We start from the raw sequence: 57,671 nt of genomic DNA on the forward strand, positions 1-57,671 counted from the left end.
GGCGACGAGGACGCCGTGGTCGTGGGCGCGCTCGATCACGTCGGCCGGCGGGGAACCGAGGGCGTTCGCGAGGAGTTTGATCGGGTAGTCGAAGGCGACGTCGAGCTGGTTGCGGGCGACCTGTTCCATCCAGCCGGTGATGCGCCAGCCGGAGGCCTCGCCGTCGGCCAGTTCGGGTACGTGGTGTTTGGCGAGGGTGTCGCGCACGAAGGCCCGGTGCCCGGCCGGGATCATCGCCTCGATGTCGGCCTCGCTGATGCCGTCGACGGCCTTCCTGGCGGGCATGACCACGTCGAGGCCGTAGGGCTTTCCGTCGGTGTGGTCCTGCATCCAGTCGAGGTCGCGTTTGAGGTCGTCGGGGGCGGTGTAGCGGACCGCGCCGAGGACCCCGAAGCCGCCCGCGCGGGTGATGGCCGCGGCCACCTCCGGGAAGGGCGTGAAGCCGAAGATGGCGTGCTCGACTCCCAGTTTCCTGCTCAGCTCCGTCTCCATGGGCGTGAGGATGCCGCAGCGTGGCGGCCGAGGGAAGAGCTTTTCTGATGCTGTGTCAGATTCTTTGCGGGCCGGTGCGTGCGGGGGGCGCGCGGCGGACGGGCAGATACTTCGTGAGGGTGCGACGGCGGACAGGAGGACCGGTCATGAACGAGCTCACGGGGGCGGTCGGCGGTGGTGGCGCGGGCGTCGCGAAGGGCGGCGCCGACAGCGGGGGCGGGGGGTTGAGTCGGCGGCGCCTGGGCGCCCGCCTGCTCGCCCTCGGCGGGGTGCTCGTCCTCCAGGCGGCGCTGCCCGGGGCCGCGGGGGCCCACGGGAACCCGGTCGAACGGCGCGCGCTCCAGGGACTTCGCCTGCGCTACGGGTCCGCCCGCCAGGCCGGGCTGCTGGAGAGGCACCTCGAAGGGGTGGCGGACGAGGCGCGCAGGTTCCTGGGCCCCTCCCCCGAACGTCCGTACTACGCGGGGGCGGTGGTCCTCGCCGGTCGCGGGCGGACCGTCGCGCTGCACCGGGCCATGGGCGACGCGGTCCGGTACGCGGACTACGACGGGCGCCTCGACCGGGTCAGGGAGTTTCCGGCGGCCGAGCGGATCCCGATGGCGGAGGACACCGTCTTCGACCTGGCCTCGCTGACCAAGCTGTTCACCTCCCTCTTGGCCGTGCAGCAGATGGAGCGCGGCCGGCTGGAGCTGGAGGCCCCGGTGGACCGGTACCTGCCGGAGTTCACCGGTGGCGGCAAGGAACTGGTCACGGTCCGTCAGTTGTTGACCCACACCTCGGGGCTGCGGTCCTGGGCGCCCTTCTACCAGGAGTCCACACGTGAGGGCCGGCTGCAGCTGCTGTGGTCGGTGCGGCCGCAGGACACGCCCGGGACGGTGTACCGCTACTCCGACCTGAACCTCATCGCGTTGCAACTGCTCTTGGAACGGATCACCGGTCGCACTCTGGATGTCCTGCTCCACGACGAGATCACCGCTCCGCTCGGGATGCACCGCACTCGTTACAACCCACCGCTCTCGTGGCGCCGGGTCACCGCCGCCACCGAGATCCAGCGACCGCCCTGGTCCGGACTTGACCGAGGACTGGTGTGGGGCGAGGTCCACGACGAGAACGCGTACGCCCTCGGCGGGGTCGCCGGCCACGCGGGCGTCTTCGGGACCGCCTGGGACCTGGCCGTCCTGGCCCGCACCCTGCTCGACGGAGGGGTCTACGCGGGCCGGCGCATCCTGCGCCCCGCCTCCGTGGAGCTGCTGTTCACCGACTACAACACCGCGTTCCCCGGGCACGACCACGGCTTGGGCTTCGAGCTCTACCAGCACTGGTACATGGGAGCCATGGCCACCCCGCACTCCGCCGGCCACACCGGGTTCACCGGCACCTCCCTGGTGCTGGACCCGTCCACCGACTCGTTCCTGATCCTGCTCGGGAACTCCGTCCACCCGGTGCGGACCTGGCGGGCCGGCAGCGCGCCACGGGTCGCGGTCGGCAACCGGTTCGCCCGTGCCGTCCCCGTCCGTACCCGGCACGGCGGCGCGGCCTGGTTCTCGGGGAACACCCCGGGCGGCTCCGGCACCCTCACCCTGCCCCCGCTCACCCCGACCACGGCCTCCGCCCGGCTGCGCTGCGCGGTGTGGTGGGACACCGTGCCCGGCGAGGGCGCCTTCCACCTGGAGGCCTCGACCGACGGGCAGACCTGGGAGCCGGTGGCGTTCAGCACCGTGCGGTCCACCGGCGGGGCGGCCGAGCAGTGGCCGCAGGGCACCGCCGGCGGCTGGTCGGGCCGCGTCTGGCACCGCCTCGAAGCCCCGTTGGCCGCCTGGGCCGGTCGCGAGGTCCGGCTGCGGGTACGCCACGACGCGACCGGCCGCTACGTCGGCCGGGGGGTGTACGTGGATGTCGTCCGGGTCGCGGAACCGGCCCGGCTGCTCTTCGCCGAGGACCGCCCCGACGACGCCGCCCGCATCGAGGTCGCGGGCTGGACCCGCTCGTCCGACTGACCGGCTCGGGCCGCCGCCGCGCCGGGGCGGCGCCGGGCCGGGCCGCTGGGCTCCGGGGCGGGCCGCTCCGCGCGGGAACGGGCCGCCCCTCATGCCGGGGCGGCCCCGCTCAGGCCAGTACCGCGTCGATCATCCGGCGTGCCACCACGGTCAGTTCGGCCGTCTCCGGGGCCGGCCGGGAGCGGGCCGTCGCCCCGATCAGCCGGTCGTACAGCAGCCCGTCGCTCCAGGCGACCAGCAGCTCCGCGGCCTCCTCGGGCCGGGGCGCGCCGAGCGCCGCGAGGATTCCCGCCGCGCGGGCCCGTGCGCCGAGTCCGGCGCTGTGGAACTCGCTCTCCAGCTCGGGGTTGCGGGCCGCCTCCAGGCTGAGTTCGAAGCGCGCGAGCTGCCGGGCGCGGCCCGTGGTGAGCCAGCGGTGGAGCAGCGCGGCGAGCGCCGCCGCGGCGGCTGCCCGGTCGGGAAGGGCGGGGCGGCCGGGAAGGGCGGGGGCGGCCCCGCCGTCGAAGTCGGCCAGGTCCAGCTCGGCGAGACGCGCGTAGCAGGCGCCGATCAGCGCGGTCCGCGTGCGGAAGTAGTACGAGGTGCTGCCCGCCGGAAGCCCGGCCACGCCGTCGACGGCGCGGTGGGTCAGGCCGCGCAGGCCGCCGTCGGCCACGAGGGCGATCGCGGTGTCGGCGATGAGGGTCCGGCGGTCGACCGCGCGTTCGGGGGTGGGCATGACCTCACTCTACAGATGTAGAGTGAGGTCATGCCCTCTACACCTGTAGAGGGGCGAGGGACGGGAAGAGGTGTGCCATGGCGGACAGCGGGCGTCACGCGGTCGTGGTGGGTGCGGGAATCGGCGGGCTGACCGCGGCGGTGGCCCTGCACCGCCGGGGCTGGCGGGTCACCGTCTGCGAGCGCGCCCCCGGGCCGTCGGCCGTCGGCGCCGGCATCGTCCTGGCGCCCAACGCCCTGCGCGCCCTCGACGTCATCGGCTTCGACGCGGGTCGAGCCGCGGGCCGGAGCATCGCCGCGGCGATGGGCGTACGCCGACCCGACGGAAGGTGGCTGAGTCGCGCCGACACCGCCGCGATGGCGGCGCGGTACGGGCGACCCCCGCTCGCCGTGCACCGCGGGTCCCTGACCGCGGCCTTGGCGGCCGCCCTCCCCGCCGGCACGATCCGGTACGGGACCGGCGTCTCCTCCGTCGGGCAAACCGCCCCGAACGGGCCGCGGCGCGGGTGTGAACGGCCGGTCGTCCGCACCGCCGGCGGGGCGGAGCTGACCGCCGATCTCGTGGTCGCGGCCGACGGCATCCACAGCCCGACTCGCCGCCGGTACGTCCCGGACCATCCCGGACTGAGGTATAGCGGCGAAACCGCGTGGCGCACCGTGTTGGCCGCGGCGTCCGACGGCGGGCGACCCGTGGCGGAACCCGTCGCCGCCGAGACCTGGGGGCGCGGCGAGCGCTTCGGCACGGTCCCGCTCGCCGACGGTCGGGTCTACGTCTACGCCACCGCCGTGGCCCCCGAAGGGCACCGGCCGGCGGACGTCCGCGCGGAACTCCTGCGGCGCTTTCGTACCTGGCACGACCCGATCCCCGCGCTGCTGGAGCGGATGGACCCGGCGGCCGTGCTCCAGCACGACCTGTACGACCTGGCCGCCCCGCTCCCCCGCCACCACCTGGGCCGGCTGGTCTGGATCGGTGACGCCGCGCACGCGATGACGCCCAACCTCGGCCAGGGCGGCTGCCAGGCGATCGAGGACGCGGTGGTGCTCGCCCACCTGGTGGACGGGCCGGACGTCCCGACCGCCCTGGCCGCCTACGACGCGGCCCGCGGCGCCCGTACCGACGCCCTCCGGGTACGGGCCCGTCGCGCCGGACGGATCGCCGCCGTCACCAACCCGCTCGCGGTGGCGGCGCGCGACCTCGCCGTGCGCGCCACCCCGGCCCGCGTGGCCCGGCGGGCGCTGGACGACCTGTTCGACGGGTTCACCCTGCCGCAGCCGCCCGCGCCGGCGACCCCGTCGCATGCCCCGTTCGCGGCATGAAACCGTGCCCCGGGCTGTTGGGAGTCGTTGTTGAGGTTCGATCAGCGTTCGACGACCACCGTTCGACACCGAAGGCAGGAGCAGCCACATGAGCGACATCGACTGGGACCACCCCAAGGACCCCAAGCCCGGGTGGCAACGGGACCACGTCAAGCAGTACGTCGCGTCCCGCGGCGCCGAGGGCCGGTTCTGGAACGGCACCCAGACCCTCCTGCTCACCACGGTCGGCCGGGTCTCCGGCAATCCGGTGCGCACCCCTCTCATCTACGGCGAGGACCAGGGGCGTTACCTCGTCGTCGCGTCCAACGGCGGTGACACCGCGCACCCGCTCTGGTACCGGAACCTGAGCGCCCACCCCGAGGTGCGGATCCAGGTCGGCCCGAAGATCGTCCAGGGCGTCGCACGCACCGCGACGCCCGAGGAACGCGCCGGGTTGTGGCCGGTGATGGTCGGGCACTGGCCCGCGTACGACGAGTACCAGGCCAAGACGGACCGCGAGATCCCGATCGTGGTCATCGAGCCCGTCGCCCCGTAGCGGGGTCAGCGTCCCAGCACCGCCATCGCCGCGTTGTGGCCGGGCACCCCGCTGACCCCGCCGCCGCGCACGGCGCCGGCCCCGCACAGCAGCACGTTGGCGTGCGGGGTCTCCACGCCCCACCGCCCCGCCTCCCGGCCGTCCCCGTACGGCCAGGACAGGTCGCGGTGGAAGATGTGACCGCCGGGCAGGCGCAGTTCGCGTTCCAGGTCGAGCGGGGTCTTGGCCTCGATGCAGGGACGGCCGTCCTCGTCGAGGGCCAGGCACTCGGTGAGCGGCTCGGCCAGGTGCGCGTCGAGCTGCGCGAGGGTACCGGCCAACAGCACCTCGCGCGTGACCCGGTTGTCCTTCTCGAACAGCCGGGCCGGGGTGTGCAGACCGAACAGGGTGAGGGTCTGGTAGCCCTGCTCGACGAGGTCCCGCCCCAGGATCGTGGGATCGGTCAGCGAATGGCAGTAGATCTCCGAGGGCGGCACGGAGGGCAGTTCACCGCCGGCCGCCTCGGCGTGGGCCCGGGCGAGCTGCTCGTACCCCTCGGCGACGTGGAAGGTCCCCCCGAAGGCCTCGCGCGGGTCCACCGACGCGTCGCGCAGCCGGGGCAACCGGCGCAGCAGCATGTTGACCTTGAGTTGGGCCCCTTCCGCCGGCGGGTCGGCCGGGGGCTGCCCGAGGAGTTCCGCCAGCGCCCGCGGCGAGGCGTTGACGAGCACGGTCGTCGCGGCGACGGCTCCCTCCGCCGTCGCGGTCCGGTAGGTCACCTCGGCCGGCCCGACTCCGTCGGTGTCGATCCGCAGGGCCTCGTGGCCGGTGGCGATCTCGGCGCCGGCCGTCAGCGCGGCCTCGGCCAGGGCGTCGGTGAGCGCGCCCATGCCGCCGACGGGCACGTCCCAGTCCCCGGTCCCGCCGCCGATGACGTGGTAGAGGAAACAGCGGTTCTGCGCGAGCGAGGGGTCGTGGGCGTCCGCGAAGGTACCGATCAGTCCGTCGGTGAGCACCACGCCCCGGACGAGGTCGTCGGCGAAGTTCCGCTCGATCGCCAGGCCCAGCGGCTCCTCGAACAGCATCCGCCAGGCGGCGTCGTCGCCGACCCGGGTCCGCAGTTCCTCCCGGGTGGGGAGCGGCTCGGTCAGGGTCGGGAACACCGTGCGGGCGACCTCGGCCGTGGTCCCGTGGAAGGCGCGCCAGTTGTCGTACTCCCGGTCGGAGCCGGTCAGTCGTGCGAAGGACTCCCGGGTGCGGGCCTCGTCGCCGCCGACGAGCAGTCCGCCCGGCCGGCCGGCGCGCTCGACCGGGGTGTACGAGGAGATCGTGCGGCGCCGGACCTCGAAGCGCAGTCCCAGCTCGCGCACGATCTTCGCCGGAAGCAGGGAGACGAGGTAGGAGTAGCGCGAGAGCTTGGCGTCCACGCCCGCGAAGGGGCGCGTGGAGACGGCGGCGCCGCCGATGTGCCCCAGGCGTTCCAGGACCAGTACGGACTTGCCCGCGCGGGCCAGGTAGGCGGCGGCCACCAGGCCGTTGTGACCGCCGCCCACGATCACCGCGTCGTACACGGCCCGTCGTGGGCCCTGCCCGATGCCCTGCCCGTCGCCCTGCCGGAAGCCCGCGGAGGTGGTCATGGTTCTTGGTAGCACACCTGGCCGAGCCGCTCCAGGCAGTGTGCCTCGTCGGCGTGGGCGAGCGCGGTGTCGGGGTGGTCGTCGCCGAGGGAGCGTTCGCGGATGCCGGAGAGTTCCCGGTAGATGGGCAGTGCCTCGTCCCACCGGCCCAGCCGACCCAGCCCGACGGCGAGTTCGCGGCGGCTCACCAGGGTGTCCGGATGCTCGGCGCCGAGGGCCTCGGCGCGGGCCCCGCCCACCTCGCGGGCCTCGGCCACCGCCTCGTCCCAGCGCTCCAGCCTGCCCAGGTTGACGCCGAGGACGTGCCGGGCGCGCAGGGTCTCGGGGTCGGCCGCCCCGTAGGCGCGGGTACGGTCGCGGACCAGAACCCGCAGCACTTCGACGGCGTCCGCGGGACGTCCGGTGCGGCCCAGTGCGATGGCGACCTCGTAGCGGGCGGCGAGGGCGTCGGGGTGGTCGCGGCCGAGGACGCGCTCCCGTACGGCGGCGACTTGACGGAACGCGGCCAGCGCGTCATCCCAGCGGTCGAGGCGGCCCAGGGCGTAGGCGACCTCGTAGCGGGTGAGGAGCGTGTCGGCGTGCTCGGCGCCCAGCACCTCCGCCCGGTCGGCGGCGACCTCGGCGGCGATCCGGTGGGCGTCGACGTACCGGCCGAGGGCTCCCATGGCGCAGGCCAGGTTGTGGCGGCAGCGCAGGGTGTCGGGGTGGCGCGGGCCCATGGTGCGGGCGCGGGCGGCGAGCACCGCGCCGTAGACCTCGTACGCCTCGCGGTGGCGTCCGAGCCGGCCGAGTTCGTACGCCTCCTCCTGGCGGGCGGCGAGGGTGTCGGGGTGGTCGGGGCCGAGCGTGCGTGCCCGGCCGCGGGCCACGGCCGCGTACACGGCCAACGCCTCCTCGGGCCGGCCGGCGCGGCTGAGGGTGAAGGCGCGGGTGTGTCCGGCGGCCAGCGCGTCGGGATGGTCGGGGTCGCCCGGCTCGGGTGACGGGGCGCGCGGGAGTCCGTAGGCGGCGGTGAGCCGCGGGTCCGCGGCTGCGTCGGGCCGCACGATCGGCCGGGCCCCGTCGGCGCGGATCGCCGTCCAGGAACCGGTGAGCACGGCCCACTCCCCGCTCGCGGGGCGGGTGTCGAGGCCGGCCTTGCGTCCGGCGGTCATCCCGGCGGCCCACGCGGGCAGCGGGGCCGGGGCGCCCACCGGCCCGCCCGGGCCCAGCCGGGCCTCGACGAGCCGGCGGTGCAGGTGGCGGGCGTCGCCGGGGCGGTCCTCGGGTCGCTTGGCGAGCAGGTCGAGGACCAGTCGCTCGAAGTGTTCGGGCAGCTCGGGGCGGTGCTCGCGCAGCGGGACGGGGATCGTGTCACGGTGCCCGACCAGTACGGACCAGGAGTCGCCGAGGTCGAAGGGCGGGGCGCCGGTGGCGATCTCGTACAGGACGCAGCCGAGGGAGTAGAGGTCGCTGCGGTGGTCGACCTCACCGCCCGCGATCTGCTCGGGGGACATGTAGTGGGGGGTGCCCATCGCCATGCCGCCGCCGGTGAGCTTGGCGGTGAAGCCGATGTCGTGGGCGAGGCGGGCGATGCCGAAGTCACAGATCTTCACCGTGCCGTCGGTGAGGCGCATGATGTTGGCGGGCTTCAGGTCGCGGTGGACCACGCCCTGGTCGTGCGTGTAGCCGAGGGCCGCCGCCATCTGCTCCGCGACGTCGACGACCACGTCGACGGGGAGCGGACGGGACTCGTTGTCCTCCAGCAGCTGGCTGAGGTTGCGCCCTTCCAGGAGTTCCATGACGAGGTAGAGGGGCCCGCCGGCGGCGCTGTCGTCGCCGAAGTCGTGGACGACCGTCACCCCGCGGTGCTGGAGGGAGGCCGCCACGCGCGCCTCGCGGCGGAAGCGCTCGCGCAGCACCTGGGTGAAGTGGCCGTCCTGCTCGGGCCCCATGGGCTTGAGGCATTTGACCGCGACCTGCCGCCCCAGCGACTCGTCCCGGGCCCGCCAGACCTCGCCCATGCCACCGCGACCGATGAGGTCGAGCGACCGGTACCGGCCTTGGATCAGTCTGGACTCCGCCATGTCTTGAAGCCGCCCCCGTGTGTCGTGCTACGCCCTCCCCGGCCGGTCCAGTATGGCCGCTGATGTACGCAGTGTGTACGCCGAGGGCCGGCTGTCGGAGCCCATGCGGCGCATCGCTTTCAAGATGTGACCTGGTGGCAGTTGCCAACGCAGACCTGCGGGAATGCCGCGCAGGACGCGTCCGGTGAGACGCAGGTGACGGGTGACGACTCGTGGGGCGGGGGCGGGCCTGCCGTAGAGCCGGTGCGCGTACCCGGGGAGCGATCCGTAGGCGAGCCCGGCCACGGGGCGCCACAGCAGGTTTCGGCCAGGCACGAGGAGGGGATGGACGGGCGGGCCCCGCAGGAAGTCGTCCACGGCGTGCGCGTCGGGACCGGCCGCGAGTTCCGGCCGGATCCGCTCGAAGTAGCCGGCGAGGGCGGCGGTGTCGGCGGGGACCCCGGCCGGGTCCAATCCGACGAGGCGGGCGTTGACGCGGTTCTCGTCCACGTAACGGTCGGCCTGCTCGGGTGTGAGGGGAAAGCCCGAACGGCGCAGGACGTGCAGGAAACTGTCGATCTGCGCGCAGTGCACCCAGAGCAGCAGTGCCGGGTCGTCCACGGGGACCCGCTCGCCGGTGGCGGGGTCCGTGGCGGACAGCTTCCGGTGGATCCCGCGCACGTGGGCGCCGGCGTGTTCCGCGGCCTCGGTGGTGCCGTAGGTGAGGGTGCCGACGAAATCGGCGGTGCGCAGCAGCCGGCCCCACGCGTCCCGCCGGAAGTCTCTGTTCTCCATGACCCCGCGGACCGCGAGGGGGTGCAGGGCCTGCAGGTAGAGGGCGCGGATCCCGGCGATCCACATCATCGGGTCGCCGTGACACTGCCAGGTGACGGACCCGGGGCCGTACAGCCCGGGGTCGGGTGCGCCGCTCGTCGCCATCTCGACACCTCCGCCGCTCGTCGTGCGCGAGAGTCTCCTCGTGGAACGTCCGTCCGCACCATGGGACGCGGGCCCCGGCGGGGGCTCAGCCCGCGAGCGGGTACAGGACCCCCCGCCGGCCCTCCGGAGACGTCAGCCAGTCCAGTTTCTCCGCCGTGGCCGCCTCCGGCAACGGGGTGTGCAGCACGATCCCCAGGTCGGGGCGGGCCGGCACGCGCAGTTGGGTCGACTCGAAGAAGAGCGCGCCCACGATCGGGTGCTCGATCTCCTTGCGGAGCAGGCCGCCGGGCCGGACGTCCCGCCGTTCCCACAGCGCGGTGAACTCGGGGCTGGCCTCCTTGGCCTCCTCGACGACCGAGCGGAATCCCTCGTCGTCGGGGCACTCCGAGCACGCCGCCCGGAACTGGGCGACGACGTGGCAGGCGACCTCCTCCCAGTGCTTGGAGCGGGCCCGGTAGAGGGGGTCGGTGAAGAAGGCGATCAGACAGTTCTGCACGATCTCCGGGCGCATGCCGAGCACCAGGGCGGCCGCGTCGTTGTACATCACCGTGTTCCAGTAGACGTCCATGATGTGCGCGGGGAACGGCATCCACGCGTCGATCAGCCGCTTCAGCCCGTGGCACATGTCCCGGTCGGCCGCGGCCACTTCGAGGACGGGCGGATTGAGCCCGGCCAGCACGTAGAGGTGCCGGCGTTCGGCGCTGGTCAGCTTGAGGACGCGGGCCACCGCGTCGAGGACCTGGGGCGACACCGTGATGTCACGGCCCTGCTCCAGCCACTGGTACCAGGAGACCCCGACCCCGGCGAGGACGGCGACCTCCTCCCTGCGCAGCCCGGGGGTGCGGCGGCGGGCCCCGCCGTCCGGCAGTCCGGCCACCGCCGGGGTGATCCGGGCCCGCCGGCTCATCAGGAACTCGCGCAGCTCGGAACGGCGGTGCTTGTCGAACGGTGTGGCCACGGACTCCCCCTGTCGGCACCCTGGTGGTGCCACCAACAGGATAAGTTCCCACTCTCCACGGGCATTCCCGGGCGGCGAGGGTGTGGTCATGGCTATCGACACACACACCACACTCACCGGGCCGCCGTCGGCGACCGAGGGGGGTGACCGGCTCACCGGCCGGGCCAAGCTCGTCCTCTTCGTGCTGTGCGCCGCCCAGTTCATGGTGGCGCTCGACTTCTCCGTACTGAACGTCGCCCTGCCGGTGCTCGGCAAGGACCTGGGTCTGAGCCAGTCGGCCCTGCAATGGGCGGTCACCGCCTTCGCGTTGCCCTCCGGGGGCTTCCTGCTGCTCTTCGGCCGGGTCGCCGACCTCCACGGACGCAAGCGGCTCTTCCTCACCGGGCTCGCGCTGTTCGGCGCCGCCTCCCTGCTCACCGCCCTCGCCTGGGACCCGGCGTCCTTCCTGACCGGCCGCTTGCTCCAGGGCCTCGGCGCGGCGGTCATCGTGCCGACGGGCATGTCCTTGCTGACGACGACCTTCCCGGAGGGCCCGCTGCGCGACAAGGCGCTCGGCATCTCCGGAACCCTGCTGTCGCTCGGGTTCACGGTCGGCATGGTCCTCGGTGGCGTCATGACCGACACGTTGGGCTGGCGCTCCACGATGGGGCTGCTCGCCGCCGCGTCGGTGGTCGTGCTCGCCGTCGCCCCGCGCCTGCTGCCCGAGTCCCGCACCTCCGAGCGGCCGCGGCTGGACGTGCCGGGCGCGGTCACGGTCACCGGCGGGCTGCTCGCGCTGATCTACGCCCTCTCCACGGCCGCCCAGCGCGGTTTCCACGGCGCGGACGTCTGGGTGACGCTGGTCGCCGGTCCGGTCCTGCTGCTCGCGTTCGTCGTGGTGGAGTCCAGGTCGTCGGCCCCGCTCGTCTCCCTGCCGATGCTCAGGCGGCGCACGGTGGCCTGGGGCAACTTCGGTGGCCTGGTGACCTTCTCGATGATGTCCACGGTCGTCTTCGTGCTGACCCTGTACCTCCAGGAGACCCTGCACCTGTCGGCGTTCCTGACGGGTCTGGTGTTCGGGGTCCAGGGCGTCGCGTCGGCGGTCGCCGGCTCGTACGCGTCCCGGGTCATCGGCCGGTTCGGCGCCCGCCGCACCCTGATCGGCTCCCTGTTGGGGCAGGGCCTGTTCACCGCGGCGCTGCTCGCCCTGGGCACGGGGTCGGGCGCGCTGCTGGCGACGGTCGCCGTGTCGCTGGCCAGCATGTGCCACCTCGGCGCGATCATCTCGTACGGGGTGACCGTGACGAGCGGCGTACGCGACGAGGAACAGGGCCTGGCCACCGGCCTGGTCACCACCACCCAGCAGGTCGGCATCACCATCGGGATCCCGCTGCTCGGTGTCCTCGCCACCACGGGCCCCTCGCTCTTCGACGGGACCCGGTTGGTGCTCGCGATCGACGCGGCGATCGTCGTCGCGGCGGCGGCCTTGGTGGCGTTGGGCATGGGGCGGGGCGCGAAGGCCGCCGGGGGCGCCGCGGCCCGGCCGGGTCCGGCCGGACCCGCCGCGTGAACCACGCACGGAGCCGGAGGGGACGGACCGGCTCGGCCGACCGTCCCCTCCGGCCGTCGGCCCGGGTCGGCTTGGCTCAATCGCCCGGGTAAGGCTAACCTTACTTAGACCGTTCCGCCGGGGGTCCGCGACGATCCGGCGTCCTGGACGCCGTCCGGAGACCCCCGAACCGCGCACGGCGGAACCGAGGAAGGAACACCTTGACCACGGCCACGCTGCCCACCGCCGCGCTCGCCACGCTGTCGCCCCGCACCACCGCCAACCGGTGGTACGACGCCCCCGAGTTCTCGGTACGGCCGGCGCGCCAGGACGAGGGCCCCGAACTCGCCGCCCTCTCGCGGCCGTTCGTCCGCGCGGGGGCGCTCCGCGAGCGTCCCCTCTCCCTCTACCTCTCGCGGGCCTGCGACTTCCTCGTCGCCCAGGCCCCCGACGGAACCCTCGAAGGCTGCCTCGGGCTGCGTGAACACCCCGCCGCCGGCGTGCTGTACAACTTCTGCGTCGCGGGCCACCGGCAGGGCACGGGCATGGGTGCCCGCCTGCTGCTCGCGGCGTTCGCCAAGGCGCGCGGTCGCTCGCTGACGACGCTGTTCACGGCGACGACCGGCAGCGGCGGCCTGTTCCTGCGGCACGGCTTCGCCCCGACCCACCCGAGCCTGGCGCCGACCGCCTGGGCACGGTCACTGGACCCCGGGCGCAACGCTCGCGTCCTGTCCCGCGCCCTGTAGACGGCGAGGGGGCGGGCCCGCGAGGGACCCGCCCCGAGCCGTACCACCCGCGCCCGGACTCCGGGGCGGCGACGGTGCGCGGCGGACGTCAGGACCCGGCGCGCGCCGCGTCGCCGCTGTCGTGGGCGGCGGCGAGGATCGCGGGCAACGCCGCCACCAGGGCGTCGGCCTGACCCTCGGGCAGCGTCAGGGCGGGCGCCAGCCGTACGACGCCCGGGCCCGCCGCGTTCACGAGGAACCCGGCGTCCTGCGCCGCCCGTTGGACCCGTGCGGCGACCGGCTCGGCGAGGACGATGCCCAAGAGCAGCCCCGTTCCCCGCACTTCCCGGACCACGGGGTGACCCAGTGCCGTGATGCCGCGCCCGAGCCGCTCGCCCACCCGTACGGCGTGGTCGAGCAGCCCCTCCTTCTCGATGGTGTCCAGGACGGCGAGCCCGGCCGCGCACGCGATCGGGTTGCCGCCGAAGGTGGAACCGTGCTGACCGGGGGTCAGCAGCTCGGCGGCGGGGCCGAAGGCGACCGTGGCACCGATCGGCAGACCGCCGCCCAGGCCCTTCGCCAGGGTGATCACGTCCGGCTCCGCTCCCGGCTCGGCCTGGTGCGCGAACCAGTGGCCGGTGCGGCCGATCCCGGTCTGTACCTCGTCCAGGACGAGCAGGCTGCCCGCGGCCCGGGTGATCTCGCGGGCGGCCCGCAGGTAGCCCTCGGGCGGCAGGACGACCCCGGCCTCGCCCTGTACCGGTTCGAGGAAGACCGCCGCGGTGCGTTCCGTGACGGCCGCGCGGAGCGCCGCCGTGTCGCCGTGGCGGACGTGCGTGACCTCGGCGGCCAACGGCAGGAAGGGGTCCCGTTTGGACGGCTGGCCGGTGAGTGCCAACGCCCCCATGGTGCGCCCGTGGAACCCTCCCTCCGTCGCGACCAGGTGCGGGCGCCCGGTCCGGCGGGCGATCTTGAAGGCGGCTTCGACGGCCTCGGTGCCCGAGTTCGCGAAGAACACCCGGCCCGGCCTGCCCAGCAGGGCCAGCAGCCGTTCCGCCAGCGCGACGGGCGGTTGCGAGACGAACAGGTTCGACACGTGGCCGAGCCGGGCGACCTGGTCCTGGACGGCCGAGACCAGGGCCGGGTGGGCGTGCCCGAGGGCGTTGACGGCGATCCCGCCGGTGAAGTCCGTGTACGCGCGGCCGTCCTCGTCCCACACCGTGCTGCCCTCACCCCTGACGAGCGCCAGCGGGGGCGTGCCGTAGGTGTCCATCATCACCGCGCGCCAGCGTTCGGCCAGCGGGGTCGTGCCGTCGGCGGTCACGCGCCGTCCTCCTTGCCACCGGGCCCCTCGGGGCCGGGTCCGTCGTCCGGCACCACCGTGGTGCCGGGTCCCTCGTTGGTGAAGACGCCCCGCAGCAGCGCGTGGGGCACCCGGCCGTCGATCACGCGCGCCTTGGCGACGCCGTCGCGTACGGCGCGCAGGCAGCCCTCCATCTTCGGGAGCATGCCGCTCGCGAGCTGGGGCAGCAGTGCGTCGAGTTCGGTGGCCGTCAGGCGGTCGATCACCTCGGTGCTGTGCGGCCAGTCCGCGTACAGTCCCTCGACGTCGGTCATCACCACGAGCCGGTCGGCCCCGAGGGCCACGGCCAGTGCCGACGCCGCGAGGTCGGCGTTGACGTTGTAGACCTGACCGTCCTCGCCGCGCGCGACGGGTGAGACGACGGGGATGCGGCCCTGCTCCAGCAGTGCGGCTATCGTCGCGGCCTCCACGGCCACCACGTCGCCGACCAGGCCGATGTCCACCGGCCTGCCGTCCACCCAGGCCGGTCGTCGCACGGCGGTCATGGTGTGCGCGTCCTCGCCCGACAGGCCCACGGCGAAGGGCCCGTGGGCGTTGATGGCTCCGACCAGCTCGCGCTGGACCTGGCCCGTGAGCACCATGCGCACCACGTCCATCGTCTCCGGAGTGGTCACCCGCAGCCCGGCCTCGAAGCGCACCTCCAGGCCGAGGCGGTCGAGCAGCGCGCTGATCTGGGGGCCGCCGCCGTGTACGACGACGGGCCGCAGGCCCGCGTGCCAGAGCTCCACCACGTCCTGGGCGAAGGTCCGGTGCAGGGACGGGTCCACCATGGCGTTGCCGCCGAACTTGACGACCACCGTCCGGCCCTGGAGTTCCTCCGGCCACGGCTGGTCCGGGCCGCTCGACACGGCGGTCGGGGTCTTCGTCTGCGTCATCTCCGCCCCGGTCACGAGCTGTAGGCGCTGTTCTCGTGGACGAGGACGTTGTTCCGGGCCACCGAGCGGCCCACCTCCACGGCGTCCGCCTCCGAGGCCGCGCCGACGACCGCCACCTCGATCTCCTTCGACGCGCCCTCGGCGTCCGCCACCAACTGGCGTGCCGGGTCGTGGCACACGGCGTGCGCCGCCGCGGTGAGGTCGGCGGGTTCCGGCGTGAGCCCCGGGGCGCCCGAGGCGAGCAGCAGCACGGTGTCGTTGGTGGACATGCAGCCGTCCGAGTCCACGCGGTCGTAGGTGGTGCGCACCGCCTCGCGCAGCGCCGTGTCGAGCACGTCGGCGTTCACGTCGGCGTCCGTGGTGACGACCGGCATGGTGGCGAGACCGGGGGCGAGCATGCCGGCGCCCTTCGCCATGCCTGCGACCGTCCAGCCGGCGCCGGCGGCGACCGCCGTCTTGTGGACCGAGTCCGTCGTCTTGATCGCGACGGCCGCCTCCGCGCCCCCCTCGGGCGACAGCCCGTCCGCGGCGGCGGCGATGCCGTCCGTCACCCGGTCCATCGGCAGCCGGATGCCGATCAGACCGGTGGAACACACCGCCACCTCGTCCGCGGTCACGTCCACGGCCCGCGCCGTGCGCTCGGCCATCGACCGTGCGTCTTCGCCGCCGCCGGGGCCCGTACAGGCGTTGGCGCCACCGGAGTTGAGGCCGACGGCCGAGATCCGCCCGTCGGCGAGGGCGCGGCGGGACCAGCGCACGGGCGCGGCCTGCACACGGTTGGAGGTGAAGACACCGGCGGCGGCGCGCGACGGTCCCCGGTTCACCACCAGGGCCAGGTCCGGGTCACCGGAGTCCTTGATGCCTGCGGTCACTCCGCTGGCGAGGAATCCCAGTGCGGCGGTCACGCTCACGGAGCCACTCCAATTGTGGGCAGGCCCGGCCGGATCGGCGGGCCGAGGGCAGTGTTCATGCGGTGCACCGCGCCATGCGCGGTGCCCGCGTCGGGTGGTCGATGGCGCACGGTCGAATCAGCCCGCTTAGCTTAGCCTAACCTAATGCGCTCGACCCCGAGCCGCGCGAACCTGTCAACCGCGCACGCTCGACCGCTCCTTGGGCATGCCGCAGCCGCCTCCCCCGAGACCTTCGAGCGGCCCCGCGAACCACGGCCGGGGGCGAGGAGACGGAAAGGCGGGAGGGCGGGAGGGCGGGGAGGCGGGGAAGGCGGGAGGGCGGGGAGGCGGGGAGGCGGGGAAGGCGGGAAGATCCGGCCCCTCGGGCCGAGAGGGTCGCGCCGGCGTCGACCGATGGCGGGGCGCGCCGCGAGGCCTGGTGGTCAGCGCCCGGCCGGGCACGACGCGTTGGCGATCGAGGGGCACACGTCGGGCGTCCCACCCGGGGGATCGGGGGCCGGCCCACATGGCGCGACCCCGCCGCCACCGCGATGTCCGCGGGCGGGCAGGGTCGGTGGGGGCGGCCCGGCGGAGCGGGGTCCGCCGGGCCGGGCCACGTCGCACCGTGCCGCGGAGTCGGCCCGACCGGCGAGGAGGCCGCCTCGACCCGGCAGTGCGGGCCGACTCCGGGCGGTCCCGGTCAGGCGTCGACGGCCGCCGCGAGGGACCGGGGGCGAAGGTCGGTCCAGCTGGACTCGATGAACTCCAGGCACGCGTCGCGGGTGGTCTCCTCAAGGGCGATCACCCACCCTCCGGGCGCCTCGGCGAAGGAGGGCCAGAGGGAGTGCTGACCCTCGTCGTTCACCAGGACCAGGAAACGGCCTTCGGCGTCATCGAACGGGTTGGTGCTCATGATGGGGGTTCCTCCTGGGGCCCGACGGGACCGGCCGGTGCCGTCGGGGCGCGTGCGGCGCGCAGCCCGGCAGCGGGCGCCGTGCCCGTGGGGAGATTCGGTCGAGAGTGAGGAGAGCTTGGCTTAGGTTAGGCTCGCCTAATTCCAAGCTTAACGTTTCCCCTTCCCCCTCACAAGGAGGCACCGATGCGTGCACACGAACAGGTCCGCGCCGAGGACGGCACGGAGGAACCCTTCGCCTCGTTCGGTCTGCACGGCACGCCCGGCACCGATGAGTTCTGGGCGGCCGCGACGCCCGCCTCCGTGCCGTTCGGCAAAGGCGGTTGGGTCACCCTGTTCCTGTGGCGCGGCAGCCCCGCGGTCATCGGGTTCGAAAGCTGGTCGGAGCCGGTGCCGTTGCTCCGGTGGCGCGACACGGACTGCTGGTACGCCGAGGTGCCCATGCCCGAACGGCTCCGGGTCACCTACCGGTTCCTCGCCGGTGACGCCTCGTACGCCGATCCGTTCAACCCCGTCGGCGCCGGCGGTGACCGGTCCATCGTCGCCACCCCGGACGCTCCCCCGCAGCCGCACTGGCCGGCCGTCGACGCCGCCGACGTGCTGCCCCTGCCCCGCACGCGGATCCGCTGGGCCGGTGGGCTGCTCGGCGGGCGGCGCACCGTTCGGGTCCATCCGGCGGGCGGCGGCGGGCCGGTGGTCCTGCTGCTCGACGGCGACGACTGGCTGTACCTGCACCCGGCCATGACCGCGTTCGACGCGGCCGTCGCCGCAGGCGACATGCCCCCGGTCACGCTGGTCTTCCTGCCGGCCAAGGACCGGCAGGCCGAGTTCGGTTGCCGGCCCGAGCTGTGGGAGGCGGTACGGGACGAACTGCTGCCCCTGGTGGCGGAGTGCGGTGTACCCGCCGACCTGGACCGGTTGGTGGTCGCCGGGCAGAGCCTCGGCGGGCTGAGCGCGATGTACGCGGCGACGGAGTTCCCGGAGTTGGTGTCCCGCGTCGCCTGCCAGTCGGGGTCGTTCTGGTGGACGCCGGAGGCCGCGGACCTGCCGGACCCCCTGGGCGGTCCGGTCGGCGGCGCCATCGCCGCGCGCCTGCGGGAGCGCCCCGCCCCGGCCGGGCTGCGGATCGCCTTCGATCTGGGGGAGCACGAGACGCGCATGCGTCCCCACTGCGAACTGGTCGAGACCCTGACGGCGGAGTCCGGTGCGACCGTGCGGGTGTCGCGCACGGCCGCGGGCCACGACCGGGCGGGCTGGCGCCAGGCCATGCTCCGGGATGTCGCCTGGGCGCTGGCCTGACGAGAACGGGGCCCGGGGGCCCGGCGCGATCGCCGGACCCCCGGGCCCCGTTCTGTCAGCGGTCCACCGGGTCACCGGGTCACCGGGTCACCGCCTGGCGGTACGCCGGGTCGGTGGCGAGCAGTTCGCGGTGGGTGCCCTCCGCGGTGACGACTCCCGCGTCGAGGACGAGGACCCGGTCGGCGGCGTCCAGCAGGGCCGGACTGCTGGTGATGACGACGGTGGTACGGCCCCGGCGCAGCTTCGCGATGTTGCGTGCGACGAGTTGCTCGGTGACCGCGTCCACGGCCGTCGTCGGGTCCCGCAGGACGAGCACGTCGGAGTCCGCGGCCAGGGCCCGGGCGAGCGACAGCCGCTGGCGCTGACCTCCGGAGAGGTTCGAGCCGCGGTCGCGGACCTCGTGATCCAGTCCCTGGCGGTGCAGGGCGACCACATCGGTCAGCATGGACGCCTCGACGGCCTCGGGCACCGTCCGACTGGTCCCCGAGGGATCGATGTTCGTGCGGAGCGTGCCCGCGAAGATCTCCCCGTCGTACGGGTTCACCAGCATGTGTTCGCGGACCGCCTCGACCGACAGGTCACCGAGGTCCTGCCCGCCGAGCCGCACCACTCCCTCGTACCCGGTCGGGGGCACGTGCAGGGCCAGGATCGACGCGAGCTCGGCCGCCGCCCGCGGCTGGTAGGCCGCGATCGCCGTGAACTCGCCCGCCGGGACGTGGAACTTCAGCCCCTGGAGGGACTCGTACCGCACGCAGTCGATCTCCAGGTCCCCGCCGGCGTCCGGGCGCGCCGTTCCCGAGGCCGCCACGGGCGGGGCGGACAGCACCAGGGCCATCCGTTCCGCCGAGGCGCGCGCCATCATCACGTACTTGGGCATGTCCGAGAACAGCCTGAGCGGTTCCATGATGAACTGCGCCAGGCCCACGGCCATGACGAGCTCACCGATGCTGATCTGCCCGTTGAAGGCCAGCCAGCCGGCGATCAGGGTCACCGCGGCCGCGAGGGTCGCGTTGAGGGCCAGCGCGGTGCCCGCGTAGGTGCCGTTGACGCCGGCGACGGTGATCGCCTGCTGCTTCGCCTCGGTGCTGACCTTCCGGTAGGAGCGGAAGGCCGCGTGGTTGCCGCCGAAGCCGTGCAGCGGGCGCAGCCCGGTGATCAGGTCGGCGACCTTCGCACCCGCCCGAGCCACCCGGGCCTGCTGCTCCTTGGTGCTGGAGCCGATCTTCTTGGACATGACGCTCAGGACCGAGAGGATCGCCACGGTTCCCACCATGACCAGCAGGCCCAGGCGCAGGTCCGCCACGCTCAGCGCGATCGCCGCGATCAGCACGGCGACCGAGGAGCTGATCAGCATCGGCACGACCTCGACGATGTCGGCGGTCTGGTCGGCGTCCTCGGTGGCGATGGTGAGCACCTCGCCGGATTTGAGGTCGACGTCCCGGGCCACCGGCTGGAGGCCGCAGGCCGCGACCCGCACCCTCCAGCGGTGGGCCTCGGTCGTGTTGGCCTTCTGCAGGATGCGCATGCCGAACCGCCACGACAGCGACACGGTCGTGATGATCACGGCCAGCGCGGCGATCGAGAGGGCGAGCGCCTGCGGGCTCCGCTCCCGCATCGTGTGGTCGACGATCAGGCCGAGCGCGATGGGGAAGGCGGTCTCACCGGCCTGGTACAGGCCCATGAGGACGGTGCCCCAGACCATGGCGCCGGCGTTGCCCCGGACGGCTGTCCGGAGGATGTCGGACCCCGAGCGGGGCCTCTGCGTGTCAGGAGTTGTCATCGACGTGGTGGGCAATCGCTTCCGGGGTGCGGAGGGTGAACAGATCACGGATGGTGATCACGGGGCCGAATTCGCGGCGCAGCAGTCCTACCAGACGTACGGCCAACATGGAGTGTCCCCCGAGGGAGACGAAGTCACCCACCGCGCTCACCTCGTCGTCGTCCAGGTCCAGGGCCTCCGCGAAGAACTCGCAGACCGTGGTCTCGGTCTCGGTCTCCGGTCCCCGCTCCGCCGAGGTGGTCAGCGATCCCAGCGGCTTGGGTTCGGGCAGCGCCTTGGTGTCGGCCTTGCCGTTCACGGTCAGCGGGATGGCCTCGACCTGGGCGTAGTGGGTCGGACGCAGGAAGTCCGGCAGTGCGGCGCCCACCTCGGCGGCGACCGCCGCCAGGTCGGAGCCGTCGAGCACGAGGTACGCGGCCAGTCGGTAGGCGCCGTCGACCTGCGGGTCGGGCTGGGCGACCGCGGCGGTGAACCGCACCGCCGGGTGCGCCGCGAACGCGGCCTCGACCTCGCCGAGTTCGACCCGGTGGCCGCGGATCTTGACCTGCTGGTCGGTGCGGCCGAGGTACATCAGGTTCCCGTCGGGCCGCCGGACCACCAGGTCGCCGGTGCGGTACATGCGCTCGCCGGGTGCGCCGAACGGCGACGCGACGAACCGGTGCGCGGTCTGCGCCGGCTGACCGAGGTAGCCGCGGGCGATGCCGATGCCCGAGACGTAGAGCTCACCGGGGACGCCGTCCGGCAGCGGCCGCAGCCACGGGTCCAGCACGAACACGTCGGTGTTGTCGATCGCCACGCCCACCACCGGGTCCTGGCACTCGAAGGTACCCACGCCCAGGGTGTTGATGGTGTACTCGGTGGGTCCGTACAGGTTGTAGCCGACCGTTCCCTCGGTCGCGGCGAGCCGCTGCCACAGGGTCGGGGTGACCGCCTCGCCGCCCAGCAGTACCAGCGCGGGGCGCCGGGCCGGATTGTCGAGGAGGCCCTCGGCGACCAGTTGCTGCGCGTAGGTCGGGGTCACGTTGACGACGTCGATCCCGTGCTCACGGCAGTACTCGACCAGGGCGGGCGCGTCGCGGCGCAGTTCCTCGTCGCAGATGTGCACTTCGTGGCCGTCGGCGAGCCACAGCAGTTCCTCCCACGACATGTCGAACGCGAACGACACGGTGTGGGCGATCCGGAAGATCCGGTTGCCGTGCTCCGCCAGAACCGGTTCGAAGATGCGCCGCTGGTGGTTGATCAGCATGTTGGTGAGGCCGGCGTACTCGGTCACGACGCCCTTGGGCTTCCCCGTCGAACCGGAGGTGTAGATCGTGTACGCGGGGTACCGCAGGCGGTCGGGGTCGTCCGGCGCGAACGTCACGAGCGGCTCGGCCTCCGGGAGGGGCCGGTCCAGTTCGATCAGGTCGCCGGTCAGCCTGGGCGACACGGCGCTGACGGTGAGGATCACCTCCGGGCGGGCGTCCGCGACGATGCCGGCGATCCGCTCGTCCGGGTGGTCCAGTTCCAGCGGCACGTACGCGGCTCCGGTGCGCAGCACCGCGAACAGCGCCACGATCCAGTCCGGCGAGCGCGGGATGGCCAGACCCACCGTCTTCTCGGGCCCGATGCCGCGTCCGGCGAGTACGCCCGCCAACAGGCGGCTGCGGTCCCGGAGTTCGGCGAAGGTCATGCTCCGGCCGTGCGCGACGAGCGCGACCCGCTCGGGCGAGCGGTCCGCCGCCCGGTCGAACCGGTCGACGACGGTGTCGGTGCCGATGTCGGTGCGGGCGTCGGGCTCGGGCGGCGACCCGAGGCCGCGCAGGGCGCCCACCGGTCCGGTGGACCGGGCCAGGTCCTCCAGCAGACCGACGTAGTCGTCGAGGAGGCGACGGGCGCTGTCGTGGTCGCCGTGGCGGTGTTCCAGCTTGATCGTGAGCCGGTCTCCGGGCGTGACGACCCAGGTGAACGGGTAGTGGGTGGAGTCGTCCGATTTCACCTCGGTGATGCCGTGGCGGGCGTTCATCTCGGTGAGCGCGTCCATGTCCAGGAAGTTCTGGAGCACGAACAGGTTGTCGAACAGGGTGTCGTGGCCGCCGGCCCGCTGGACCTCGCCGAGGCCGAGGTGCTCGTGCTCCATCGCCTCGACCCTGGCCGCCTGTACGGCCGACAGGTAGTCCCGGACCGTGTCGTGCGGCCTGGCCCGCGTCCACATGGGCACGGTGTTGAGCAGCACGCCGACGATGTCGGACAGGCCCTCGCCCTCGCGGCCCGAGACGGTCACGCCGAACACGGCGTCGCTCCGGCCGGTGTGGGCGCCCAGGAGCAGGCCGAACGCGCCGGTGAGGACCGAGTTCAGCGTCACCCCGTGCTTCTTGGCCGTGTCCCGCAGCAGCCGCGACTGTTCGGCGCGGAGCGTGTGGACGAGAGCGGGCGGCAGGTCGTCCGAGAGGGTCGGCGCCGGTCCGGCCAGCAGTGTCGGGCCGGAGAGCCCGGCCAGGTGCTCGGCCCAGAACCGCTCCGAGACCGCCGGGTCCTTGGCGGCGAGTTCCCGGGCGTGGTCCTCGAAGGCCGGCGTGGCCGGGATCGCGTTCGGACGCTCGCCGGCGAGAACGGCCCGGTAGGCGTCGAACAGGTCCCGCAGCACGATCCCGCGGGACCACCCGTCCCACAGCAGCAGGTGGTAGCTGAGGAGCAGGCCGTCACGGCCGTCGGGCAGCCGGACCACGGTCAGCCGGATCAACGGCGGTTCGGCCGGGTCGAATCCGGTGTTGCGGTCCCGCTCGCGCAGGGCCGCGACCTCCTCGTCGGACGACAGCTCGACCGTGTGGACGTCGACCCGCCGGCCCGCCTTGAGGACCTGGACCGGGTTCCCGTCGTCGTCGGTGGTGAAGCCGGCGCCGACGACCGGGTGGCGTGCGATCACGGCGCCCATGGCCTCGGCCAGCGCGTCCGTGTCCAGACGCCGGTCGAAGGTGAACCAGCTCTGCGCGACGTAGTGTCCGGCCGTGCCGGCCATCTGGGCCTGGAAGAACAGGCCCCGCTGGAGCGCGGTGACCGGCGCCGTGCGTTCGGCCGCGGTGGCGGCCTCCGCGATGGCCTCCAGGGCGTGCAGCCAGTGCGTGGTGATCTCGTCGGGGATCTCCTCGGCGAGGGTGAAGGCCGCGTGCAGGCTGCCCGTGGCCGCGTCGGTCCAGGCGTTGACCTCCACGGCGTACGGGCTGCCCTGGTCGCCGGCGGTGATCTGCGGCACCTCGGACTCGGTGCCCCGGCCGAGGTAGTTGAACAGCACCTGCGGGCGGGCCGTCAACAGCGGGGCCGTCTGCGGGTTGAGGTAGCGCAGCCGGCCGTACGCGGTGTGTCCGGACTCGTCCGGCTGCCGCTCGGCGAGCTCGCGGGCCGCCGCCACCGGATCGGTGTGCGCGGTGAGCCGGACGGGCGCGATGGCGGTGAACCAACCGACCGTACGGGTGTAGTCGTGGTGCTCCAGGACCTCGACCCGGCCGTGGCGCTCCAGCTCGATCGCGAGATCGGTGGGCGCCGGCTGGATCTTCGTCAGGGCGGTGCGCAGGGCGCCGCAGAGCAGCTCGGTGGTTGCGACGCCGAGCGCGGCGGGGGCGACGCGCGTCACCCGATCGCCGGCGTCGGACCCCAGCACCACGGTGGTGTCGCGCAGTCCGCCGACCGCCGGGAGCAGCGGGGGCGCCTGGAGGGTGTCGACCCAGTGACCGAGGTCGGCGACGTCGGCGGCGGAGCGCAGGACGAGCGCCTCGGCGTACTCGGCGTAGGACGTGGTCGCCGGGGCGAGGGTCTCGCCCCGCAGCGCGGCGGCCATGTCGTCGAGCAGGATCAGCCAGGACACCGCGTCGACCGCGATGTGGTGCACGGTGATCACGAGGGTGCCGCTCGCCGCGAGCCAGGTGAACGCGGTGACGTCCCCGGACTCGGGGTCGAGTCGTCCGGCGGCCTCGTTCGCGGCGGCCGTGGCGTCGGTCGTGTCGGCGCGCAGGACGGTGGCCTCGCGGGCGGGTTCGGTGCGCAGGGTCCAGACGCCGTGCTCGCGGTGCAGTCGCATCCGCAGGGCCGGGTGGGCGGCCAGTACCGCGTTCGCGGCGCGCTCGATGTCGGCGATCTCGGTGCCTTCGGCCACCTCCACCGTCCTGGCCTGGGCGAACCGGGCGAGGGAGCCGCCCAGTTCGCGCTGGCGCAGGATGATCGGCGTCGGCGCCACGGGGCCGTCCTCGCGGCGTGCGGGGACGGTGGTGCCCGCCGGGGCGGAGGCGGCGGCCCGCGGCGCGCGCGCCGCCAGGTGCTCGGCGAGCGCCCGCGGCGTCTTCAGCAGGAACACGTCGCGGGGTGCGATCGGCAGGCCGAGCGCCCTGGCGCGGTTGACGACGGTGATGGCGACGATGCTGTCGCCGCCCGCGCCGAAGAAGTCGGTGTCGGCGTCGGCGGACGGGTGGGACAGCGTGTCGGCGAAGATGCCGACCAGCGAGGCGAGCGCGGAATCGGTGACGGCCACCGGCGTTTCGTCCTGCGCGGCCCGCTCGATCAGTGCCTTGCGGTCCAGCTTGCCGTTGACGGTCAGCGGCAGGCTGTCCACCGGCAGGACCCGGCCGGGCACCATGTGCACGGGCAGCTTCGCGGCGAGGAGGGTGGAGAGGTCGCCGGTCAACCGGCCCACGACGTGCGCGACCAGGTGGTCGCCGCTGTCCGCCACGGTGACGGCCACGTCGACCACGCCGTCGAGGTCCCGCAGCGCGGACTCGACCTCGCCGAGCTCGATGCGGAAGCCCTTGAGCTGTACCTGGTCGTCGGCGCGGCCGACGAACTCCAGCTCGCCGTCGAGGGTCCGGCGGGCGAGGTCGCCCGTGTGGTACATGCGGGAACCGTCGCTCGCGAACGGGTTCGCCACGAACCGGCCGGCGGTGAGGCCCGGCCGCCCCAGGTAGCCGAGGGCGACCTGGTCGCCGGCCACGTAGATGGCGCCCACCCGGCCCGGCGGCACCGGCCGGAGCCGGTCGTCGAGCAGGTGGGTGACCAGGCCGGGGATGGGGCCGCCGATGGGGCTCACGTCGTCGCCGGCGCCGAAGTCGGCGTCGGTCAGGACCCGGTGGGTCACGTGGACCGTGGTCTCGGTGATGCCGTACATGTTGACCAGCTCGGGGGCCGCGGCGCCGTGCCGTTCGACCCAGCCGCGCAGCCGTCCGAGGTCCAGCGCCTCGCCGCCGAAGATGACCCGACGCAGTGCCGGGAGCGGCTCGCCGGCGTGCCGGTCGGCCTCGACGAACTGGTAGAAGGCCGACGGGGTCTGGTTGAGGACGGTCACTCCGCGTTCGCGGACCAGGCGGTGGAAGTCGACCGGGGAACGGGTCAGGCCGTAGTCGGGAACCAGCAGCTCGCCGCCGTGCGCCAGAGCGCCCCACAGCTCCCAGACCGCGAAGTCGAAGGAGTACGAGTGGAACTGGACCCACACGTCGTCCGGGCCGAAGCCCATGTCCGGCCGGGTGTTGGCCAGCAGCGTCACCACGCTGGAGTGCGGGACGACGACGCCCTTGGGCCGACCGGTGGAGCCGGAGGTGTAGATCACGTACGCGGGGTCGTGCCAGGTGACCTCGTCCGCTCCGGCGTCCGCCGCGTCGGCGGCGTCCTGCGCCGGTTCGTCGCCCTGTACGAGGACGCGGGCGCTGACGCCGGCCTTCTCCAGCAGGGCGGTGAAGCGTTCCCGCTGCCCGGGGTCGACGAGGACGGCCTGCGGCGCGGCGTCCGCGAGGACGTACTCCAGCCGCTCGTCGGGGTAGGCCATGTCGAGCGGCACGTACGCGCCGCCCGCGCTGACGATCGCGACGAGCGCGACGACCTGCTCGATGGTGCGCGGTACGGCCACGGCCACGCGCCGGCCGGGCCGGACACCGGACGCGCGCAGGGCGGCGGCCAGTTCGTTCTTCGCGGCGGCCAGTTCTCCGTAGGTCAGCGACCGGGTGGTGCCGTCGAGCGCGCACTGGGTGACGGCGGTGGCCGCCGGGTTCCGGTCCGCCGCGGCGTCGAACAGTTCGCCGAGGGTGGTCGCGGTGACCGGGGCGGGGCCGGCGGCGTCCTCCGCCGGCAGGTCGCCGACGGGGGCGTCCGGCCGGGCGAGCAGGCCGGCGAGGGTGTGCGAGAACGTCCCCAGGATGTCCCGGGCGCTGCTCTCGCGGAGCAGTTCGCCGTCGTAGATCAGGTTGAAGCGCGGGCGGCCGTCGAGGGACCGCTCCACGACCAGCGTGAGCGGGTAGTGGGGGGCTCCCTCGTTGACGAGGTCGGTGATGGCCAGCGTGTCGCCGGGTCGGCGCAGGGCGGCCACGTCGGTCGCCACGTCGAACACCACGAGGGTGTCGAAGAGGGAACCGAAACCGGCCTGGCGGCCGATCCGGGCCAGCGAGACGTGCTGGTGCGGCAGTACCGCGCCCTGGTGTTCGCGCACCGAGGACAGCAGGTCGCGCGACGTGGTGTCGGCGGCCCACCGGGCGCGCAGCGGCACGGTGTTGATGAACAGGCCGACCATGTCCCCGATGCCGGGGACGTCCGCGTCGCGGCCGGAGACGGTGGAGCCGAACACGACGTCGTCGGTGCCCAGGATGCCGCCCAGGGTCAATGCCCAGGCGCTGTGCACGGCCACGCTCAGCGGCACGCCGGCCGCGCGGGCGGCCGCGTCGATGTCGTCGGCCGGCTCGACGCAGGTGTCGGCGAACCGGTCGGACGGGGTGTGGTCCTTGGCCACCAGCGAGGGGCCGGGCAGCTCGGCGAGCTCGGCTCCCCAGACGCGGTCGCTCTCGTCGGCGTCGCGTCCCGCGAGCCAGGCGACGTAGTCGGGGAAGCCGCTCAGCGGGTACCTGCTCCCCGGCGCGTGGTACTCGGCGAGCAGCGCGCGGAGCATCGGCGGCACCGACCAGCCGTCGGCGATGATGTGGTGGACCGTCTGCACCAGGACGTTCCGGCCGGCTTCCGCGTCGCGGATCAGCGTGAACCGCATCAGCGGGCCGGTGGCCAGGTCGAATCCGGCGCGGCGGTCCCGCTCGGCGTGGTCGCGTATCTCCTCGTCGGTGATGCCGGGCCGGTCGAGCGTGGTGAAGGGCGCCCGGGCCCCGCTTTCCAGTACGGAGACGACCCGGCCGTCGGCGAGGGCCGTGAACCGCGCGGCGAGGTTGGGGTACAGGGTGAGCAGCCGGGTGGCCGCGGCCGCGAGCCGGTCGGCGTCGAGCTCGCCCTCCAGTGTCAGCAGCTGCTGTTCGACGTAACTGCCGGCGGAGTCGTCGTCGAAGACCGAGTGGAAGTACAGGCCTTCCTGCAGCGGGGTCAGGGGAAGGACGGCGCGCAGCGCGGGGCCGTCCAGGTCGTCGACGTCGGCCTGGGTCAGCCGCACCAGCGGGAAGTCGCTGGGCGAGTGGCCGCCCTGGTCGAGCGCGGCCAGGGCGGCGAGGGTCGCCCGGAAGTACTCGCCGATCGTGTCGATGTCCGTGTCGCCGAACATCCCGTCGGGCCAGGTGATGGTGGTGACGAGTTCGTACTCGCCGGTGGCGGCGGGTTCGGCGATCGCGTTGAACTCCAGGGCGCGCGGCAGGGTCATCCTGGGGTCGCGCTTCTCGCCCAGTTGCCCGGTGGCTCCGCAGAGCTGCCAGTCCCCGGAGGCTCCCGCGTCGAAGCGGCCCAGGTAGTTGAAGAGGACCTGGGGTGCGGGGGCCGTGAAGGCGGCGTCGGTCAGGTGGCGCAGGGCGCCGTAGGAGAGGCCGTTGCCCGGCACCCGGGCGAGGTCTTCCTTGACCGCCTTGAGCGCGGCGGCGAGGTACTCGGGGTCGGTGAAGTCCTCGGCCGCACCCGGGTCGACGGACACCGGGAACAGCGTCGTGAACCAGCCGACGGTCCGCGACAGGTCGGGCTCGACGCCGGAGGCACCCGCCACGTGGCGTCCTTCGCGGCCGTGGCCCTCCAGTTCGATGTGCGCGAACGTCTGGTCCTGGCCGCGGTCGCGGCGCCACCGGGCGAGGGTGACGGCGAGCGCGGTCAGCAGGACGTCGTTGACGCCCGCGTGGAACCGCGCCGGGACCTCGCCCAGCAGGGCGGCCGTGACCTCGGCGCCGACCGTGACGGTCCGCTCCCTCTCCCGCTCGACCGTGTCGGCCTCGGACCGTGCGCGCCTGCCGAGTGGTGCGTCGGGGCCCGGCAGGGGACGGTCGAAGTAGGCGCGGTCCTCGTCGAACGCCGCGCTCGCGAGGAGCTGCGTCCAACGCCGGAACGACGTTCCCACGGCGGGCAGTTGGATCGTCTCGCCGGCGGAGTACTGGCGCCATGCCGTGGCCAGGTCCTCCATCAGGACCCGCCAGGACACGCCGTCGATCACCACGTGGTGGACGACGAGGACGAGTTGGCGTGCCTCGCGGCGCCAGACGGCCCGCAGCATCACGCCGTTGTCCGGGTCCAGCCCCTCGGTGGCGAGGGCCACGCACTCGTCGAGCGGCCGGTCGCTCTCCTGCCAACCGGGCGGGTTGCCGTCGGCCTCCGGTATGTCGAAGCTCCAGCGCTCCCCGCGCACGAGTCGTGCGCGCAGCATGTCGTGTCGGGCCACGACGGAGGCGAGGACCGCGTCGAGGGCGTCGGCGGCGAGGTCGGCCGGGGTGTTCAGCACGACCGACTGCACGAAGCCGTCGATCGCGTCCGTGGTGTGACCGAGCCACTGGACGATGGGCGATCCCGTGACGGAACCCGTCGCGACGTCGGCGTGGTCGGGGCGGGCCACGTCCTCGCGGCTCGCCACCGCCGCCAGTGCGCCCAGGACGCTGTTGGCGAAGATCTGCCCCGCGGTGACGTAGAGGCCCGCGTCGCGCAGCGCGCTCAGCAGGGAGATCGCGAGGATGCTGTCCCCGCCGAGCATGAAGAAGTCCTGGTCGACGCCGACCTCTTCCAGCCGCAGTACCGACGCGACGGCCGCGCACACGGCGCGCTCCTCGTCGGTGGAGGGCCGCAGGTACGAGCCGGTCACGAGCGTGGGCTCGGGCAGGGCGCGCCGGTCGAGCTTGCCGTTCGCGGTGAGCGGGAACTCCGTCATCACGACGATGTGGGCGGGCACCATGTACTCGACCATGTTCTCGACGGCCCACGCCTTGACCTCGTCCGCGCGCAGTTCCTCGCTGCCGGCGGTGGGGATGACGTATCCCACGAGGTAGGTGCCGCCCGCGCTGTTCTTCTTCGCGATGACGCAGGTGTGCCGCACCCCGGGGTGCTCGGCGAGGCCGATCTCGACGTCCTCCAGTTCGAGCCGCATGCCGCGGATCTTGATCTGGTTGTCCGCGCGGCCCAGGAAGTCCAGCGAGCCGTCCGGGACGAACCGCGCGAGGTCGCCGGTCCGGTACAGCCGGGAGCCGTCGTTCGCGAAGGGGTTCGCCACGAAGCGGGAGGCCGTCAGGCCGGGTGCGCCCACGTAGCCGCGCCCCAGGAGGAAGCCGCCCACGTAGAGCTCGCCGCCGACGCCGACCGGGACCGGGCGCAGCTCGTCGTCGAGGACGTAGAGCTGGGTGTTGGGGTTGGCCTTGCCGATGGAGGTGGACAGGCGCTCCGCCTCGCCCCGGTAGATGACGTGGGAGACGCCGATGGTCGTCTCGGCCGGGCCGTAGCCGTGGTACATGGGGATGTCGAGCCGGGTGCGGAAGCGCTCGTACAGCTCCGGGGTGAGGACCTCGCCGCCGCACCAGACGTGCCGCATGCTGTCGAGGCGGTCGGAGTCGCCCGCGATCTCCAGCAGGACGTCCAGCATGGACGAGACGAGGTAGGTGAAGGTGACGCGGTGCTCGGCGATCACGCTCAGCAGGTGGTGCGGGTCGCGTTCACCGCCGGGCCGCAGGACCACGAGGCGGCCGCCGCACACCAGCGGCAGGAAGATCTCGTTGATGGATATGTCGAACGACAGCGGCGCCTTGAACAGCGAGGCGTCGTCGTGGCCGAAGCCCAGGATCTCGTCGACCTGCCACAACAGGCGCTCGCTGATCGCCTCGTGCCGGATCATCGCGCCCTTGGGCCGTCCGGTCGAACCGGACGTGAAGATCACGTAGGCGAGGGAGTCGCCGTGGACGGTGACGCCGGTGCCCTCGGAAGGCTGCTCGGCGTACCGCCAGTCGTCGAGGTCGACGGCGAGGGCGGCGGGTTCGGCGGGATCGTGCGCGCCGGAGTCGTTGAGCTGCACCACGACCTTGGCGTCGTCGATGACGACGGCTCGGCGGGCGGCGGGCCACTGCGGGTCGAGCGGCACGAACGCGCAGCCGGCCTGCAGCACTCCGAGCAGGCCGATGACCATGTCGGCGGAGCGGCCCAGCGAGATGCCGACGACCTGCTCGGCGGTGAGTCCGCGTGCGATCAGGTGGTGGGCCAGCTGCGCCGACAGCTCCGCCGCCTCGCGGTAGGTCAGCGACCGGTGTTCGTCGACGATGGCGACCGCGTCCGGCCGGACCCGAGCCTGCTCGCGGAACATCTCCACGATGGTCGGCCGGACCCGGTCGGCGCCGGTGTCGTTCCACTCGGCCAGGGTGGTGAGCCGCTCCGCCACACCGGACGGGCCGATGGTGGCGATCGGCCGGTCCGGGAAGTCGGCCAGGTCGTCCAGCGCGCGCTGTGCGTCGGCGAGCGGGACGCCCTCGGGGACGGCGATGCGCGTCCCGTCCGGGGCCCCGTCGCCGACCTCCCAACCGCTGGGCACCGTACCGCCGTTGTCGACCCATCCGAGGACGTCCGCGAAGAGCGTGCCGGGGACGAGGTCGATGCCGTCGGGGCTGTTGCCCGTCGCCCAGTACGCCAGTCCGATGGCACAGGCCTCGGCGATGGTCCGGTCGGAGTGGCCGCCGGTCCGCCGGCGCACGTCTGCCAGGCGCGTAGGAGAGATCAGCACGAGACGAGCGCTCGGTTCCATCATTGAAGACTCAACACCCTTCCAAGGTACTGAGGCCAGCCTAACCTAAATTAGGTTTGCCTAACTACCGTCTTTCCAGGCCAGCCACAGTCGCGCGTAGCGGCCGCCCAGGGCCACCAACTCCTCGTGCGTGCCCTGTTCCACGACACGTCCCGCGTCCAGCACGGCGATCCGGTCGGCCGCCACCGCCTGCGTCAGCCGGTGCGCCACGAACAGCGTCGTCCGGCCCTCGCACGCGGCCAGGACGGCACGTTCCAGCTCGGCGGCGCCCTCGCTGCCGGCCTCCGCGGTCGACTCGTCGAGCACCACCACGGGTGCCCGACCCAACACCAGCCGCGCCAGGGCGATCTGCGCGACCTTGGTGCCGTCCAGACGCTCACCGCCCTCGCCCACCGCGGTGTGGACGCCGTCGGGCAACGCCTCGACCCACTCGTCCGCGCCCACGGTGCGCAGCGCGGCCATCAGTTCGAGGTCGGTCGCCTCCGGGGCGGCCAGCCTCAGGTCGTCGGCGAGCGGACCGGAGAACACGTGGGTCTCCTGGGTCAGGATGCTCACCAGCGCCCTCGCCCCGGCCTCGTCCAGTTCGGTGAGATCGGTGGACCCGACCCGCACCGATCCGGCCTGCGGGACCCCTATGCCGGCGATCAGCGCGGCCAGGGTCGACTTGCCGGCGCCCGTCGCGCCCACCAGGGCCAACGAACCGCCCGCCGGAATCGTCAGGTCGACGTCCCGCAGGACCGGTTCGTCGGCGCCGGGGTAGCCGAAGGTCAGCCCCCGCACGGTCACCGCGGACGGCGTGTTGTCCACGAGGGCGGCGGTCGAGTCGCCGACCAGCCGCTTCTCCTCCTCGGACTCCGCCAGCACCCCGACGAGCCGGGTCAGGCTGGCGCCCGACTTCTGGGCCTCGTCGAAGGTGAACATGATCGCGCCCAGCGGGGTGAACAACCGGTGGAACACCAGGGGCGCCGCCGACACCTCGCCGAGGCTGGCGGATCCGGTCTCCAGCAGGACGTAGCCCACCACGAGGATCAGGACCAGGCCGATGAACTCCGCGCGGTTCTCCCTGCCGACGAAACGACCGAAGAAGCGGAACACCTCGATCCCGAGGTCCTTCACCCGCCGCGAGTCGTCGGAGACCTTCTCCCGGAAGGCCTCCTCCAGGCGGTGCGCCCGTACCGTCTCGATGCCGTTCAGACCGCTGATCAGCGCCTGCGCGCGGTCGGCCTGGGCCACCCGCTGCTGCTGGTAGAGCGGAGCGGAGCGGGGCAGGTACCAGCGCAGAGCCAGCGCGTAGGCCGGCAGCGCACACGCGCCGGCCAGGCCGAGCCGCCAGTCCAGCCCGAACATGCCGACCGTGGCGATGGCCACCAGCACCCCCGCGGAGAACACCGTGGGGATGGCCGAGCGGATGCCCTTGGACAGGACCGCGACGTCGTCGCCGACCCGCGAGAGCACGTCACCGCGGCCGACCTGTTCGACCCGGGCGCTGGGCATGCCCAGCACGGCCCGTACGGCGCCTTCCCGCAGTTGCGCGAGCAGGTCGGCGCCAAGCCGCCCGATCAGGTAGGCCGACACCGCGGTGGCCGCCGCGCCGAGGAGCGCGGCGGCCACCATCAGCACACCGATCGTGAGCAGGATCGAACGTGGTTCGCCCCCGACCACTCCGTCGACCACCCGGCCGAGGAGCAGCACGGGGAGCATCTGGAGCGCCGCCCCGGCGACCGTGCTGAGGACGGCGGCGGACGACAGCCAGGGCATCGTGCGGCACTGGGCCGCGACCCATCGGGCTGCTTCACGTCCGGTCGTCGTACGCAGGGTTGCCGGGGCGACACGAGTGTCCGTGGTACTCACACCTAGCCGACCGACTTGACGAGCTCGTCGATCGCGTACGGCATGGAGAGCAGGGTGGCCTGCGAGATGGCCGCGCCGGCCGCCGGGCCCTCGCTGTCCAGCAGGTAGGACACCTTGTTGTCCTTCGCGACCTTCAGGTTGGTGAAGAGGTCGAACTTCTTCAGTGCGTCCATGTCCGCCTTGTCGTTGATGACGAAGACACGGTCGACGTCGACGAGGTCGGTGCGCTCCGGGGAGAGCTGGGTGTAGAACTTGTCGCCCGCGATCTTGTCGATCTCGGTCTGCCCCTTGAAGCCCATGCCGGTCAGGAGCTGGCCGCGCACGTCGGTGGTGGTGAAGGGCGCGACGGAGTCCTTGTACCAGGACAGCGCGACGGCGGTCTGGTTGGCGAACTCGGGGTGCGCCTTCTTGGCCGCGGCGAGCTTGTCCGTGATGCCCTGCACCATCGCCTTGCCCTCGTCGGCCTTGCCGAGCGCCTTGGCGATGTGGAGGGCGTTGTCCTGCCACGGAGCGCTGAAGGGCTCCTTCTCGGCCTTGGTGCGACCCACCGTCGGGGCGATCTTGCTGAGCTTGTCGTAGGCGGCCTGGTCGATCTCGGAGTAGACGCCGATGATCAGGTCCGGGCGCAGGGCCGCGATCTTCTCGTAGTTGGGGCCGGTGTCGCCGTTGTTCATGATGACCTCGGGCTTGGCGTCACCCCACTTGTCCTTCACCCAGGGCCACTGCGTGTTGATGTCGGGCGTCTTGCCCGCCGGGTTCGGGTACTGGTCGACCATGCCGACCGGCTTGATGCCGAACGCGAGGATCGTCTGGTCGTCGGTGTAGCCGACGGAGACGACGCGCTGGGGAGCCTTCTCCACCTTGGTGGTGCCGAAAGCGTGCTCGACGGTGACCGGGAACGCACCGGCGGCGGCCGGGGTGTTGGCGCCGTCGTTCTTCTTGTCGGCCTTGTCCGCGGAGTCGGAACCGCACCCCGCGAGGACGCCTACACCGAGGGCCGCGGCAGACACGGTCGCCGCCAGCCGCTGCCAGGGCTTCATACGTGTGGTTCTGTCGAGGAGCATTCGGAAATCCCTTGCTTTCGTGCTGTCCGCTGCGGCCCCACGTGAGGCAGGCAAACCGTACCCCGGGGCAGTGAGGTAAGCCTAGCCTAAGTTGTAGGCAACTCATTCCGGTTGCCCGGACTCTGGACGTGGGTACGGCCGATCGGCACGATGAGCGGCCGGTCGCCCACCGGATCGTCGATCACCTTGGCCCGCAACCCGAAGGCCTCGTACAGCAGTTCGGCGGTCACCACGTCGCGCGGGTGACCCTGCGCCAGGACCGAACCCGCCTTCATCACGATCAGGTTGTCGCTGTAGCGCGTGGCCAGGTTGAGGTCGTGGAGCACCATGACCACGGTGCGTCCCGACTCGTGCAGGTCGTCGACCAGGTCGAGCACGTCGACGGCGTGCGCCAGGTCCAGATAGGTGGTGGGCTCGTCGAGCAGGAGCAGGTCCGTGCCCTGGGCGAGGGTCATCGAGATCCAGACGCGTTGACGCTGGCCCCCGGAGAGCGAGTCGACGGGACGGTCGGCCAGGTCGGCCACCCCGGTCATGGCCAGCGCGCGCTCCACGACGCGGGCGTCGTCCGAGGACCACTGCCGCAGCCAACTCTGGTGCGGATGGCGCCCCCTGGCGACCAGGTCCGCCACGGTCAGGCCTTCCGGCGCGACCGGCGCCTGGGGCAGCAGGCCGAGCTTCTTCGCCACGTCCCTGGTCTTGAGCTTGACGATGTCCTCACCGTCCAGCACGACCGATCCCGCGGTCGGCTTGAGCAACCGCGACAGGGTCCGCAAGAGGGTGGACTTGCCGCAGCCGTTGGGGCCGATGATGGTGGTCACCACGCCCGCCGGGACCGTCACGTCCAGCGCGTCGATGACGATTCGATCCCCGTACCCGACCGTGACGCCCTTGGCTGCCAGCCGCGGGATGCCATCGATCCCGGTCTCGACCTCGATCTCGGTGACGCGTTGAACGACCATGCCCTCCCCTAATTTAGGCTTACCTAATCTTTGTATCACCTGGGCCCCGTCGTCAAAGCGGCGCAGGTGAGGCCCGCGGCATCGGACACCGCGGGCCGGACGAGAGGTTGACGCCGGAACGGGCCGGGCGCCGCGCCCTGGGGTCTGTCTTTCGGATCAGGCCCTAGCGGCGGTTGGCCCGCACCAGGAGGTAGACGAGGAACGGGCCGCCGATCGCGGCGGTGACCACCCCGACGGGCAGGGAGACGGGCAGTACGGTGCGGGCGACCAGGTCCGCTCCGATCAGCAGCAGCGCCCCCGTCAGGCCGGCCGCCACCATCGGCGGCGTCGGGGACTTGGTCAGACGCATCGCCACCTGCGGTGCCACCAGGGCGACGAACGGGACCGGTCCGGCCGCGCTCACCGCGAATCCGGCCAGGAGCACCGCGCACAGCAGCAGGACCGCCCGCACCAGCGAGTACCGCACGCCCAGGCCCGCGGCCACGTCGTCGCCGAAGTGCATCGGCTTGAACTGGAAGCCGACGCACACCACGACGACCATCACGGCGAGCGTGCCCCAGAGCGCCACCCCGACCTCGTCCCACGACCGGTTGTCCAGGGAGCCGACCAACCACGCCTGGGCGCGCGCCACGTCCCGGATGTCGGCGGTGACCAGCAGCCAGGTCGTGATCGCCTCCATCACGGCGCTCACCGAGAGACCGATGAGGATGAGCCGGAAGCCGTCGATGCCGCGTCGCCACGCCATGACGTACACCAGCAGCCCCGTGAGGAAACCGCCCGCGAGCGCCGCTCCGGAGAGCCCCACGGAGCCGGTGACCGCCGCGGCGGCCCCGCCCGACATCGTCACCAGGAACACCGCGACCGCGCCGGCGCCCCCGGTGATGCCCAGGATGTCCGGACTGGCCAGCGGATTGCGCGCGATGGACTGCGTGATCGCCCCGGAGACCCCCAGCGCGATCCCCACGACGAGGCCGGCCGCGGCCCGAGGCATGCGCAAGTCCATGATCACGAACTGGTCGACCTGCTCGCCCCCGCCGAACAGCGTGGCGATGACCCGGGGCAGACCGAGGGGGAAGTCCCCCACCGCGATGGAAAGGCAGAACACCAGGAAGGCCGCCACCGTCAACGTCAGCGTGACCAGCGCGATCCTGGGCCGCCATACGAACGACACGCGGCCGAGCCGCACGCCCGGCGTCATCGGCCGCTTCACCACTGTCACGTTCATGCGCTCTTGAACTTTCCCCGCCACACCAGGACCGCGAAGAAGGGGGCGCCGAGGAGGGCGACGAGGACGCCGGCGTCCAACTCCCCCGGCCGCACCACCACGCGGCCCGCGATGTCGCAGACCAGAAGGACGACTGCGCCGAGAACACCCGCGTACGGCACCAGCCAACGGTAGTCGGGGCCGGCCAGGTACCGGGCCAGGTGCGCCACCATCAGTCCGAGGAACGCGATGGGACCGCACGCCGCGGTGGCCGCGCCCGCCAGCAGGGTGATGGCGACGATGCCGACGGTGCGGATCAGCGCGATGTTCACGCCCAGCCCCCGCGCGACGTCGTCACCGAGGTTGAGCAGGTTGACGGAGGGCAGCGTGGCCAGGGCCAACACCAGCCCGACCGCGATGAAGGCGGTCACCGGCCAGATGACGTCGAAGCGGACACCGGCCACCGAGCCGGCGTTCCAGAACCGCAGGGCGTTCAGTGCCGCCTTGTCCGACAGCGCGACCGCCGTCGTCATCGCCATGAGGAACACCGTGACCCCCTGCCCGGCCAGGGCGAGCGTCAGCGGATTGCCGGCGCCCCGGCCGATGCTCGACAGTCCGAACACGACGACTCCGGCGAGCGCGGCGCCCAGGAAGGCGAACCAGACGTACTGGAACGGGTCGGTGAACCCGAACAGGGAGATCGCCGACACGACGGCGAACGAGGCGCCGGTGTTCACCCCGAGCAGACCGGTGTCGGCGATGGGGTTGCGCGTGTAGCCCTGGATCAGCGCCCCGCCGACGCCCAGGGCGGTGCCCGCCACGATCGCGAGCACGGTGCGGGGCACCCGTACGGTCTGCATGATGAGCCGGGTGTCCGAGACCTTCTGGCCGGCCTCCGGCGCGGTGAACAGTCCGTGCCACACCTCGGCGGGACTCAACGCGCGCGCTCCGACGGCGAGGGAGACCACCGCCACGACCACGAGGACCGCGACGAGGGCGCCGAGGCCCACGAGCCTGCGGTGCCGGGCTCCCGCGACGCGGGAGGGCGCCGGGCGTTCAACTGTAGTCGTGGCCATGTCGACGTAGGTTATCCCTTGCATCCGGCGCGGACGCCGGCCGCCCCGGCGGCGGGTACCGGAGGCACGGCGGTCCTTCTTCGTGGATCTGCTGCGTGCACAGTGCTGCCGTGCCCGCCGGTGCGAGGGCACCACAGGCACGGCAGTGGGTCTGTGGAGCGGCCGGTCAGACGGCCGGCTGGCGGGCGGCGTCGGCGGCCGCCCCGGTGACCGGGCCGACCTCGTCGGTCAGCGCCTTGAGGCCGCGGTCGAGTATCGAGTCGAGGATCTCGCCGACCCGTACCGCGGTGTTGGACAGCAGGGAGGAGGTGATGCCGTGCGTGTGCTCGGTCCCGCCCTGCAGGTAGATGCCGCAGCGCAGGTCGAGGTCGGTCGCCACGCGGTAGTCGCGCTCGACCTGGACACGGCCCTGGTCGTCGCGGTGGCACCGGTCGGCGACCTCGCCGAGGAGACCGAGGCCGTCCGCCTGCAGGTACCCGGTGGCGCACACCACGACGTCGGCGTCCAGCAGGTTCTCCTCGCCGCTGACGAGGGACTTGATCGTGGCTCGGACCCCGTCGGCCGTCTCCTGCACGCCCGTCAGGCGCGAGACGTTCAGGAACCGGAGCCGCTCGGTGCCGAGCACCTTCTCGCGGTACGACTGCCGGTACAGGTCGTCGATGAGGTCCATGTCGACGACGGAGTAGTTGGTGTTGGCGTGGTAGCCCATGAGCCGCTGCTTGACGTCCTCGGGCGCCGAGTAGTACTCGCCCACGGCCTCGGGGTCGAAGATGCGGTTGGCGAAGCTGCTGTCGTCCGCCGGGCTGTAGCCGTAGCGGGAGAAGACCGCGCAGACCTCGGCCTGCGGGAAGCGGCGATGCAGGTAGGCGACGTTCTCGGCGGCGCTCTGGCCGGCGCCGACCACGACGAAGCGGGTGGGCTCCCGGCCCTCCAGGGCGTCCACCTTCGACAGCAGGTCGGAGTTGTGCCAGACGCGCTCGGTCCGCTCGACGCCTTCCGGCATGACCGGGCGCAGCCCGGTTCCGATGACCAGGTTGCGGGCCCGGTGGACGACGACCTCGTCACCGGAGCGCGCCGTCACGTCGAGGTACTCCACGACGCCGTCACGCACCACGGGCTCGACGGAGACGACTTGGTGGCCGTACGAGACCATGTCGTCGACCTTGGCCGCGGCCCACTCCAGGTAGTCGTGGAACTCGACCCGGAGCGGGAAGAGGTTCTTGTGGTTGACGAAGTCGATCAGGCGGCCCTTGCTCTGCAGGTAGCAGAGGAAGCTGTACTCGCTGGTGGGGTTCCGCAGCGTCACCAGGTCCTTCATGAAGGACACTTGCATCGTGGCGTCGTCGATGAGCATGCCGCGGTGCCAGCCGAAGCGGGGCTGCTGCTCGAAGAAGTGAGCGGTGACCGCCTCTTGCCTTCCGACGCGCGCGTTGTGCTCGCTGAGAGCGATCGCCATGGCAACGTTCGAGGGGCCGAAGCCGATGCCGATCAGATCGTGGATCAGTGGTGCGTCGCCAGGAAGAGCCTGTGACATGTCACTCCCATTGGTGCGGGACAGCCGCCTGCCAGGCGTCTTGTCAGGGTGGGGGAATAGGGGAGTCCAGGGCGCGCCGATGAGCGGCAGCGAGTGGAACTTAGGTAAAGCTAACCTGATCCCGGGTCGCTGTCGACCTGGCAAAACGGTCAATTCACTCCCACTCGGGTCAATCAGGCCCAGAATCGGGGCGGTTGAATCGTTAGGTTAGGCTTGCTTTACTTACGTTGACCACTGTGCTCACCCTAGGAGGAACCCGATGCGGGTCGTCATGTTCGGCTATCAAACCTGGGGCCATCGCACCCTGAAGGCGCTCCTGGACTCCGAGCACGACGTCGTGATGGTCGTGACGCACCCCAAGAGCGAGCACGCGTACGAGAAGATCTGGAGCGACTCGGTCGCCGAGCTCGCCGAGGAGCACGGCGTTCCCGTCGTCATCCGCAACCGCCCCGACGACGAAGAGCTGTTCCAGCGGCTCAAGGAGGCCGACCCGGACATCCTCGTCGCCAACAACTGGCGTACCTGGATCCCGCCGCGCATCTACAACCTGCCGCGGCACGGCACCCTCAACGTGCACGATTCGCTGCTGCCCAAGTACGCCGGCTTCTCCCCGCTGATCTGGGCCCTCGTCAACGGCGAGTCCGAAGTGGGCGTCACTGCGCACATGATGGACGAGGTCCTCGACGCCGGGGACATCGTCCTCCAGCACTCGGTCGCCGTCGGTCCGACGGACACGACCACGGACCTGTTCCACAAGACGGTCGACCTGATCGCCCCGGTCACGATCGGCGCCCTCGACCTGATCGCCTCCGGGCAGACCGAGTTCACCAAGCAGGACCGGTCCCAGGCCACCTTCTTCCACAAGCGGGCCGAGGAGGACATCCGGATCGACTGGACCTGGCCCGCCGAGGTCCTGGAGCGCCTGGTCCGCGCCCAGTCCGCGCCGTACCCGGCCGCCTTCACCTTCCACAAGGGCAAGCGCCTGGAGGTGCTCTCCGCGGTCGTGTCCGAGGGCCTGTACGGCGGCACCCCCGGGCGCATCTTCTACCGGGAGGGCGACGGCGTCGCGATCGTCGCCGGGGCCGACGCCCGCACCGGCCGCAACCACGGCCTGGCCATCACCCGGGTACGGACCGAGGACGGCCGCGAGCTGCCCGCGTCCGAGTACTTCACCTCCATGGGCGGCTACCTGACGGACCGTCCCTGACCGGAGGCGGCCACGGCCGCCGGCTGATCACCGACCGCCCCGGGACGGTCCCCGGGGCGGTCGGCCGCCACCGCCGCACGGACCACCGGCGCGGGCGGTGGTCCGGTCCCGCGGGCCATCGCCCCCCGATCGGGGACCCTGAACGCGTCCCGGGTCCCGGGTCGACGCCACGCGCCCGGGTCAGCGGCGCACGCGCGGCATGCCGAGGCCGATCCACGAGATGATCTCGCGCTGGATCTCGTTGTTGCCGCCACCGAAGGTGAAGATCACCGCGCTGCGGTAGCCGCGCTCCAGCTCGCCGTGCAGGACCGCGCCCGCCGAGCCGTCCTTGAGGGAACCGGCCGCGCCGACCACCTCCATCAGCCAGGCGTACGCGTCGCGGCGCGCCTCGGAGCCGTAGACCTTGACGGCGGAGGCGTCCTGCGGGGTGAGGGTGCCGGCCTCGACCGCGTTCACCATCTGCCAGTTGAGCAGCTTCATCGCGTCGAGCCGCGTGTGGGTGCGGGCGAGCCTGCCGCGGACCCAGGACAGGTCGATCACGCGGCGGCCGTCGGCGAGCGTGGTCCGCGCGGCCCACCGCTGGACGTCGTGCAGGGCGCGGATGGCCATGGTGCCGTGGGCGGCGAGGGTGACGCGCTCGTGGTTGAGCTGGTTGGTGATCAGGCGCCAGCCCTTGTTCTCCTGGCCGACGCGGCGGCTCGCGGGGACGCGGATGTTCTCGTAGTGGCTGGCCGTGGTGTCGTGCGAGGCCAGGGTGTTGATGAGGGTGCAGGAATAGCCGGGGTCCGAGGTCGGTACGAGGAGCATGGTGATGCCCTTGTGGGCGGGGGCGTCGGGGTCGGTGCGGACGGCGAGCCAGACCCAGTCGGCGGTGTCGCCGTTGGTGGTCCAGATCTTCTGACCGTTGACCACGTACGTACCGGTGTCCTCGTCGCCCTCGCGTACGGCCTTGCACGTGAGTGCGGCGAGGTCGGTGCCGGCGTCGGGTTCGCTGTAGCCGATGGCGAAGTCGATCTCACCGGCGAGGATCTTCGGGAGGAAGTACGCCTTCTGCTCGTCCGTGCCGAACTGCATGATGGTCGGCCCGACGGTGTTCAGCGCCATGAGCGGTAGCGGCACGACGGCCTGCGCGGCCTCGTCGAAGAAGATGAACTGGTCCACGGGCGACATCCCGCGCCCGCCGTACTCCTCGGGCCAACCCACCCCGAGCAGGCCGTCGCCCCCGAGCCGCCGGATGGTCTCGCGGTAGAAGCGCTTCTGGGCGGCCGGGTCCTCGTAACGGGCGTAGACGTCCCGCGGCACCAGCTCGGCGAAGTAGGCACGCAACTCGGTGCGCAACCGCTGCTGCTCAGGGGTGTATTCGAGGTGCACGGGCCCTCCGGGAAGTCTCGCGGTCCTTCGTCACTGGCGGAGGGCAGACTAGAACCTGTTCCAAGAATCCGGAAGGGTCCCGGGCCCTGGTTCCCGGCGACCGCGCCGTACCGCCGGCAGCGGACCCCCGCCTGCCCGACAATGGCCCCTTGGGGCAGGGGACTTCGACGAACCGGGGGGCCGCGTGGACCACGAGGCATGGGTACGGGAGATGGGCGGGCGCGACCGGGCACCGGAGCGCCGGGCACCGGAGCGCCCCGACGCGGTGACGCAGATCCACGAGCCGGGCGCGCTGCCGGTCGCGGAGGGGCAGCCGAGCCGGCAGCAGTGCTGGGACCGCCTCCCGGCGGACACGACGGCAACCCTGCTGGAGAAGGCGGGGAAGGTCCTGACCTGGTGGGCGTACCCCGAGCCGAACGGACACCCGAGGGCACTGGTGATCGGCGAGCGGGGGGTCTGTCGCATCGAACCGGTCATCCGGGGCGGTGTGCCCGAGTACCGGGGTGAGCGGGTCCGGCTGGAGCCCGGATCGCTGCGCCGGCAGTCCTTCGACCACCGGCCGCCGAGGGTCGGCCGCCCCAAGACCCCCGCCGCCGCTCCCCCGTCGCCCGGAACGCCGGTGGAGCGGCTCGACCTCCATCCGGAGGCGCGCGGGATCCTCGGCCAGTTCCCGCTGGAGGTGCAGGACTTCCTCCAACGGCCCTTCCTGTCCGGCGCCGACCGGCAGGTCAGCGCCGACTGGTACTACGACGAGACGCACGACGGGCGGCGCGCGACCCTGTTCCTCGCGCTGTGCCTGTACACCGAGCGCGACCTGGCCGTGGTCGAGGGCACCCGGACCCTGACCCGGGGCGCGCGCGCGGACCAGGCCCGGTGGCCGGCCATCGAATGCCATCGGGCCCGGTTGCTGCCGCGCTGACGGGAGCCCTGTCGGTCGGGGGCGGTCGCCGCCCCGCGAGCGGGGCGGCGGTGCTCAGTTCAGGGCGGTGAGCATGGCGGCGGCGGTCGTCGCCATCGCCGTTCGGGCCGCCGTGAGGTAGGGACGCGGGTCGGCCGGTGTGAGGTGGGTACGGATGGCCTCCGTCATGGCCACGTTCAGCGCGGTGCCGATGTTGACCTTGCGGATGCCGCCCGCGACGGCTGCCGCGAGTTCGGAGTCCGGGAGGCCGGAGGACCCGTGCAGCACCAGCGGGACGTCCACCGTCTTGGCCAGGCGGGCGAGCAGCGCGTGGTCCAGGGCGGCGGTCCGGCGGGTCATGGCGTGGCTGCTGCCGATGGCCACGGCCAGCGCGTCCACCCCGGAATCGGCGACGAACCGTCGCGCCTCGTCCGGGTCGGTGCGGGCGCCCGGGGCGTGGGGGTCCAGTGGCGCGGCCCCGTCCTTGCCACCGACCTCGCCCAGTTCGGCCTCGATCCACAGCCCGTTGACGTGGGCCCAGTCGGCTGCGGAGCGGGTGGCCTCCAGGTTCTCGGCGTACGGCAACCGCGCGGCGTCGTACATCACCGACCCGAAGCCGGCGTCCGCGGCCCGGCGCAGCAGTTCGGGGCTCTTGACGTGGTCGAGGTGCAACCCGACGGGGACGGCTGCCGCCTCCGCGCAGGCGACGGCCGCGCGGGCGATGGGGAGCAGTTGGCCGCCCCGGAACTTCACGGCGTTCTCGCTGAGTTGCAGGATCACCGGCAGGCCCACCCGCTCGGCGCCCGCGATCACGGCCTCGGCGTGTTCGAGCGTGATGATGTTGAAGGCGGCGACGGCGCGGCCGGCCTTGGCCGCCTCCGCCACGAGGCCGCCGGCGGGGACGAGGGTCATCGGACCGCCTCCTCTCCCGTGGTGAGGATGACGGAGCGGGTCAGGTTGCGGGGCGCGTCCGGGTCGAGCCGTCGGTGTGCGGCCGCGGCGAGGGCCAGCCGGTGGACGCGGACCAGCTCGGCGAGGGGGTCGAGCCGGCCTTCCACCCACGCGGCGCCGGCGGCGAGGACCTGTTCCGCGATGCCGTCGGGGGTCTCGCCCAGGGACCAGGTGAGGGTGCCGGGACCGGTGACGCTGACGGGGCCGTGCCGGTACTCCATGGCCGGGTAGGACTCGGCCCAGGACAGCGAGGCCTCGCGCATCTTCAGGGCGGCCTCGTGGGCCAGTCCCACGCTCCAGCCGCGACCGAGGAAGGTGTACTGGTCGAGGGCCTCCAGTCCGGCGGGCAGTTGCTCGGCGAGCGCGGCGCGCGCGTCGGCGACGGCGGCCGGGGTGTGGGCGCCGACGTGGGCCCGGAGCAGGGTCAGGGCGGTCGTGGCGAAGCGGGTCTGCACGACGGACCGTTCGTCCGCGAAGTCCAGCACCACGACGTCGTCCGCGAGGGTCATCGCGGGCGTCGCCGGGTCCCCGATGACGGCGGTGGTCGCCACCCCGGCGTCCCGCAGCCCGGCCAGCAGGTCCAGCACCTCGGTGGTGGTTCCGGAGCGGGTCAGCGCGACGACGCGGTCGTAGCGCCGGTGGCTCGGGAACTCGGAGGCGGGGAAGGCGTCCGTCTCGCCCTGGCCGGCCTCCTCGCGCAGGACGGCGGCCGCCTGGGCCATGTAGTACGAGGTGCCGCAGCCGACGATCGCGGTGCGTTCCCCGCGTCGCGGCAGCAAGGCCCGGTGCGTCGTGGCCAGTTCGGCGGCCCGTTCCCAGCATTCGGGTTGTGTGGCCAACTCCTGCGCGACGTGACTCGCGACGTGACTCATACGGGCTCCCTGGTGCGCGACGGCTGCGTGTGTGCGTTTTCCTGCAAGGTAGCGGGCAGTTTCACGCAACTTCAAGCATCCACGGCGGTGATCTCCTGGGTTAACCTCGACGCCGGGGCCGGACCCAAGGCCCCCGGAGCACCGACGAGGGGGGCCATGACCCGCAACGAACGCCGGCAGAAGCTGCTGGACCTGCTGGTGGAGCGCGGCGGGCTGGAGGTGGAACCCGCGGCGGAGGCGCTCGGCGTGTCCGCCGCGACCATCCGCCGCGACCTCGATCAGCTCGCCGAACAGCAGTTGCTCGTCCGCACCCGGGGTGGGGCGGCGCCGCACGGGGTCTCCTACGAACTCCCCCTGCGCTACCGGACCTCTCGCCGCGCCGCCGAGAAGGGCAGGATCAGCGAGGCCGTGGCGGCGCTGATCGTCCCGGGCGAGGTCGTCGGCCTGACGGGCGGCACGACCACCACCGAAGTGGCCCGCGCCTTGGCGGCCCGAGCGGACCTCGCCACGGGCTCCCCCGCCCTGACGGTCGTCACCAATGCCCTGAACATCGCGGGCGAGCTGGTGATCCGCCCCCAGTTCAAGATCGTGCTGACGGGCGGGGTGGCCCGCCCCCAGTCCTACGAACTCACCGGCCCGTTGGCCCAACAGGTGCTCGGACAGCTCACCGTGGACACGGCGGTCGTCGGCGTCGACGCCTTCGACCCGGTGGACGGCGCCGCCACCCGGCACGAGGACGAGGCCGCGATGAACCTGCTGCTGTGCGAACGCGCGCGCCGCGTGGTGATCGCGGCCGACTCCAGCAAGCTCGGCGTACGCGCCTTCGCCCGGATCTGCGCGACCTCGGCCGTGGACCTCCTGGTGACGGACACGGGTCTGTCACCCGCGGTGGCCGACTCCTTCACCAAGGCGGGCGTCGAGGTGCACCGGGTCTGACCGGGTCGGCCGGCCCCGCGGACGGCCGCGCGGAGCGCCCCGCGAACGGCCGCGAACCGTCGCTCGCCGCGGAGGTCCGCCCGGGCGGGTCAGTGCGTCGGGACGCGTTCCGCCTCGCGGGACAGGGCCGCCAGGACGGGGGCGATCAACGGGTGGGCCTCGGCGCCCCGGCGGGTCGCGGCGAAGACCCGGCGGGTGGCGGCCGGACCGGCGACCGGGCGGACCTGTAGCTCCTTGAGGTCCATGCCGCGCAGGGCCGACCGCGGCACCAGGGCGACGCCTCCGCCCGCGCCGACCAGCGCCGTCACGGCGCGGAAGTCGTCGGAGGAGTGCGCGAACCTCGGCTGGAACCCGGCCAGTTCGCAGGCCAGCAGGGTCACGTCGTGGCAGGGGTTGCCGGGGTACTGGCCCACCCAGTCGGAGTCGGACAGGTCCGCGAGCGAGACGGTGGGCAGGTCCGCGAGCGGGTGGCCGGCGGGCAGGACCGCGTCGAAGGGTTCCGCGTAGAGGGGGACGATCGACAGCCGGCCGTCGTCCGCGCCGGGGGCGCCGCGGTACTCCACCGCGAGCGCCAGGTCCGCCTCGCCGGCCAGCAGCAGCGGCAGGCTCTGGTCGCCCTCCGCGTCCCGCACCCGGAGCCGGATGCCGGGATGGTCCACCGCGAGGCGGGCCAGCGCCGGGGCGAGCACCTCCGCGATGCCGGTGGCGAAGGCGGCCACCGTGACCTCGCCCGCCGAGCCGCCCGCGTACGCCGCGAGTTCGGCCTCGGCGCGCTCCAGTTGGGCCAGCACCTCGTGGGCGTGCCCGACGAGGATCTCCCCGGCCGCGGTGAGCCGTACGCCCCGGCCGCTGCGGGTCAGCAGAGCGTGTCCGGTCTCCTGCTCCAGCGCGGCGAGCTGCTGGGAGACGGCGGAGGGGGTGAGGTACAGGGCTGCGGCCGCGGCGGTCACCGTACGGTGGTCCGCCACGGCCCGCAGGATGCGCAGCCGGCGGGGGTCGATCACCCCGCCATTGTCTCAGGCCACAGCCGTCCCGAGCGCCGCACGGGCCTCGATGAACGCCGCCACCGCGCGCTCCACGTCGGCCGTGGAGTGGGCGGCCGACAACTGCACGCGGATCCGCGCCGCACCCATGGGCACCACCGGGTAGGAGAAGCCGATCACGTACACGCCGCGCTCCAGCAGCAGCTCGGCCATCCGGGCCGCCTCGGCGGCGTCCCCGATCATGACGGGGGCGATGGCGTGGTCGCCGGGGAGGACCTCGAAGCCGGCGTCGGTCATCCTCGCGCGGAAGAGCGCGGTGTTGGCGGCGAGCTGCTCGCGCAGGTCGCCGGCCGACTCCAGCAGGTCGAGGACCTTGAGCGAGGCCGCCGCGATCACCGGGGCGAGGGAGTTGGAGAAGAGGTACGGGCGCGAGCGCTGGCGCAGCAGTTCGACGATCTCGGTGCGCGCCGCGACGTAGCCGCCGGAGGCGCCGCCGAGGGCCTTGCCGAGGGTGCCGGTGATGATGTCGACGCGGTCCATGACCCCGTGCAGTTCGGGGGTGCCGCGGCCGCCGGGGCCGACGAAGCCGACGGCGTGCGAGTCGTCGACCATGACCATGGCGTCGTAGCGCTCGGCGAGGTCGCAGATCTCCGCGAGCGGGGCGACGTAGCCGTCCATGGAGAACACGCCGTCGGTGACGATCAGACGGCGGCGGGCGTCCTGGGCGTCCTTGAGCCGGGTCTCCAGCTCCGCGAGGTCGCGGTTGGCGTAGCGGTAGCGGCGGGCCTTGGAGAGGCGGATGCCGTCGATGATCGAGGCGTGGTTGAGGGCGTCGGAGATCACCGCGTCCTCGGCGCCGAGCAGGGTCTCGAAGACACCGCCGTTGGCGTCGAAGCAGGAGGAGTAGAGGATCGTGTCCTCCTGGCCCAGGAAGGAGGACAGGCGCGCCTCCAGCTCCTTGTGGACCTCCTGGGTGCCGCAGATGAAGCGGACGGAGGCCATGCCGTAGCCCCAGCGGTCCAGCGCGTCCTTGGCGGCGGCGACGACCTCGGGGTGGTCGGCCAGGCCGAGGTAGTTGTTGGCGCAGAAGTTCAGGACCTCGCCCGCGGCGCCGCCGGAGGTGACGCCGACGGACGCGCTCTGCGGGGTGCCGATGACGCGCTCGGGCTTGTGCAGGCCGGCGGAGCGGATCTCGTCGAGGGTCTTGCGCAGGTCCTGGCGGACGGTCTCGAACATGGCGGGCGTGCTCTCTTTCTCCTGGTGCGGCGGAGGGAGGGGGGCCGGGCCCCGCGGAGGGGGGAGGGTCGTGCGGGGCCCGGCCGGAGGGAGATGGTTCGGGAGGACGGCCGCGGGCCGTCCGGGGCAGGGGCGGGAGGCTACGCCGTCCAGTCGAGGATGATCTTGCCGCTGCGGGCGGTGGACGCCTCGTCGAAGGCGGCCTCGAAATCGGTGTGCGCGTACCGGCCGGTGATGACGGGGCTGAGGTCGAGCCCGCCCTCCAGCAGCACGGTCATCGCGTACCAGGTCTCGAACATCTCACGGCCGTAGATGCCCTTGATGGTGATCATCGAGGTGACGACCTTCGCCCAGTCGACCGGGAAGTCCTGGGCGGGCAGGCCCAGCATCGCGATCCGGCCGCCGTGCGTCATGTTGGCGATCATGTCCTGCACGGCCTCGGCGCGGCCGGACATCTCCAGGCCGATGTCGAAGCCCTCGCGCAGTCCGAGCGTGGCCTGCGCGTCCGCGATCGTCGACTCGCGGACGTCCACGGCGAGCGTCGCGCCGGCCTTGCGGGCGATCTCCAGCCGCTCGGGGCTGACGTCGGTGATGACCACGTTGCGGGCGCCCGCGTGTCGGGCCACGGCCGCCGCCATGATGCCGATCGGACCGGCGCCGGTGATCAGCACGTCCTCGCCGACGAGCGGGAAGGACAGCGCGGTGTGCACGGCGTTGCCGAAGGGGTCGAAGATGGCCGCCACGTCGAGGTCGACCTTCGTCCGGTGCACCCACACGTTCTGCGCGGGCAACACCACGTACTCGGCGAACGCCCCGTCGCGTCCGACGCCGAGGCCGATCGTGCTGCGGCACAGGTGGCGGCGCCCGGCCAGGCAGTTGCGGCACTTCCCGCACACCAGGTGGCCCTCGCCGCTGACCAGCGCGCCGATCTCGATGTCCCGCACGTCGGCGCCCAGTGCCGCGACCTCTCCCACGAACTCGTGGCCGAGCACGAGGGGGGTCTTGACCGCGCCCTGCGCCCAGCCGTCCCAGGCCCGGATGTGCAGGTCGGTGCCGCAGATGCCGGTGCGGAGCACCTTGATCAGCACGTCGCCGGGGCCGTACTCGGGCTCGGGGACGTCCATCAGCCACAGTCCGGGCTCGGCCTTGTGCTTGACGAGTGCCTTCATGAACGTGGCTCCAGGCATGCGGAGGGGAGCACCTCGGGGCGTGCGGGCCCGTGCGGTGTCTGACGTGCACCAATGTGCCGAGCGGGATGGTGATCGGTCCATCGAGACTTTCTTAAGCGGGCCCACAGCGCAGCTTCACGCCTATGCTCCTCAGGTGAGGGGGCACAGCCGGCCCGGGCAGCGCCGGGGGTGGGGAAAAGGGGAGGTGAGGGGCGTGCCGAGTCTGCGCAGCAAGGCGTTGTCGGTGGCGCTGATCGCGGTGGGGCGCCGAAGACGGTACGCCAGCGCCGAGGCCGTGCGGGCCAGGGTGGCGGAGTCCGCCAAAAGGCCGGCGTCGCATCTGCCGCCGCGTTCACTGGGCCGGGTCGCGGAGGTCTCGCGGGCCTTCGTCGGGGCCTGGCCGGTGTACGACGTGTCGCCGCGTGGCGTCGAGCCCGCGGCGCAGGTGTTGTACGTCCACGGGGGCGCCCACGTGGGCGAGTTGCTCCGGCCCCACTGGTCGATGGTCCGCACGCTGGTCACCCGGGCGCGGGCCCGGGTCGTCGTACCGGCGTACATCCTGGCCCCGCGCGGAACCGCCGACCGCACGGTTCCGGTCGCCGCCGACCTGCTCAGCGGGCTGATCGAGGGTGGCGGCGCGGGCGGGACGCTGCTGCTCGGGGACTGCTCGGGCGCCGGGATCGCCCTGGCCGCCGCGCAACGCCTGCGGGAGCGCACGGGGGCGCAGCCGTCCCGGATCGTCCTGGTCTCGCCCTGGCTGGACCTGAGCGTGAGCCATCCCGGGCAGGCGGCCGTCGAGCCGGTGGACCCGTTGCTGGGGCGGCCGGGCCTGGTGGAGGCCGGACGGCTGTACGCGGGCACCCTCGCCGCCGACGACCCGCGGGTCAGCCCCTTGCACGGCGGCCTCGCGGGGTTGGCGCCGCTGACTGTGTTCACCGGGACCCGGGACCTGCTGAGCACCGACAGCCACGAGTTGCTGCGTCGGGCCCGGGACGCCGGCGTCGAGGTGGAGTTCCACGAGGCGGCGGGGTTGTCGCACGGCTACCCGTTCCAGTGGGTGCCGGAGGGCATGGCGGCCCGCGAGCGGATCGTGGAACTGGTCAGGGCGGTCGCCGCGCCGTGACGGCCTGGGCGGCGGGGGCGTACGGGGCGCGGGCGACGCCCTGGGCAGGTCTCGCACCGCCGGAGCCCCTCAGGCCACGCAGGTCATCAGCGAGCTGACCGGCATGGCGCGGTACGACGCCCAGAAGGCCTCGTCCCGATCGGCGCAGGGCGGCGGGGTCCGCGCCGGCTGCCAACCGGCGGTGGTGAACCCGGCCTCGACGGCGGCCTCGGCGAAGTCGGCGTGCGCCCACTCCCGGAACTCGACGTGCACCGGGGGCTCGGTGAGGAACTGGGCCCGCACCAGCGGCGCGTCCCCGTCGGGGTCGCGGTCCAGGACGCGGAGCCCGAACGGGGACCAGTCCACGCGGGGGAAACCCCCGGCGTTCGGGACGATGGCCAGCAGCCGGCCACCGGGCCGCAGGTTGGCCCGGATGGAACGGAACATGGAGTGCAGGGCGTGCCGGTCGGGTGCCTCGTTGAACAGGTAGAGGGCCGTGGCCAGGTCGAAGGGGCCCAACTGCGGCATCCCGGCGGCTTCGGCCACGACGTATTCGATGGGCCCGGCCGGGCCGTCGTGGCGGGTCTCCCGTGCCCGTCGGATGCGTTCGGGGCAGTTGTCCACGCCCACGGTCCGCCGGGCCCCGCCGCTCGCGAGGAGTCGGGCGGTGCCGCCGTGTCCGCAGGCGAGGTCGAGGGTGTCGAGCCCGTGTACCCCGCCGAGGGCGTCCAGGGCGGTGCGCAGGGTGAAGGCGTCGGCCGCCGAGAAGGCGGTGGGGGGTGTCGGGCTGTCGTCCTGCTGTCGCATGTCCGCAAGCCTTCCCGGAGGCGGCCGGGGCGGGGCGGCGTACACGGGTGCGTCCCCCGGACGGGGTTTCGGGACGGTCCGTACGGCGTACGGGGCGAAAGGGGGTCCCTGGGCGCGACGAGGGCGGGGCGCTTCAGCGCGGCGATCCCGGGGTGGCCTCGGACGTACGACGGGACGCCTCCCGCGAGGTGATCAGGTCGCGGGCACAGGAACGCAGCCAGGTGTGCGCCGGGTCGGCGTCGTGGCGCGCGTGCCAGGCCATGCCGAACGGCAGCGTCGGCAGGTCCAGCGGCACCGGGAAGGTCTCCAGCCCCATCCCGTGGGCCAGGGGCGCGCCCTGAGTGGTGATCAGGCCGACCAAGTCGGTGTCTCGGAGCACGAAGAGGGAGGCGGGGTAGGTGCCCGTGCTGCCCCGTACCCGTCGGCTGAGGCCCTGTTCGGCGAGGGCTGCGTCCACGGGGCCCTGGAGCCGGCCCCGGCGCGAGACGATCAGGTGTTCGGCGGCGGCGAAGCGGCGTGCGGTCATCCGGCCCCGGAGCAGGGGGTGACCCGCGCGGACGACGGCCACCATCCGCTCGTCGGCGAGGTGCTCGACGCGCACCTCGGGGGCGCGGCTGTCGATGACGGTCAGCTCCAGGTCCGCGACGCCCTCCCGCAGCGCCGGCACGTCGACGTGGCTCTCGGAGAGGAACCGCAGTCGCACTCCCGGCGCCTCGCTCGTCACCCGGGAGAAGAGGGCCGCGCCCGAGACGGCCGTGAAGGCGTCGTTGGCGAGGATGGTGAAGGTACGGGTCAAGGTCGCCGGATCGACCTGGCCGCCGGAGAGGAAGAGCGCGCGGGCCCGTTCCACGACGGCCCGCACCTCGCCGTGCAGGGCGAGGGCGTGCGGGGTGGGCACCATGGTCCGTCCGGCGCGGACCAGGACGGGGTCGCCGAGGGCCTTGCGGATGCGGCCCAGGGTGCGGCTCATGGCGGGCTCGGACAGGTGCAGGCGGGCGGCCGCGCGGGACACGCTCGACTCCTCCAGCAGGACGTCCAGGGCGACGAGCAGGTTCAGGTCCATCCCGGATTGCGTCACGCGCATTGATCCCTTGCAGAAGTTGCACTGGAAAGCAGGTCATGCCGAGCCTACGGTGAGCGGGGCGGACGATCCGCCCCCCTGCCGGGCGGCCGGGCCGCCCGAGCAACACCCACCCCACACCGACCGACTCCAGGAGGAGCCGTGCTCCGCCATGCCGAAAAGCAGCACCGGGCCGCAGCCGCCCCCACCCTCACCCGGCCCGCCCTGCTCGTCCTGTGCGCCTGCGTACTGGTCGCCCAGGGCATGGTCGCCGCCGTGAACCTGCTGATCCCGCAGCTCGCCGCCTCCACCCTGCACCCGACCCCCGACCAGCTCCTGTGGGCGGTGGACGCGTACGTCATCGTCTTCGCCGCGCTGCTGATCCCGGCCGGGGCACTGGGCGACCGGTACGGCCGCAAGGGGGCCCTGCTCTGCGGCCTCGGCCTGTTCGCCACGGGCGGGGCGCTCAGCGCGCTCGCCGGGGATCCGGCCGTCCTGATCGCCGGGCGCGGGCTGTGCGGGGCGGGCGCGGCGCTGATCATGCCGGCCACCATGTCCGTCCTGGTCCACCTGAGCCCGCCCGGACAACGCGGCCGGGCCCTGGCCACCTGGACGCTGTCCGCGGGCCTCGGGGGCCTGGCGGGCAACGTCGGCGGCGGGCTCGCGGGCGAGTTCCTGACCTGGCGGGCCCTGTTCTGGGCCGTGGTCCCGCTCGCCGCGCTGCTCGCGCTCGCGGTGGCCCGTACCGTCCCCCGCACGCCCTCCCGGCCGGACGCGTCCGTCGACCCGGTCGGGGCCCTGCTGCTCGCCGGGGCCCTGATCGGGGTGGTGTGCGGGATCATCGAGGGGCCCGGCCACGGGTGGGCCTCGGCGCGGGTCCTGTCCGCGTTCGCGGCCGGGGCGGGCCTGCTGGCGGCCTTCACCCTGTACGCGCTGCGCGCCGCGCGTCCGCTGTTGGACCCCCGGATCTTCGCCTCGCGCAGGCTGCGGGCCGGCACGCTGGGGATCGGGGCCGCGTTCTTCGGTCTGTTCGCGCTGTTCTTCGTCAACGCCCAGTACCTCCAGTACGCGAAGGGCTTCTCCCCCGCGGTCACCGGGGCGGCGATCGTCCCGCTGACCGTGGGCATGGCGCTGGTCCCGCGACTGGGGGCGCGGCTCCAGGAGCGCACCGGCCCCCGGCTGCCGGTCGGGGCCGGGTTGGGCCTGATCGGGGTGGGGCTGCTGCTGGTCTCCACCGCCGGCGCGGACACCCCGTACGCCGTGTACGCCCTCTACCTGCTGGTGCTGTCGACCGGCACCGGGCTGTGCGCGCCCTCGCTGACCCTGACGGTGGTCGCGGAGCTGCCCGCGCACCAGGCCGGGCTGGGCTCCGGGCTGAACACGGCGGCCCGGGAGATCGGCGCGGCCCTGGGCGTGGCGGTGGTGGGCACGGTGCTGGCCTCCCGCTTCGACGGAGACCCGCGGGATCCCGCACAGGTGGCCGCCTTCACCGAGGCGACGGGGGTCGCGCTGCGCACCGTGTCCGTGGTCCTGCTGGTCGCGGCGGTCGCGGTGGTGGCCGGGTACCGGGAGCGGGCGCGCGGATGACCGCGCCGACGGGTGTGCGGGGGCGCGGGCGCGGGCGCATGCTGTCTGTGTGACGGCGACACCGGACAGTGGCGTGCCCGCCACCGATGCCACGGCCCGGGTGCTCGCACGGGCGGCCGTGGAGGCCATGGAGGCCGTCGGCGGGTACGCGGGTGGCGTCTACCTGCGCTCCGGCACGCAGGGACTGCTGCGGATGGCCGTGCTCGGCGGGCTGCCGGGACGGCTGTTCCGGCCGTGGTGGCGGATGCACATGAACCGCCCCTACCCGGTCGCCGAGGCCTACCGCTCCGGCCAGGCCGTCCACCTGGCCGACGCCGAGTCCGCCATGCGGCGCTTCCCGCAGCTCATGGCCGGGCTGCCGTACCCCTTCGCCTCGCTGTACGAGCCGGTGACCGCCGCGGGCGAGAGGTTCGGGGTGCTGCTGGTGCTGCGCCCGGCGACCCCGGGCGTGCCGGTCGACGCCGCGGACCGCCGGCGCTTGCGGGAGAGCGCGGACCGGCTGGCGGCGGAACTGGCCGCACTCGCGGCGGGCGGGGCGCCGGTGGTGTGGGAGGGCGATCCGGTGTCGGTACCCGGGCCCCCGACGGTCGGCGACGCCCGCGAAGCCCTGGACCGGCTCACCCAGGCGGTGCTCTCGACGGACCGGCAGGGCCGGATCGTCACCCTCAACCCCGCCGCGCGGACCCTGCTCGGCATCGACGACGGGGCCCTCGGCAAGGTGCTGTGGGAGGTCCTCCCCTGGCTCGGGCACCCGGCGTACGAGGACCACTTCCGGGCCGTGTTCCTGGCCTCGGACCCGGTGTACTTCCCGGCGCGGCGCGGCCCCCATCCCACCGGGGAGTGGCTCGCCGTCGGACTCCACCCCGGGCCCGGCGGGGTGAGCGTGACCATCGGCGCGGCGAAACCGCCCGCCTACGCCCCCGGTTCCGTGCAGCATCCCGGCGCCGGCCTGGCCGGCTCGCCGGCCGACCGGGCCTCCGCGCTGTACCGGCCGGTGGCCCTGGCGATCGCCCTGACCGAGGCGATGACGGCCCGACAGGTCTCGGCGGTGGTCACCGAGGAGTTGTTGCCGGCCTTCGGCGGACGCCAGTTGGCGATCTACCTGCTCAACGAACGTCATCTGCACCTGGCCTGGGAGACCGGGTTCCCGCAGGGTTTCCTCGACCGGTTCGACGGGGTCGGGCTGGACGCGCGGCTGCCCGGAGTGGAGACGCTGACGACGGGTCGGCCGATCTTCTTCGAGTCCATGCAGCACCTGGCCGCCGCCTACCCGGGGATTCCGCTGGACGCCGACGTCGGGGCACGTGCCTTCCTCCCGCTGATCGCCTCCGGCCGGCCGGTGGGCTCCTGCATCCTCGGCTTCGACGTGCCGCGCGGCTTCGGCCCGGAGGAGCGCACGGTGCTCACCGCGCTGGCGGGACTGATCGCGCAGGCCCTGGAGCGGGCCCGGCGCTACGACAGCGAGACGACGTTGGCCCGCGGCCTCCAGGCCGCGCTGCTGCCGCACCGGCTGCCGGTGCGCGAGCACGTGGCGACCGTCGGCCGGTACCTGCCCGGCACCGCGGGGATGGACGTCGGCGGCGACTGGTACGACGTCGTCGAGACCGGCCCGGACATGCTGGCCCTGGTCATCGGCGACGTACAGGGCCACGGGGTGGCGGCCGCCGCGACCATGGGCCAACTGCGCAGCGCCGTGCGGGCCTTCGCCATGAGCGGCAACGATCCCGAACAGGTGATGCGGGGAACCAACCGGCTGTTGATCGACCTCGACCCGGGCCAGTTCGCCAGCTGCTGCTACGTGTTGATCGACCTGGCCTCGGGCCGGGCCCGCGCCGTCCGGGCGGGCCACCCGCAGCCGCTGCTGCGCGAACCCGACGGCCGCACCTCGGTGTTGGACCTGCCAGGCGGGGTGGTGCTCGGCATCGACGCGGACGCGGGCTATCCGGTGACGGAACTCCGGCTCGCGGCGGGCTCGGTGCTCGCCCTGTACACCGACGGACTGGTGGAGACGCCGGGTACCGACATCGACGTGGGCGTGGAGCGGCTGCGGCTCGCGCTGGCCGCCGCCCGGCCGTCCCCGCTGACGGACCTGGCCGACCGGCTGGTCAACGAGCCCGGGAACACCGCCGACCGGCCCGACGACATCGCCCTGCTGCTGGCGTCGCGGACGGAGCCGCCCCGCTAGCGGGGCGGCTCGGGCGCGTTCGACGGGGCCCAGGAGGCTCAGGTGCGCGCAGGGCCGGTCGCCGCGAGGGTGAAGGAGTGCCCGGCCGGGTCGCTGAAGAGCCGGGCGTCGCGCGGCCCGTCCTCCACGTCCACGTCCAGCGGTCGGGCGCCGAGGGAGACCGCTTCCCGCTCGGCCTCGTCCAGGTCCTCGGCGGCGACCTGGATCCGCAGGTGTGCCTGCTGGGAGTCCTCCGGGCGCGGCCAACTCGGCGGTGCGTAGCCGTGGTCCCGGCGGATGGCGAGGTGGACGCCGGGGCCGCCGACGACCTCGACCATGTCCAGGCTCCCCCCGACCCGCATTTCGGCGCCGAGGAGATCGGCGTAGAAGAGCGCCAGGCCTTCCGGCTCGGCGCAGTCCAGTACGAGAACGCTCGTCTTCTTGACCGTCATGGCCCGCGCTTACCCGCAGTAGCCGCCCGTACGCGGGGCTCGGGGTCGTTCACGTCCCGGATCGGCAAAGCGGAAGGAAATTCACGACGATCACCCTGCGGTTCCCGCACCACTCGTTCGCTCAATGTTTACGCGGCCTTAACACCGCGGCCGGGGTGCGCAGCGGTGCCGCGACGATGGAATCCGCAGGTGAACAGCTCTTGACCTGCGGATCTCGCAGGGATTGCATGACGGCCCGGGAGCCACCGAACACCTTGCTCACCACCGCCTCGGAGGCGATACCGCTCCCGCGCTCACTCACCGCATCTGCCGATCGGAACACCGCACCGATGTCTGACACGATCAGCGCACCCCAGGCCCTCGCCCCCGCCACCGGGCCCGTCCCCCAGAAGCTCAAGCGTTCCATCGGCGTCGTCGGCGGAACCCTGCTCACCCTCTCGTGCGTGACGCCCGCCTCGACCCTGTTCGTCGTCGTGCCCGACCTGTTCGCCGACCTCGGCACCTGGGCCGCCCTGACCATCGCCATCGGCTCGCTGCTCTGCGTCGGCGTGGCGTTCTGCTACTCGGAACTGGGAACACTCATCCCCAGCGCCGGTGGCGAGTACGCGATGGTGTCCACCCTGGCGGGCCGGCTCGCCGGATGGCTCGTGTTCGTGCTGTCCCTGCTCGTGGTGATGATCGTGCCGCCCGTCATCGCCATGGGCACGGCCGACTACCTCGCACCGGTGATCGACATACCGGCACCGGTCGCGGGCGCCGGCGTGATGCTGCTCGCCACCCTGGCCGGTCTGCTCGACCTCCGGGCCAACGCCTGGATCACCGGCGTCTTCCTGGTCCTCGAAGTGATCGCCGCCGCGCTGGTGGCCGTACTCGGCTTCGCGCACAGCGAGCGCGGCGCCGGCGTGCTGGTGCACGGCGCCGTGGCCACCGACAACGGGGGCACCTCGCCCGTCACCGCGATGATGGTGGTCTCGGGGCTGGCCATCGCCCTGTTCATCACCCAGGGCTTCTCCACGGCCGTCTACCTCTCGGAGGAGTTGGAGAACCCGCGCCGCAACGTCCCGCGGACCGTGCTCGCCACCCTCGCCATCTCCGCCGCCGTCATCCTCATCCCGGTCATCGCCATCACCATGGGCGCCCCCGACCTGGCCGTGCTGACCTCCGGGGACATCGGCTCCATGGTCACCGCGTGGTCCAACTCGGCCGTCGGCACCTTCGTGAGCCTGTGCGTCGCCCTCGCCATCGTCAACGCGGGCATCGTGATGGTCATCCAGAACTCCCGGGTGCTGTTCGCCTCCGCCCGCGACAAGGCCTGGCCCGAGCCGGTCAACAACGCCCTGTCGCGGCTCGGCCGCTTCGGCTCCCCCTGGGTGGCCACGCTGCTCGTCGGCGTCCCGGGCGCGGCCATGTGCTTCGTCAACCTCGACACCCTGTACGGGGTCACCGGTGTCTCGGTGACCGGCATGTACCTGCTCGTCGCGGTCGCCGCGCTGTACAGCCGGCGCGGGACGCACGGGTCGTCGACGGCCTGGCGGATGCCCCTGTGGCCGGCCGTGCCGGTGGTGCTGATCGCCGTGTTCGCGTACATCCTGACCCAGCAGGAGACGCGGTACCTGCTGTGGACGGGCGGCATCACCGCCGTCGCCACCCTGTACTGGGCGCTGTACCTGCGTCCGCGCCAGGACAGCCGCTGGCTGGTCAGCATCCCGGACGACGGCGAGGAAGCCGCCGGCTAGGCCGACGCCACCGGGCCCCGCACGCTCCCCCCACCTCACGACGAAGCCGACCCGGCGCGCGCCGGGTCGGCTTCGTCGTGCCGGTGTTGCGGGGGTGTTGCGAGCGTTGCGGGGGCGCCGGCGCGAACCCGTCGGGGTGTCTATGATCCGCGGCATGGTCGTCACGCCGCGCGTTGTGCCGCGCCCCTGTTGTCATCGCTGACGTCTGCCCGCCCGCCCCGCGCCGCGCCGTCGCGCGCCCGGGGCACCCGGCGCCTCGCCGCTCGCCGGCCGCCGCCCGCCGCCGATTCGTTTCCCGCGTCGTTCCCTTCCGAGGAGCACCTCCGCCATGAGCACTCCCCTCGTCCTCGCCGTCACCGTCGACCAGGCCCGCGCCCGCCCGGCGGAGTTCACCGTCGTCGACGTCCGCACGCCGGGCGAGTACGCCTCCGGTCACCTGCCGGGCGCGACCAACGTCCCGTTCGACCGGATCACGGACTCCCTGCCCGAGCTGCGCGAGGCCGCCGCACTCGCCCGGGGCGCCGGCGGCGCGCTGCTGCTGGTCTGCGCCT

At 73.1% G+C, this 57,671-nt stretch carries 41 protein-coding genes and 1 pseudogene (2 of these 42 running past the window's edge); 14 read left to right on the plus strand and 28 right to left on the minus strand.

Going from position 1 to position 57,671, the window contains the following annotated elements; genetic code table 11:
• Positions 1-492 carry the beginning of a nitronate monooxygenase family protein gene (locus ACIRO3_RS07365; protein ID WP_366146834.1) on the minus strand. 615 nt of this gene lie to the left of the window's left edge, so only the first 492 of its 1,107 coding nucleotides appear in the window; its start codon is at positions 490-492; its stop codon lies off the left edge, out of view.
• 146 nt (positions 493-638) lie between these two features.
• Between ACIRO3_RS07365 and ACIRO3_RS07370 the strand changes: the two genes are divergently transcribed.
• Entirely contained in the window at positions 639-2,489 is a 1,851-nt protein-coding gene (locus tag ACIRO3_RS07370) for a serine hydrolase (protein WP_404133506.1), read from the plus strand.
• Between the two features lie 109 nt (positions 2,490-2,598).
• Here the strand turns inward: ACIRO3_RS07370 and ACIRO3_RS07375 are convergent, their stop codons facing one another.
• Positions 2,599-3,207 carry a TetR/AcrR family transcriptional regulator gene (locus ACIRO3_RS07375; protein WP_404133508.1) on the minus strand — a complete coding sequence of 203 codons (609 nt, stop codon included), beginning with the start codon at positions 3,205-3,207 and terminating at the stop codon, positions 2,599-2,601.
• A 77-nt stretch (positions 3,208-3,284) separates the two neighbouring features.
• Between ACIRO3_RS07375 and ACIRO3_RS07380 the strand changes: the two genes are divergently transcribed.
• Together ACIRO3_RS07380 and ACIRO3_RS07385 are read left to right on the plus strand one after the other, a co-directional pair.
• The gene (locus ACIRO3_RS07380; protein ID WP_404133511.1) at positions 3,285-4,523 is read left to right on the plus strand and encodes an FAD-dependent oxidoreductase; all 1,239 of its coding nucleotides are present in this window, start codon (positions 3,285-3,287) and stop codon (positions 4,521-4,523) included.
• Between the two features lie 88 nt (positions 4,524-4,611).
• Positions 4,612-5,058, plus strand: coding sequence for a nitroreductase family deazaflavin-dependent oxidoreductase (locus tag ACIRO3_RS07385; protein WP_404133514.1), 447 nt, complete (start codon positions 4,612-4,614; stop codon positions 5,056-5,058).
• 5 nt (positions 5,059-5,063) lie between these two features.
• Here the strand turns inward: ACIRO3_RS07385 and ACIRO3_RS07390 are convergent, their stop codons facing one another.
• The 4 genes from ACIRO3_RS07390 to ACIRO3_RS07405 form a co-directional block, all read right to left on the minus strand.
• A complete protein-coding gene (locus ACIRO3_RS07390) occupies positions 5,064-6,674 on the minus strand; it encodes a phytoene desaturase family protein (protein WP_404133517.1) in 1,611 nt (536 codons plus the stop codon).
• On the minus strand, positions 6,671-8,740 hold the full coding sequence (locus tag ACIRO3_RS07395; RefSeq protein ID WP_404133520.1) for a tetratricopeptide repeat protein: 2,070 nt from the start codon (positions 8,738-8,740) through the stop codon (positions 6,671-6,673). The genes ACIRO3_RS07390 and ACIRO3_RS07395 overlap by 4 nt, the downstream gene beginning before the upstream one ends.
• A 27-nt stretch (positions 8,741-8,767) precedes the next feature.
• Positions 8,768-9,658, minus strand: a complete 891-nt coding sequence (locus tag ACIRO3_RS07400; protein WP_404133523.1) for an oxygenase MpaB family protein — start codon at positions 9,656-9,658, stop codon at positions 8,768-8,770.
• Between the two features lie 85 nt (positions 9,659-9,743).
• Positions 9,744-10,565 (minus strand): helix-turn-helix transcriptional regulator, encoded by an 822-nt coding sequence (locus tag ACIRO3_RS07405; protein ID WP_365996795.1) that lies wholly within the window; start codon positions 10,563-10,565, stop codon positions 9,744-9,746.
• A 139-nt stretch (positions 10,566-10,704) separates the two neighbouring features.
• Between ACIRO3_RS07405 and ACIRO3_RS07410 the strand changes: the two genes are divergently transcribed.
• Entirely contained in the window at positions 10,705-12,165 is a 1,461-nt protein-coding gene (locus ACIRO3_RS07410; RefSeq protein WP_404133524.1) for an MFS transporter, read from the plus strand.
• 239 nt (positions 12,166-12,404) lie between these two features.
• Complete coding sequence (locus ACIRO3_RS07415) at positions 12,405-12,890, plus strand: GNAT family N-acetyltransferase (protein ID WP_404134110.1); 486 nt, start codon at positions 12,405-12,407, stop codon at positions 12,888-12,890.
• A gap of 88 nt (positions 12,891-12,978) precedes the next feature.
• Here ACIRO3_RS07415 and ACIRO3_RS07420 read toward each other — a convergent pair whose 3' ends face one another.
• The 4 genes and pseudogenes from ACIRO3_RS07420 to ACIRO3_RS07435 form a co-directional block, all read right to left on the minus strand.
• Positions 12,979-14,145 (minus strand): acetylornithine transaminase, encoded by a 1,167-nt coding sequence (locus tag ACIRO3_RS07420; protein ID WP_404134113.1) that lies wholly within the window; start codon positions 14,143-14,145, stop codon positions 12,979-12,981.
• 44 nt (positions 14,146-14,189) lie between these two features.
• Positions 14,190-15,107, minus strand: coding sequence for an acetylglutamate kinase (gene argB / locus ACIRO3_RS07425; RefSeq protein WP_404133527.1), 918 nt, complete (start codon positions 15,105-15,107; stop codon positions 14,190-14,192).
• 41 nt (positions 15,108-15,148) lie between these two features.
• A pseudogene (locus ACIRO3_RS07430) lies at positions 15,149-16,018 on the minus strand (bifunctional ornithine acetyltransferase/N-acetylglutamate synthase); the annotation flags it as partial.
• A 679-nt stretch (positions 16,019-16,697) separates the two neighbouring features.
• Complete coding sequence (locus ACIRO3_RS07435) at positions 16,698-16,910, minus strand: MbtH family protein (protein ID WP_361776838.1); 213 nt, start codon at positions 16,908-16,910, stop codon at positions 16,698-16,700.
• Positions 16,911-17,096: 186 nt separating this feature from the next.
• Between ACIRO3_RS07435 and ACIRO3_RS07440 the strand changes: the two genes are divergently transcribed.
• The gene (locus ACIRO3_RS07440; RefSeq protein WP_404133530.1) at positions 17,097-18,209 is read left to right on the plus strand and encodes an alpha/beta fold hydrolase; all 1,113 of its coding nucleotides are present in this window, start codon (positions 17,097-17,099) and stop codon (positions 18,207-18,209) included.
• A 79-nt stretch (positions 18,210-18,288) separates the two neighbouring features.
• Here the strand turns inward: ACIRO3_RS07440 and ACIRO3_RS07445 are convergent, their stop codons facing one another.
• The 8 genes from ACIRO3_RS07445 to ACIRO3_RS07480 all read right to left on the minus strand — a co-directional run bounded on the left by ACIRO3_RS07445 (position 18,289) and on the right by ACIRO3_RS07480 (position 38,589).
• Positions 18,289-19,989: an ABC transporter ATP-binding protein gene (locus tag ACIRO3_RS07445; protein ID WP_361776832.1), complete on the minus strand. Its 1,701-nt coding sequence runs from the start codon at positions 19,987-19,989 to the stop codon at positions 18,289-18,291.
• The gene (locus tag ACIRO3_RS07450; protein WP_404133532.1) at positions 19,976-30,904 is read right to left on the minus strand and encodes an amino acid adenylation domain-containing protein; all 10,929 of its coding nucleotides are present in this window, start codon (positions 30,902-30,904) and stop codon (positions 19,976-19,978) included. Before ACIRO3_RS07450 ends, ACIRO3_RS07445 begins: the two co-directional genes overlap by 14 nt.
• Positions 30,905-30,961: 57 nt before the next feature.
• The gene (locus tag ACIRO3_RS07455; protein ID WP_361776826.1) at positions 30,962-32,752 is read right to left on the minus strand and encodes an ABC transporter ATP-binding protein; all 1,791 of its coding nucleotides are present in this window, start codon (positions 32,750-32,752) and stop codon (positions 30,962-30,964) included.
• 2 nt (positions 32,753-32,754) lie between these two features.
• Positions 32,755-33,816, minus strand: a complete 1,062-nt coding sequence (locus ACIRO3_RS07460; protein ID WP_404133535.1) for an iron-siderophore ABC transporter substrate-binding protein — start codon at positions 33,814-33,816, stop codon at positions 32,755-32,757.
• A gap of 86 nt (positions 33,817-33,902) precedes the next feature.
• Positions 33,903-34,775, minus strand: coding sequence for an ABC transporter ATP-binding protein (locus ACIRO3_RS07465; protein ID WP_361776820.1), 873 nt, complete (start codon positions 34,773-34,775; stop codon positions 33,903-33,905).
• A gap of 163 nt (positions 34,776-34,938) precedes the next feature.
• Entirely contained in the window at positions 34,939-36,000 is a 1,062-nt protein-coding gene (locus ACIRO3_RS07470) for a FecCD family ABC transporter permease (protein WP_404133538.1), read from the minus strand.
• The gene (locus ACIRO3_RS07475) at positions 35,997-37,055 is read right to left on the minus strand and encodes a FecCD family ABC transporter permease (RefSeq protein WP_404133541.1); all 1,059 of its coding nucleotides are present in this window, start codon (positions 37,053-37,055) and stop codon (positions 35,997-35,999) included. The genes ACIRO3_RS07470 and ACIRO3_RS07475 overlap by 4 nt, the downstream gene beginning before the upstream one ends.
• 166 nt (positions 37,056-37,221) lie before the next feature.
• Complete coding sequence (locus ACIRO3_RS07480; protein ID WP_404133542.1) at positions 37,222-38,589, minus strand: lysine N(6)-hydroxylase/L-ornithine N(5)-oxygenase family protein; 1,368 nt, start codon at positions 38,587-38,589, stop codon at positions 37,222-37,224.
• 259 nt (positions 38,590-38,848) lie between these two features.
• On the opposite strand from ACIRO3_RS07480, the gene ACIRO3_RS07485 reads away from it, so the two are divergent.
• Positions 38,849-39,796 carry a methionyl-tRNA formyltransferase gene (locus ACIRO3_RS07485; RefSeq protein ID WP_404133545.1) on the plus strand — a complete coding sequence of 316 codons (948 nt, stop codon included), beginning with the start codon at positions 38,849-38,851 and terminating at the stop codon, positions 39,794-39,796.
• Between the two features lie 180 nt (positions 39,797-39,976).
• On the opposite strand, the gene ACIRO3_RS07490 is transcribed toward ACIRO3_RS07485, so the two are convergent.
• On the minus strand, positions 39,977-41,167 hold the full coding sequence (locus ACIRO3_RS07490) for an acyl-CoA dehydrogenase family protein (RefSeq protein ID WP_404133548.1): 1,191 nt from the start codon (positions 41,165-41,167) through the stop codon (positions 39,977-39,979).
• Positions 41,168-41,351: 184 nt separating this feature from the next.
• Here ACIRO3_RS07490 and ACIRO3_RS07495 point away from each other — a divergent pair, with 184 nt between their 5' ends.
• Complete coding sequence (locus tag ACIRO3_RS07495; protein ID WP_404133551.1) at positions 41,352-42,086, plus strand: hypothetical protein; 735 nt, start codon at positions 41,352-41,354, stop codon at positions 42,084-42,086.
• A gap of 54 nt (positions 42,087-42,140) precedes the next feature.
• Here the strand turns inward: ACIRO3_RS07495 and ACIRO3_RS07500 are convergent, their stop codons facing one another.
• Entirely contained in the window at positions 42,141-42,977 is an 837-nt protein-coding gene (locus ACIRO3_RS07500; protein WP_365996703.1) for a class II fructose-bisphosphate aldolase, read from the minus strand.
• Positions 42,974-43,888: an SIS domain-containing protein gene (locus ACIRO3_RS07505; protein WP_404133554.1), complete on the minus strand. Its 915-nt coding sequence runs from the start codon at positions 43,886-43,888 to the stop codon at positions 42,974-42,976. Before ACIRO3_RS07505 ends, ACIRO3_RS07500 begins: the two co-directional genes overlap by 4 nt.
• A 156-nt stretch (positions 43,889-44,044) precedes the next feature.
• Between ACIRO3_RS07505 and ACIRO3_RS07510 the strand changes: the two genes are divergently transcribed.
• Positions 44,045-44,824, plus strand: coding sequence for a DeoR/GlpR family DNA-binding transcription regulator (locus ACIRO3_RS07510; RefSeq protein ID WP_404133557.1), 780 nt, complete (start codon positions 44,045-44,047; stop codon positions 44,822-44,824).
• An 89-nt stretch (positions 44,825-44,913) separates the two neighbouring features.
• Here the strand turns inward: ACIRO3_RS07510 and ACIRO3_RS07515 are convergent, their stop codons facing one another.
• From ACIRO3_RS07515 to tdh, 3 genes are all read right to left on the minus strand, one after another.
• Positions 44,914-45,828, minus strand: coding sequence for a LysR substrate-binding domain-containing protein (locus ACIRO3_RS07515; protein WP_404133559.1), 915 nt, complete (start codon positions 45,826-45,828; stop codon positions 44,914-44,916).
• Positions 45,829-45,840: 12 nt separating this feature from the next.
• Positions 45,841-47,043: a glycine C-acetyltransferase gene (locus ACIRO3_RS07520; protein ID WP_361776791.1), complete on the minus strand. Its 1,203-nt coding sequence runs from the start codon at positions 47,041-47,043 to the stop codon at positions 45,841-45,843.
• A 140-nt stretch (positions 47,044-47,183) separates the two neighbouring features.
• On the minus strand, positions 47,184-48,212 hold the full coding sequence (gene tdh / locus ACIRO3_RS07525; RefSeq protein WP_361777045.1) for an L-threonine 3-dehydrogenase: 1,029 nt from the start codon (positions 48,210-48,212) through the stop codon (positions 47,184-47,186).
• Between the two features lie 214 nt (positions 48,213-48,426).
• On the opposite strand from tdh, the gene ACIRO3_RS07530 reads away from it, so the two are divergent.
• Positions 48,427-49,335 (plus strand): alpha/beta hydrolase fold domain-containing protein, encoded by a 909-nt coding sequence (locus ACIRO3_RS07530; RefSeq protein ID WP_404133561.1) that lies wholly within the window; start codon positions 48,427-48,429, stop codon positions 49,333-49,335.
• A gap of 69 nt (positions 49,336-49,404) precedes the next feature.
• On the opposite strand, the gene ACIRO3_RS07535 is transcribed toward ACIRO3_RS07530, so the two are convergent.
• Positions 49,405-50,121 (minus strand): class I SAM-dependent methyltransferase, encoded by a 717-nt coding sequence (locus ACIRO3_RS07535; protein ID WP_361776785.1) that lies wholly within the window; start codon positions 50,119-50,121, stop codon positions 49,405-49,407.
• A 133-nt stretch (positions 50,122-50,254) separates the two neighbouring features.
• Entirely contained in the window at positions 50,255-51,205 is a 951-nt protein-coding gene (locus tag ACIRO3_RS07540; protein WP_404133564.1) for a LysR family transcriptional regulator, read from the minus strand.
• Between the two features lie 138 nt (positions 51,206-51,343).
• On the opposite strand from ACIRO3_RS07540, the gene ACIRO3_RS07545 reads away from it, so the two are divergent.
• Together ACIRO3_RS07545 and ACIRO3_RS07550 are read left to right on the plus strand one after the other, a co-directional pair.
• On the plus strand, positions 51,344-52,768 hold the full coding sequence (locus ACIRO3_RS07545) for an MFS transporter (RefSeq protein ID WP_404133567.1): 1,425 nt from the start codon (positions 51,344-51,346) through the stop codon (positions 52,766-52,768).
• A gap of 127 nt (positions 52,769-52,895) precedes the next feature.
• Positions 52,896-54,953 (plus strand): SpoIIE family protein phosphatase, encoded by a 2,058-nt coding sequence (locus ACIRO3_RS07550; protein WP_404134116.1) that lies wholly within the window; start codon positions 52,896-52,898, stop codon positions 54,951-54,953.
• A 38-nt stretch (positions 54,954-54,991) separates the two neighbouring features.
• Here ACIRO3_RS07550 and ACIRO3_RS07555 read toward each other — a convergent pair whose 3' ends face one another.
• Together ACIRO3_RS07555 and ACIRO3_RS07560 are read right to left on the minus strand one after the other, a co-directional pair.
• Complete coding sequence (locus ACIRO3_RS07555) at positions 54,992-55,384, minus strand: VOC family protein (protein ID WP_404133569.1); 393 nt, start codon at positions 55,382-55,384, stop codon at positions 54,992-54,994.
• A 121-nt stretch (positions 55,385-55,505) separates the two neighbouring features.
• Entirely contained in the window at positions 55,506-55,724 is a 219-nt protein-coding gene (locus ACIRO3_RS07560; RefSeq protein WP_361776779.1) for a hypothetical protein, read from the minus strand.
• Between ACIRO3_RS07560 and ACIRO3_RS07565 the strand changes: the two genes are divergently transcribed.
• Together ACIRO3_RS07565 and ACIRO3_RS07570 are read left to right on the plus strand one after the other, a co-directional pair.
• On the plus strand, positions 55,714-57,120 hold the full coding sequence (locus tag ACIRO3_RS07565) for an APC family permease (protein WP_404133572.1): 1,407 nt from the start codon (positions 55,714-55,716) through the stop codon (positions 57,118-57,120). The genes ACIRO3_RS07560 and ACIRO3_RS07565 overlap by 11 nt on opposite strands.
• 328 nt (positions 57,121-57,448) lie before the next feature.
• Positions 57,449-57,671, plus strand: partial view of a rhodanese-like domain-containing protein gene (locus ACIRO3_RS07570; protein ID WP_361776774.1) — the beginning only. 332 nt of this gene lie beyond the right edge of the window; only the first 223 of its 555 coding nucleotides appear in the window; it begins with the start codon at positions 57,449-57,451; its stop codon lies off the right edge, out of view.

This window comes from Streptomyces sp. NPDC102278 (assembly GCF_044766345.1).
Lineage (GTDB): Bacteria > Actinomycetota > Actinomycetes > Streptomycetales > Streptomycetaceae > Streptomyces.

Excerpts from the sequence above, each read along its gene's own strand:
- ACIRO3_RS07510 (WP_404133557.1), top strand. The coding sequence starts at position 44,045 with ATGACCCGCAACGAACGCCGGCAGAAGCTGCTGGACCTGCTGGTGGAG.
- ACIRO3_RS07390 (WP_404133517.1), bottom strand. The coding sequence starts at position 6,674 with ATGACCACCTCCGCGGGCTTCCGGCAGGGCGACGGGCAGGGCATCGGG.
- ACIRO3_RS07435 (WP_361776838.1), bottom strand. The coding sequence starts at position 16,910 with ATGAGCACCAACCCGTTCGATGACGCCGAAGGCCGTTTCCTGGTCCTG.
- ACIRO3_RS07400 (WP_404133523.1), bottom strand. The coding sequence starts at position 9,658 with ATGGCGACGAGCGGCGCACCCGACCCCGGGCTGTACGGCCCCGGGTCC.
- ACIRO3_RS07445 (WP_361776832.1), bottom strand. The coding sequence starts at position 19,989 with ATGACAACTCCTGACACGCAGAGGCCCCGCTCGGGGTCCGACATCCTC.
- ACIRO3_RS07395 (WP_404133520.1), bottom strand. The coding sequence starts at position 8,740 with ATGGCGGAGTCCAGACTGATCCAAGGCCGGTACCGGTCGCTCGACCTC.
- ACIRO3_RS07535 (WP_361776785.1), bottom strand. The coding sequence starts at position 50,121 with ATGCGACAGCAGGACGACAGCCCGACACCCCCCACCGCCTTCTCGGCG.
- ACIRO3_RS07450 (WP_404133532.1), bottom strand. The coding sequence starts at position 30,904 with ATGATGGAACCGAGCGCTCGTCTCGTGCTGATCTCTCCTACGCGCCTG.
- ACIRO3_RS07465 (WP_361776820.1), bottom strand. The coding sequence starts at position 34,775 with ATGGTCGTTCAACGCGTCACCGAGATCGAGGTCGAGACCGGGATCGAT.
- ACIRO3_RS07475 (WP_404133541.1), bottom strand. The coding sequence starts at position 37,055 with ATGGCCACGACTACAGTTGAACGCCCGGCGCCCTCCCGCGTCGCGGGA.
- ACIRO3_RS07500 (WP_365996703.1), bottom strand. The coding sequence starts at position 42,977 with ATGACCCTCGTCCCCGCCGGCGGCCTCGTGGCGGAGGCGGCCAAGGCC.
- ACIRO3_RS07385 (WP_404133514.1), top strand. The coding sequence starts at position 4,612 with ATGAGCGACATCGACTGGGACCACCCCAAGGACCCCAAGCCCGGGTGG.
- ACIRO3_RS07505 (WP_404133554.1), bottom strand. The coding sequence starts at position 43,888 with ATGAGTCACGTCGCGAGTCACGTCGCGCAGGAGTTGGCCACACAACCC.
- ACIRO3_RS07550 (WP_404134116.1), top strand. The coding sequence starts at position 52,896 with ATGGAGGCCGTCGGCGGGTACGCGGGTGGCGTCTACCTGCGCTCCGGC.
- ACIRO3_RS07520 (WP_361776791.1), bottom strand. The coding sequence starts at position 47,043 with ATGTTCGAGACCGTCCGCCAGGACCTGCGCAAGACCCTCGACGAGATC.
- ACIRO3_RS07460 (WP_404133535.1), bottom strand. The coding sequence starts at position 33,816 with ATGCTCCTCGACAGAACCACACGTATGAAGCCCTGGCAGCGGCTGGCG.
- ACIRO3_RS07485 (WP_404133545.1), top strand. The coding sequence starts at position 38,849 with ATGCGGGTCGTCATGTTCGGCTATCAAACCTGGGGCCATCGCACCCTG.
- ACIRO3_RS07480 (WP_404133542.1), bottom strand. The coding sequence starts at position 38,589 with ATGTCACAGGCTCTTCCTGGCGACGCACCACTGATCCACGATCTGATC.
- argB (WP_404133527.1), bottom strand. The coding sequence starts at position 15,107 with ATGACGCAGACGAAGACCCCGACCGCCGTGTCGAGCGGCCCGGACCAG.
- ACIRO3_RS07405 (WP_365996795.1), bottom strand. The coding sequence starts at position 10,565 with ATGAGCCGGCGGGCCCGGATCACCCCGGCGGTGGCCGGACTGCCGGAC.
- ACIRO3_RS07410 (WP_404133524.1), top strand. The coding sequence starts at position 10,705 with ATGGCTATCGACACACACACCACACTCACCGGGCCGCCGTCGGCGACC.
- ACIRO3_RS07440 (WP_404133530.1), top strand. The coding sequence starts at position 17,097 with ATGCGTGCACACGAACAGGTCCGCGCCGAGGACGGCACGGAGGAACCC.
- ACIRO3_RS07555 (WP_404133569.1), bottom strand. The coding sequence starts at position 55,384 with ATGACGGTCAAGAAGACGAGCGTTCTCGTACTGGACTGCGCCGAGCCG.
- tdh (WP_361777045.1), bottom strand. The coding sequence starts at position 48,212 with ATGAAGGCACTCGTCAAGCACAAGGCCGAGCCCGGACTGTGGCTGATG.
- ACIRO3_RS07470 (WP_404133538.1), bottom strand. The coding sequence starts at position 36,000 with ATGAACGTGACAGTGGTGAAGCGGCCGATGACGCCGGGCGTGCGGCTC.
- ACIRO3_RS07370 (WP_404133506.1), top strand. The coding sequence starts at position 639 with ATGAACGAGCTCACGGGGGCGGTCGGCGGTGGTGGCGCGGGCGTCGCG.
- ACIRO3_RS07380 (WP_404133511.1), top strand. The coding sequence starts at position 3,285 with ATGGCGGACAGCGGGCGTCACGCGGTCGTGGTGGGTGCGGGAATCGGC.
- ACIRO3_RS07540 (WP_404133564.1), bottom strand. The coding sequence starts at position 51,205 with ATGCGCGTGACGCAATCCGGGATGGACCTGAACCTGCTCGTCGCCCTG.
- ACIRO3_RS07375 (WP_404133508.1), bottom strand. The coding sequence starts at position 3,207 with ATGCCCACCCCCGAACGCGCGGTCGACCGCCGGACCCTCATCGCCGAC.
- ACIRO3_RS07565 (WP_404133572.1), top strand. The coding sequence starts at position 55,714 with ATGTCTGACACGATCAGCGCACCCCAGGCCCTCGCCCCCGCCACCGGG.
- ACIRO3_RS07420 (WP_404134113.1), bottom strand. The coding sequence starts at position 14,145 with ATGATGGACACCTACGGCACGCCCCCGCTGGCGCTCGTCAGGGGTGAG.